The organism is Aureibaculum flavum (assembly GCF_016406085.1).
GTDB lineage: Bacteria > Bacteroidota > Bacteroidia > Flavobacteriales > Flavobacteriaceae > Aureibaculum > Aureibaculum flavum.
This window is the reverse complement of sequence record NZ_JAEHFJ010000005.1, coordinates 230,687-288,357: the sequence shown is the minus strand read 5'-3', so window position 1 is coordinate 288,357 and position 57,671 is coordinate 230,687. Positions and strand designations below refer to the sequence as shown.

The window sequence follows — 57,671 nt, the reverse complement described above, 5'->3', positions numbered from 1 at the left end:
GATTTTTTAGCCGAAATATTAAGATATCCATTATCAATATTTACGTCAAAATCTTTTTTTGAATAACCAGGAGCTGCTAACTCTACTTGAAAATCATCATCTGTTTCCTTGATGTTTAAAGCGGGTTCATCCATTATTTTATTAAGGAAATTGTCTTTAAAAAAATCATCATTATTATTAAAAAAATCTGATGCCATAAGACTTCTTAATGGACTTGTTCTGTGTTTAAATTTTACGAGTGACATAACTTTACATTTTAAATTAAACAATTAATATGGCATAAAATTATCACCAAAAAACTGCATTTAAAATGACCTGAGTCAGTAAGCTCTTTTTTTTATTAACCTGAATTATTAAAAAAGAACAACTCCGAAAGCTTTACCCAGAACTAGAAAACAAAAAAAAAGCTTCCAACATTGGAAGCTTTTTTCTAATTTTAAAACTTTACATTTTGAGAGGTTCTAATAACACAATGGTATAATTAGAATTCATAATTACTTTTCCATTTTCAACTTTAACTGAAGTATTTGAATACGCATCGTGTAACTCAATTCCATCCTTAAAAACTGAAGACACCTTAATTTCTTTTTCCCCTTTATTTAAATCCAGAGCAACAATTACCTTATCTGTAAAATCATCTTTTACATAAACTCTAGAAAACGCATACGGTGTATCAGAAATTTTCTGATGTCTTCCTGCCCCAACAGCAGGGTGAGAATTTCTAAATTTACCTAACTTTTGCCAGTGTAATAATATTTCTTTTGTCTTAGCACTAGAATTAATACTGTCCCAATTCATAAAAGAACGTAACGTGGCATCTCCTTGAGTACCTTCTATAATTAAGTCTCTTGCCGATTCATCACCATAATAGGTTTGTGAAGTACCTGGTGTTAAGTATAAAATATTGGCCGTTTGTTGTGATTTTTTTCTTTCCGCATCAAACGGTTGTCCATCATCATGTGAGGTTAGATAATTTAAAACACTATACCCTTTTAGGTTTGTATTTAAAAGAGAATCATACTTTACAAAAATACTATCATACGTTTTTGTGGCATCATATTTTAATTCAAAATTGATTAATGCATTAAAACTTTTATCAAAATAATTGACTTTTTTATCCCCAAAATCAAAGGCTTTACCAGCACTAATACCGTAATTATAAACTTCGCCCACCATATAAAAATTAGTTTCATCTACTACTTTTTCAGGATTGTTTTTCTTCCATGCTGTGAAAGCAACATCACACTCTGTTCTAAATTCTTGCCATACATTTTCTTCTGTATGTTTAACCGTATCAACGCGATAACCATCAATACCAAATTCAGTAATATAATCTGTTAACCATTTTATAATGTAATAACGTGGAGCTCTAGGATATCCTGTTCTTTTAAAAAAAGCATCCAATTCTGTCACTTCTTGATCATAACGCCCTTCTTTCTTCCATTTTTCTACCAATTGAGGAGGTAAATCAACTTCTTCGTTACTTTCGGTTTTAATATCTGGTAGGTTTTCAACTAACGTACATGCAATAGTACTTTCATAATCTTGATAGGTACAAGCAGGTGCTGTTCGTACCCATTCGGCAGGCCAAACGGGATCCTTTTCGGTCACAGGACCTGTGTGATTTATAACGGCATCTAATAAAATGCGTATTCCATTTTTATGAGCAACCTCTACCAATTCTTTTACGTCTTCTTTCGTTCCAAAATTCGGGTCAATAGCCGTCCAATCTTTTGTCCAATACCCATGAAAACCATAGGTAGTTCCTGTTCCTTCATTCGTTCCTCCGTGAATTTGCTCTACTATTGGTGTCATCCAAATCGCATTGATACCTAGATCCGTAAAATATCCTTCTTTAATTTTCTGGGTGATACCTTTTATATCTCCTCCTTCAAAACCTCTTAATTTAGCAGCTTCATCGGTCCGTTCAAAGTTGATATCGTTTGAGGTGTCTCCATTATTAAAACGATCCGTTAATAAAAAATAGAGATTTGCCCCTTCCCAGACAAACGGAGTTTCCGATTCTGTTTTTTCTGTCATTTTCTGTTCTTTTTTGTCCGAACAACTGAAAAGGATAAAAGAAATTAATATGGGAATTATATATTTTTTCATTTTTTATAATTTAAAATTGGAGAGGATCATCCCGCTCATACTATTCTTTTAAAACTAAAACCTTACGTTTGGGTGCACTTCCTTAAAAAAAAAGGAAATTTTATTACTCTTATTTTAATTTCAAAATAAAGGACTCCAAAGGATCTAATTCCACTCTAATAAAACCAACTCCATTTTCTACTTTTAATGTGGTTTTATCCTTATGATAGATTTGATCTTCCGTTTCATATTCTCCATCCTTTAAATTCCATTTTTTTATAATATCTTCAGGTATCTGTAAGTCAAATCCATAGTGATTACTATCGTTAAAATTGGATACAATTATTAATTTTTCAGTAGTATCCCAACGTACATAAGACAGCACCTTATCATTATACCATTCCGTATGGTATCTGTTATGATGGTGAATATCTTGATACGCACCCATCATCGCTGAACTATTAATGGTAAAGTTTAACAACCGCTTATAAAAATCTCTCAACGATTTTTCTTCCTCTGTAGATGCACCTCCATCAAATTTTTTATCATTAACCCAACGTTGTAAATTTGGAACGCCAATATAATCGAAAATAGAAGTTCTCGATGGACTTCCAAAACCTGCATTCTCTGCTCCAGGCTCGCCCAATTCTTGACCAAAATATACTAAAGTTGGTGATGTGCTAATCGTTGCAGAAACAACCATTGCTGGCTTTCCATTTAAGGCATTACCCGCAAATTCAGGACTTGCAATTCGCTGTTCGTCATGATTTTCTAAGAAATGAAGCATGTGATGCTCTATATCTTTCTTCCATTTTTCAATAGCTGCAATATGATCAGTAGAGCCATGCCCTTGCATAATATTCTTAATGGTATCGTATAGTTGTACTTTATCGTATAGATAATCCATTTTTCCTTTACGGATATAATCTCGATACAAATCAGGATTGTACACCTCAGCCATTAAAAATGCATTTTCATTTTTCATCTTTATAGCAGAATTCATATAACTCCAAAACTCAACAGGAACCATTTCAGCCATATCATATCGAAAGCCATCTACTCCCATTTCTATCCAATACAAAGCAATATCTTTAAATTTAATCCAAGAGCTTGGCACTTTTTTATCCTTCCAAAAATCAAAATGCTTTTTATAATTTTTGTTCTCAAAGCCTTCTGGTAATTCATTAAAGTCCTTTCTACCGTCGGGGCTCACGCCATAATTAATTTTCACTGTTTCATACCAGTCATTTACATCTGGCTGGGCTGCTCTAGAACCATTACCTGTCCATTTTGCCGGATATTCTTCAAACCTATGATCAGCAAGTGGATTGTTTTCACCCCCTAGCGGTTGATATCCATTTTGCCATTCAGGTACTTTAAAGGCCTCTCCTGGAACATAATAAAAATTATTATTAACATCATAAACAACTGTTTTGTCATCTTTAGCACCAAAATCATCTACCCCTTCTGGATTGGTTAATCCTTGATAATTACGAGCAACATGGTTGGGCACAATGTCAATAATTAGTTGTAATCCGGCTTTATGAGTTCGTTTAATTAAGGCTTTAAATTCGGCTAATCTTTGGGCAGGATTATCAGCTAAATCAGGATTCACATTATAATAATCTTTAACGGCATAGGGCGAACCCGCACGGCCTTTTACCACATCAGGGTCATCATTTGAAATGCCAAACTCAGTATAATCTCTAATTACATCATGATGAGGAATACCCGTGTACCAAATATGAGTTACCCCTAAATCCTTAATTTTCTTCAACGCCTTATCCGTAAAGTCACTAAATTTTCCAACCCCATTTTCCTCGATAGTTCCCCAAGGTTTATTCGTTGTATTTGTGTTTCCAAATAATCTTGTAAACACTTGATAAACCACTTTTTTATGAGCACTTTTTTCTATTTTCATTGTTTGTTTTTCTTCTGATTGTTTTTCTTTACCACATGCCATAAATAGGGTCACTAGCATAAAGAATGATATATATATTTTATTTAATCTCATTGCTTCTTATTTAAACAGCCATAGTATTGCTTCTTCAAATCCATTGCTCCACAAAGTTTCATTATGCTTACCACCAATAACCATTTTTTTTGCTAAATTCTTCTGTTTAAAACCACTTTTTTTCATGGTCTCAATTACATTATCCATTGCATCAATTGCACTATTATCTTCTTCATCTCCCATTAAAAAGTAAGCCTTTACTGGTGATTTTTTACTATGCCCCTTCGTAAAATCAATTACTTTGTCTGAAAACCAAAAAGAAGGTGAAAATACACCCGCTTTTCCAAAAACTTTAGGATATTTTAATGCAGCGTAATAAGAAATTAATCCGCCCATAGAGCTTCCCATAATGGCAGTATTTCTAGGTTGTGTTTTGGTTCTAAAAGCACTATCTATTTTCGGCTTTAAGGTTTCCACTATAAATTGAACATAGGCTTCACCTTTTCCTCCACCATAACTATTATTTTTCCAGGGCGAGTATTCATCAATTCTGTGTTTTGAACCATTGTCGATACCTACCACAATCATTTTTAACTTCTTTTCACGTGCCAGTTTATTTAGTGTTTCATCAACAGCCCATTCTCCAGAAAAAGAAGTTGCAGCATCAAATAAATTCTGACCATCTTGCATATATACAACAGGATATTTTTCTTTAGTAGCATTATAATCTGGTGGTAAATAAACCCAAATTCTACGTTTTCTTTTAAGTTGTGGAATATGAAGTGCTTTATAAAATAATTTCACATTTGGAGTTGCCGTTGAATTCACAACTTTACCTTGAGACCAATTGTCTATTGATATATGTACCGTATCATTTGGCATATTAAAAATATATTCTCGATTTTCAATTGTATAATAATCTTTATCCGTTTCAACAGACGCCCAAGAACCTTTTGTAAATTTAAAAAGAATAGCTTCTTCTTCAGGTAATGTAATTGAATACTTATTATTTTGTTGCTTTAATTTATATTTTTCTTGACCTCCGGTCCACCCTTCAAAATTTCCAGTAATATAAACATTCTCTTTGGTAGTGCTTTTAGGGTATTTAGTAACAACAAAAGTGACTTGAGCCAAACTTACCTGAACTATTAATAAAAAACTCACTATTGATAATATGGCTTTGTTCATTTTCTTGAAGTCCTAAAAACACACCACTATCCCTTGTAGAAAAGGAAAAGTTGTTATTTACGGTAGCTTTACAGTTTTGTTGTTAATAATATCACTCCTCTATCATTAATTTTTAATGGGCCTTTCCAAGTTATTGAATCTTCTGAGATCATATTTTTTAAAGTTTTATCAACTAAACCCATTTCTTCAAAACGATTTAAATCTAACGCAACCGAATTCTCATTTTTATTCAAAATCATTACAACAGTTTCATCACCCTCTATTCGAAACAATACATAGATTCCATTTTCTGGTGCAAAATGTATGGTTTTACCATTGTGAATGGCTTTACTTTCTTTGCGATAATTCAATACTTTTTTAAGAAAATTCTGTACATCTTTTTGCTCATCTGTTAAGCCTTCTCCAGTAAATGCATTTACCGTATCATTTTGCCAACCTCCGGGAAAATCAGTCCTTATTAAGCCATGATCACCTGGTTTTTCAGCATCACTAAGTAATACTTCCGTACCATAATAAATTTGCGGTACTCTAGGTAATAACAATACCGATGCTAAGGCCATTTTAGTTTTTACATAATCTTCATTCAGCTGTGTGTGAATTCTGCTCATATCATGATTGTCTGCAAAAATCATGATATCTTCAGGTGTTGCATAATGAAAATCATTCGCTAAGCCTTCATATAATTTTACCAACCCTTTATCCCATTCTTCATTTTCATTTAAAGCAGCTACAATATTATTTTGCATCGGGAAATCCATGGTAGACCTTAAATTGGACTCATAGCCGTCCTTATTTTTAGCTCCAGATTGCCAATACCCTACTAATAGCGGATTCATACTCCACTCCTCACCTACGATACTAAAATTTGGATATTCTTTCATAATTGCCCCTGCCCAATCAGACATAAATTCCTTATCGGGATAAGGATAGGTATCTTGACGGATACCACCCAATTCTAACGTCTCTATCCACCAAATACTATTTTGAATAATATAGGTTGCCATAAATGGATTCTTCTGATTTAAATCAGGCATGCTATCTACAAACCATCCATCATTTAAATTTTTTTTATCCAGTTTAGAGGCATACATATCTTGATTGGCCGTTCGTCTATGATTGGATTTATTAATTTCTTTTTTGTTCAAGAAATTGTCTTGTTGATTGATCCAATCATTAAAAGGCAAATCTTTCATCCACCAATGTTCTATTCCGCAATGGTTAGCTACCTGATCCATTACCAATTTCATTCCATTTTCCTTTATTTTTTCGGCAAGTTCTTTATAGGCATCTAACGTTCCAAAACGAGGGTCTACTTCATAAAAATCAGTGATTGCATACCCATGATACGAAGATTCTGACATATCATTAGTTAACAAAGGTGTTGGCCAAATTGTAGTAAACCCCATGTCTTTAATATAATCTAAATGATTAATTATCCCTCTTATATCACCGCCATGTCTATAATAATCTTGTGCTCTATTTAAGGTTTGATCTTTTAGACCAGATACCTGATCATTAATAACATTTCCATTAGCAAAACGATCTGGAGTAATTAAGTAAATAGCATCCGAACTATTAAAACCTTCATAAGCATCAGCCTCCTTTTTACGAGCGTTTAACGTATAAGAATACCGAATTGTTTCCATATTTTCTTGTTCAAAAACGATATCAAACGCTCCTGGTTTTGTATCTGCATGGATGTTAAGATTTAGAAATAAATAATTTGGACTCGTTCCTTTTTGAATACTCATGAGGTGAACACCATCATAAGAAATACTCGGAATAGCATTGCTGATATTATTGCCTTTTATCAATAACTGTAAATCGTTATTCTCAAAACCTACCCACCAATTCAGCGGTTCTACGCGTTCTATTTGGGCACTTGCACCTAAACTCATTAATAGAAATATTTGACCTATAATAATTAATCGCTTAAAATCATATTCCATAAATTTAATCTTTTAAATCTTAATAAAAAAACAAGGTTATTATTTAATTTCCTTTATACTTATGGCATAACCTCCACCAGGAACAGACAGTTGTGATAATTTAGATGTATTGCTTATTTTTTTAGTCTTTATAGTATACGCTTGAGGATTAGTTTTAAAATCGGCATCCTTAGCATCAGCATAAATGGTAGCCAAATATTTCTTTCCTTTTTCTAAAAAATCAAATTTTATGTTTGATTTTCTAGCATTATTTCCATTTACATTACCTACGAACCAATTATTTGCTCCTTTTTCTTTACGTGCTACTGTTATATATTTTCCAGGCTCTGCCTCTAGATAAATACTTTTATCCCAATCAATTGCAACATCTTTTATAAATTGAAAAGCATCCATAAATTGCTCGTAATGCTCAGGTAAATCGGCTGCCATTTGCAACGGGCTATACATAGTTACATATAATGCCAATTGATTTGCAATTGTACTATTGACATGAGAATTGTTGTTCGAACTAAATTTACTGATTTCCATTTCAAAAATACCAGGCGTGTAATCCATAGGTCCGCCGATCAATCGCGTAAAAGGCAATATGGTAACATGGTTTGGTTTAGAGCCTCCAAAAGCTTGATATTCTGTACCACGAGCAGATTCATTTCCAATAAGATTAGGATAGGTTCTACTAATTCCCGTTGGTCTTACTGCCTCATGGGCATTGACCATAATTTTATAATCGGCTGCTTTTTCAAGAGCATATTGATAATGGTTTACAATCCATTGATTATAATGATTTTCACCTCTTGGTAAAATATCACCAACATAACCACTTTTAACAGCATCATAACCATTGTCTTTCATAAACTGATATGCTTTATCAAGATGACGTTCATAATTTCTAGTTGATCCAGAAGTTTCGTGATGCATCATCATTTTTACTCCTTTTGATTTGGCATAAGCATGTATTTCTTCAACATTAAAATCGGGATACGGTGTAACGAAATCAAATACATAATCCTTCGTTTTTCCAAACCAATCTTCCCAACCTTCATTCCAACCTTCAACCAAAACGGCATCAAAACCATGTTCAGCTGCAAAATCGATATATCGTTTCACTTTGGTATTGTTTGCTCCATGAGTAGCATTTGGTTTTACTTTTGAATAGTCTGTAACACCAAGTTGTATTGCAGATAACTCATCAGTATAAGCCCATGAGCTTTTACCTGTAATCATCTCCCACCAAACCCCAATATATTTAACGGGCTTAATCCATGATGTATCTTCTATTTTACTAGGTTCATTAAGGTTCAACGTCATTTTTGAAGCCAAAATATCGCGAGCATCATCGCTCACCATAATAGTTCTCCATGGCGAATGAGAAGGAGCTTGCATATACCCTTTATCTCCTCGAGCATCTGGTGTTAACCAAGATTCAAAAATCATATTTTCATCATCCAAATTAAGGTGCATGCATGAATAATTAATCAATGCCGCTTCATGTAGATTAATATATAAACCCGCATCGGTTTTCATGATTAATGCTGTTTGCACTCCTGTTGGTGAAAACTGCTCTTGAGAAGCATTACCTGTTACCGCAGCATCAAATTTTCCACGAATTTCTGACAATTTAGATTCTGTGTAATCATATTCTTGTGTGTCATAATCTCCAGGAATCCAAAAAGCCGTATGATCGCCTGTCATTGCAAATTGTGTTTTCTCCTCTTTAATTACAAAATAAACTAGATTTTTTTGCTCTGGAAACTCATAACGGAATCCGAGTCCTTCGTTAAATAGACGGAAACGAATTAGGACAACTCTATCTGTAACTTTTTGTTTTAATGTAACCGCTAATTCATTATAATGATTTCGAATTTCCTTTTCTTCACCCCAAACGGGAGTCCAAGTTTCATCAAAAGTTGACGTTTCTGTTTTAGAAATTTCAAAATCATTCAATAATGATTTTTTATCATTTTTTAATTCTAAACCTAAACTACTTGTCTTTATAACTTCTTGTTCTTTATACTTGAGTTGATAGGTTGGCGTACCATCATTGTTAAGTGAAAATTGCATTTTCATTTCCCCGTTTGGAGATTTTAACTCTTGTGCGGTTACCAGATTATTGATAACGAAAAAAGCAATAAGCGTAATTATTATTGACCTCATTTTATTCATTTTAAAATTATTTCATTGAAACAGTAACTGGCTTATCATTAACCATAATAGCAATAGGATTGCCCTCTAACAATTCAAAAGTAGTTTCATTATGACTGGTGTTTACTTTTATAATATGATTTCTAAAATTTACCTTAAATGAATATGACTTCCATTGTTCAGGAATTTTAGGTTCAAATGACAAGGTATTTTCCTTAATTCGCATTCCTCCAAAGCCCTCTACAATACTCATCCAAGTACCAGCCATGGACGTGATGTGTAAACCTTCTTCAACTTCATGGTTATAGTCATCTAAATCTAAACGAGAAGTTCGTAAATAGAACTGATAAGCTTGTTCCATTCTACCTAGTTTTGCAGCTTGAATACTATGTACACAAGGTGACAATGAACTTTCGTGCACTGTAAATGGCTCATAGAAATCAAAATGACGCTCTAGTTCTTCTGTAGTAAATTGGTCTTCAAAAAAGTACAATCCTTGTAAAACATCTGCCTGCTTTATGTATGGAGAACGTAAAATTCGATCCCATGACCATTTTTGATTTATTGGGCGTTGCGATTTATCTAAATTGGCAACCGTAATTAATTCTTTGTCTAAAAAGCCATCCTGTTGCAAATAAATATCGTGCTCTTCTGAAAAAGGAAAATACATGTTATCTGCTACTTTTTTCCATTGCTCTAATTCCGATTTAGAAATAGTTGTTTTATCAACAATTCTATCATAATCAGCAGTAAATTCTTTGGATACTTTATCTATATTTTCCAATGCATAATTGATACACCATTGCCCTAAATAGTTTGTGTAAAAATTATTATTTACATTATTTTCATATTCATTTGGCCCTGTAACGCCTAGAATAACATACTTGTTTTTAGCTGTAGAAAAAGTAGCTCGTTGATGCCAAAATCTAGCAATACCTATAAGTACTTCTAACCCTTTTTCAGGAATATAACTATAGTCACCTGTATATCGATAGTAGTTAAAAATAGCAAAAGCAATAGCTCCATTTCTGTGAATTTCTTCGAAAGTAATTTCCCATTCGTTATGACATTCTTCGCCATTCATGGTAACCATTGGATACAATGCTGCTCCGTTTTTAAAGCCTAATTTTTCAGCATTCTCAATAGCTTTTTCTAAATGGTTGTATCTATATTTTAATAAGTTTCTTGCTACTTGCTGATCTTTAGTTGCCATATAAAATGGGATGCAATAGGCTTCTGTATCCCAATAAGTACTTCCTCCATATTTTTCACCAGTAAAGCCTTTCGGACCAATATTTAATCGTGAATCTTTACCTAAATAGGTTTGATTTAATTGAAAAATATTAAATCGAATCCCTTGCTGAGCTTTGACATCTCCTTCGATGGAAATATCTGCCATCTCCCAAATTTTGGCCCATGATTCTTTTTGTGCGTTCAAGAGGTTATCAAAACCTAATGCTTCTGTTTTAGCTAAAACATCTTTTGCAGCACTCACTAATTTATCAGCGGAATGATTACGATCAACCGTATATCCACCAAATTTGTGAATGGTAAATTTTTCATTTTGTTTTACGTCTTGTTCATACATAAAAGCAATAAATTGTGGCTTTTTTCGTGTAACTGGTTTTATATGTAAAGCATCGTTATTCAAAAAGAAATGCGATTCCATGAAAGTACACGTATGAAAGTTGGTTTTCATCGTATGTGCTTCTATAAAAGCCTGCTCACCATTTTCTGTAACAGCTGTAGTATTCCAAAACGTATCATCCCAATTAGAATCTTCATTTGTGATACCACTATCTAAATACGGTTCATATAAAATAGTAACGTCATTATTTAATGGTGTAACTGTATATGAAATGGCTCCAACCTCATCTAATTCTAAACTTAAAAACCGCTTAACATCAACCTGAATTTCTATTCCACTTTTAAGCGTAGCTTTAAAATTACGAGACAACCACCCTTCTTTCATATTGAGTTCTCGCTTAAAATTTTCTACTTTTTTACACGTAAATAAATCTAATTGCTCTCCATTTATAGCCACATTAATACCAATCCAACTTGGAGCGTTTAGTACTTTTGCAAAATATTCAGGATAGCCATTTTTCCACCAACCTACTCTAGTTTTATCAGGGTAATAAACACCGGCGATATAACTACCTTGAAAGGTAGCTCCAGAATAATCTTCTTCAAAATTGGCACGTTGTCCCATAGCACCATTACCGATGCTAAATAAACTTTCCGAAGATTTCACCTTTTCAGGATCAAATCCTTCTTCAATTATTGACCATGCATTTGGTTGTATATATTCTTGGTTCATTTTAATATTAGTATTAAGGTATTAGTATTACGTCGATTTTATTTACAATTTATCTACTTATTTTCCGGCCAATAATCCGTTTAAAAAAATAGCGTCCATTTCTGTAAAATCTTTAAAATTATATTGAGCTTCAGATAAAATATTTTTATCTCCAATGCCAATACTTACCATATTTGCTTTGTTGGCAGCTTCTATACCTGCTACAGCATCTTCAAAAACAACACAATCATCAGCCTTTACTCCTAATTGTTTTGCTGCTAACAAAAACACTTCTGGATCTGGTTTTGCTTTGGTTACATTATTACCATCTACAATAGTATCAAAATAGGATAACAACCCTACTTTTTCTAAAATAGGTTGTGCGTTTTTACTTGCCGAACCCAATGCTATTGGAATATGGTGTTTTTTCAGAAAATCTAAAACTCTAACAACATCTGGTAGAATTTCAGATGCATCCATTTTATCAATATACTTTAGATAATCTACGTTCTTTTCAACCATCCAAGTATCAAACTGATTTTTAGTTGCAGTAATTCCACCAATATCAAGTAGAATTTCCATGCATCTTTTTCGACTTACCCCTTTAAACATTTCATTTTGTTCAATAGTAAATTCGAAGCCTAATTCACTAGCTAAATCGCTCCAAGCCAAATAGTGATATTTAGCAGTATCAACTATGACTCCGTCTAAGTCGAATATAAATCCTTTTTTATTCATTTAATTTTCGTTTAATTTTTCGTCTACATCTTTTACTTTTGCTACTAAGAGAGCAGCTATTAAGAAACTGACTCCACTTGTTACCAATGCAAAAATTGCATGATCGTTATATAAATATTTGACTAATGGCCCACCGATTATAGCATTTATAATTTGAGGAATTACAATAAAGAAATTGAAAATACCCATATATACACCCATTTTTTTGGGGTTGATAGAACCCGCCAAAATAGCATAAGGCATGGCCAAAATACTAGCCCAAGCGATACCGACACCTATCATTGAAAGAATTAACCAATCTTCGTTAGGCATAAAATAAATTGATATTAATCCTAGTCCTCCAATAATTAGAGAAGTAGAATGCGTTTTCTTTCTTCCAATTCTTTTTGCGATATAAGGAAGTGTAAAAGCAAATAATGCAGAAACCAAATTGTAAACTCCAAACAAAATACCAACCCAATCGCCAGCATTTTGATACGTCTTACTACTACTATCTGTTAAAGGTAATCCATATATATGCTGTGCGATTGCAGGAACAGCAAAAACCCACATTCCAAAAAGTCCAAACCAAGAAAAGAATTGAACCCAACTCAATTGCCGCATTGTAGCAGGCATCTTTTTAAAATCATCAAAAATATCTAATAAGCTAGACTCCTTTTCATCATCAACTATTTCAATAACACCATCTTGAGAAAGATTGTTTTCTATTTGCTGAAGTTCTTCAGGAGAATACTCCTTTGTTGTAACAATTGTTATTAAAATAGATACTATCAAAATAATAGCTCCAATAACAAAAGACCAAATTAGGTGCATAGGTACACTTCCTTCTTCTGATACATTTGAAATTCCAAACCAATTGGTTAATGCATAAGGCAACCAAGAACCGATAACCGCACCAAAACCAATCAAAGCGGTTTGAATACTGAATCCAGCTGTTCTTTGATCTGTTCTTAAATTATCTCCCACTAAAGCTCGGAAAGGTTCCATGGCAATATTAAAAGAAGCATCCATAATCATTAAAAAACCAGCACCCACCCACAAAGCAGGTAAAAAAGCAATAAAAATATCAGCTTGAGGCATCAATACTAATCCAATAGATGCTAATAAAGCACCTACGAGAAAATAAGGTTTTCTCCTTCCAAATCTCCCCCACGTTTTATCACTATAATGACCAACAATGGGTTGTACAATCAACCCCATAAGCGGTGCAATGATCCAAAACCATGAAAGTTCATGCAGATCAGCACCGAAAATTTGAAGAATCCTACTGGCATTTGCGTTTTGTAATGCAAAACCCATCTGTATTCCTAGAAATCCAAAACTCATGTTCCAGATTTGCCAGAAACTTAGTTTCCTTTTTTCCATAAATAAAATATTAACAACGAGATAACAGCCCAATGAAAATCATCGGCCAAATTTTTTGTGTGAAGTGTAAAATGTATTTTTAAACATTCGGTCTTTTATTTAAAATGAAAAGGCAAATGTCAAATCAAAACTTTCATTTTGAAATTCAAAGATATAAATTATTTTTTATAAATAATTTATTATTCTATTTTTTCTGTAGACTCTCTAATTTTTAAATCCGTTGAAATCACTTTATATTCATAATTAATTTCAGGTTCCTTTTTTTGAATTCTATCTAATAACATAGCTGTTGCCTGCTCCCCCATCATAAAACCGTGCTGAACAATTGTAGACATGGCCGGTGTAGAAAATTGAGAAATTAAGCCATCAGTAAAACCAATAATAGCCACATCTTCAGGAATTTTCAACTTCCTCTCTTTTACCACTTTCATCGCAATTGCAGCAAAAATTTCATTTACACCTATAATAGCGTCTGGCCAAACTTCTAAACTATTTAAATACGTCTGAATCTGTAAGGTAAGGTCTGTTTTGTCATTCACTCTAAATAGCAAACGATCATCTACTTGCCCTCCCCTTTCTTCAATCGCCTTTTTATACCCCAAACCACGTAGAGCACCAACATTAACATGATCTGGCGTTGACAATATACAAATACGTTTACGACCAATATCCATTAAATAATTAGTTGCCTTATAACCGGCTCCCTCATCATCAACCACAATTTTATCACAATTTACCTCATCAGAAACTCTATCGAATAAAACGAGTGGAATGTTGTAATCTGCCAATTCTTTAAAATGATCAAAATTTCCCAATTCCAACGTTTCCTTGGCTATGGAAACCAAGACTCCATCTACGCTTCCGTTAGATAACATTGCGAGGTTTAATTTTTCCTTTTCGTAAGACTCACTCGATACACAAACCATAACATTATAGCTCCTACCATTTGCCATTTTTTCAATACCACTTATAATTTCAGAGAAAAAATGATGTACAATTTCAGGAATAATCACACCAATAATCATGGTCTTCTTATTCCTTAGTTTTAAGGCCGTCATATTCGGTCTATAATGATAAAAATCAGCGAAGGCTTTTATCTTCTCTCGCAATTCTAAACTAATTTCGTTACTATCATTTAATGCCTTCGAAACTGTTGAAGTTGATACCTCTAATTCTTTGGCTATGTCCTTTAAAGTGATTTTCGCTTTCATCGTAATTTATCAAATTCTAAAAATATTGGTCTCTTTCTGATGAATTTCATCATTTTTCACAAGGATTCTATCAAAAAAGCAAAAAGTTTTCAACACGAAACCGTTTTCGTAAGGTTTCGCTTTTGTTAATGTAACGTTAAGATAGTAACTTCACCAAGTGAAATGTAAAAGTATTGATTTTAATTAGTATTAACTCAAATTAAATTAAATGAGAAATTTTAGAAAAGCCTTTTTTGGCGTCTTATTTCTTTTTCCACTGATAGCAATGGCTCAAATTAGTGTAAAAGGAAAAGTAACTGACAAAGCCACCGGTACTGAATTACCAGGTGTAAATGTTATTGTAAAAGGTACCACAAATGGTACGGTAACTGATTTTGACGGACTTTACACATTAGATAAAGCCAATATTGGCGATATACTCGTATTTTCGTTTATTGGATTTAATAATGTGGAAGTTGCCATAAAATCAAACGAAGATATTAATGTAATACTAGAAGAGTCTGCAGAAAGCTTACAAGAAGTAGTTATTATAGGTTATGGTACTACTACTAAAAAGGATGCTACTGGTGCCGTTTCTTCTGTAAAAGCAGCAGACATAAATAAAGGTGCAATTGCCTCACCTGAACAATTATTGGTAGGTAAAGTTGCCGGTGTTCAAGTGACAACAGGTGGTGGAGCCCCTGGTACTGGAAGTACCATTCGTATTAGAGGTGGTTCTTCATTAAGAGCTACCAATAATCCTTTAATTATTATTGATGGTGTACCATTAGATAACGAAGGTGTTTCAGGAACTAGAAACCCATTAAATATTGTAAACCCAAATGACATTGAGTCTTATAGTATATTAAAGGATGCATCTGCAACTGCTATATACGGGTCTAGAGCTTCAAATGGTGTCATAATTATTACCACTAAAAAAGGTAAAAGCGGTGGTATTAAAGCGAATTATTCTGCAAACGTATCTGTTCAAGAAAATACACAATTTGTAGACGCCATGTCTGCAACAGATTTCAAAGGATATGTAAATGCTAATGGAGTAGCTACTGACATTGCCTTAATAGGGAATGCTGACAACAATTGGCAAGATGAGATTTTTCAAACCGGTATAGGTACAGACCATAATATAAGTCTTTCTGGTGGTAGCGATAAATTTAACGTAAGAGGTTCTATGGGGTATACCAATTTAAATGGTACCTTAAAAACTTCTAAGTTAGAAAGAGCTACTTACTCTATAAATATTGGCACTAAACTGTTTGATAACAAGTTAAAAATTGATTTAAACACTAAAGCTTCATTAATTGGCAACCGATTTGCTGATCAAGGTGCTATAGGTAATGCAATTTCATTTGATCCTACACAACCTATTTATGATGATAGTCTTCCTTTTGGAGGTTACTTTGAATGGACAAGTCCTATTGATGGAAGAGCAATCCAAACTGGAGCTCCTAGAAATCCATTGGCATTACTAGAACAAAGAAGAAATGAATCTAGTGTAAAACGTTTTATAGGGAATATTCAATTTGATTATAAAATGCATTTTTTACCAGATTTAAGAGCAAATCTTAATTTAGGTATAGATAAATCAAGTTCAAAAGGTTTTAATAACATTTTTAATTCTTCCACAACACAATTGGCAGATGGCACTAATTTAGGAAACATGGCTACTTATAATCAAGAAAAAGAAAATCAATTGTTAGATTTTTACTTGAATTATGTCAAAAACATTGAGTCTATAGATAGTAAAATAGATGTAATGGCTGGGTATTCTTACCAAAATTTTTTAAATGAAGGTGGAGATGTGAGTAACTTACAAGATACTAGCATCAGTCAAATTAGCGATTACTCTAATGAACTGAATTTGCAATCATTTTTTGGAAGGTTAAACTACACTTTAGCCAACAAGTATTTATTTACATTTACCTATAGAGCAGATGGATCTTCTAGATTTAGAGGAGATAATAAATGGGGGAAATTTCCTTCAGCTGCCTTTGCTTGGAAAATGAAAGAGGAGTCCTTTTTACAAGATTCAAATACGATATCTGATTTAAAATTAAGAGTAGGTTGGGGAATTACGGGTCAACAAGATATAGGTGACAACTATAATCCTGCTTTAGCGACCTACTTACTGAGTACAAATACCGCTCAATACCAATTTGGTAATGGTTTTATTTCTACCTACAGAGCTGAACCTTATAATACCACATTAAAATGGGAAGAAACAACGACCTATAATTTGGGTTTAGATTTTGGTTTTCTCAATGACAGAATTAATGGTAGTATTGATGGATATTTCAGAGAAACCGTTGATTTATTAAACTTTATCTCCTTTCCTGCGGGTTCGGCATTATCAAATGCTGATTACGCCAATATTGGGAGCTTAGAAAACAAAGGGGTTGAGTTAACGTTGAATTTTATTCCTATTAAAACGGATGATTTAGATTTAACATTAAGCCTAAATGGTGCTTGGAACGATAGCGAAATTACAAAATTAACCACTAACGAAAGTACCGACTATGATGGTGTGGAAATAGGTGGTATTTCTGGTGGTGTAGGTAACAATGTTCAAATTCATTCTGTAGGCTATGCTCCAAGTACTTTCTATGTTTATGAGCAAGTTTATGATGCAAATGGAAAACCATTAGAAGATGTTTATGTAGATAGAGATGGAGATGGTTCAATTACTTTGGATGACAGATATCGATTTGAAAATCCAAATGCAGACATAACTCTTGGTTTTTCTACTGATTTAAATTATAAAAACTGGAATTTCACCATGTCTTGGAGAGGAAGTTTTGGAAACTACGTATATAATAATGTAGATTCTAATTTAGGATTTAAACTTAACTTATTAAACACGGCTTTCCCTGATGTTATTTCTAACGGTGTAGAAAACATTTTAGAAACTGGTTTTGTAAACGGAGGAACTGAAAGGTACTTATCAGATTATTACGTACAAGACGCTTCATTTGTTAAATTAGACAACATAGGCGTAGGTTATAATTTTAATAATGTATTTGGTGAAGGCACTAACCTGAAACTAAACGCGACGGTACAAAACGCATTGATAATTACTGATTACGAAGGTTTAGATCCTGAAGTTTTTGGAGGAATTGATTACAATATTTATCCAAGACCAAGAATCTATACGTTAGGTCTTAATTTAAACTTTTAAATTGATAAAGATGAAAAAACATATTTTTAAAATAACCATTTTAAGTGTAGTGTTAGGTTTATTTACCTTGACATCATGTTTAAATGATTTAGACACATTACCTAATGATGATGATATCGCATTAGCTGACGAAGTATTTAACGATCCTTCTGCTTACAAGCAAGTATTGGCAAAACTATATGCTGGTTTGGCAATAAGTGGACAAGAAGGCCCTGCGGGCTTACCTGACATTTCAGGTATCGATGAAGGTTTTAGTCAATACTTAAGACAATATTGGTTGGCACAAGAAGTAACTACTGACGAAGCAGTTATCGGTTGGGCGGATGGAAGTTTACCTGATTATCATGAACAAGATTGGAATTCAGGTAACGAATTTATTAGAGCATTGTACAATAGAATTTTTTATCAAATAACCTCTTGTAATGCTTTTTTAAGACAAACTACACCTGACCTTTTAAGTGGCAGAGGCGTTGAAGGATCTTTATTAACAGAAGTAAACACCTATCGAGCTGAAGCTCGTTTTTTAAGAGCTTTGAGTTACTATCATGCACTAGACTTTTTTGGTAATGTACCCTTTGTGGATGAGAGTGATCCTGTTGGATATTTTACGCCAGAACAAATGAGCAGAGTTGATTTATTTAACTTCGTAGAAAGTGAATTATTAGACATTGAGAGTTCTTTAACTGCTCCAATGGCTAATGAATATGCACGAGTAGATCAGGCTGGTGCCTGGACCTTGTTAGCCAAATTATACTTGAATGCTGAAGTATATACGGGTCAAGTTAAGTACAACGAAGCAGTAACATATGCTAATAAAGTAATTAATGCAGGTTACAGTTTGGAGCCTAATTATGAAAATTTATTCTTAGCAGATAATCATACTGCAAGTGGGGTAATTTTCCCAATCGCTTTTGATGGTTTACATACGCAGTCGTATGGAGGAACAACTTTTTTAATTCATGCTGCAATTGGCGGTTCTATGGCTCCTGCAGATTTTGGAGTTAACAGTGGTTGGGGTGGTAATCGTACTACAAGTGCTTTGGTAAATTTATTTAATTACACTTTCAACAGTACTGCTGCAAATAATGCTATTGGTGCCCCTTCTAATTGGGGTATTGTAGGTGATGCTACTGTGAACGCTTGGAACGGTCCTGACATGACACTTTATCAAACAGGTACCTCAGATGTATATCAAGCTTATTATCAATTACAAAGTGGAGAATTAAAATTCAGACCAGATAATTCTTGGGGTAGTGATTTTGGTGATAGTAACGGTAACAATATAAGTGTAAGTGCTGGTCTTTACAGAATTACAGTCAATACAGCTGATAAAACATATACTCTAGAGCCATTAACGGATGCTAGAGCAATGTTCCATACAGATGGTCAAAATTTAGAAATTGCTGACATTCCAACATTTACAGAAGGTTATGGAATTACTAAATTTAAAAATGTAGATAGAGATGGCAATGCTGGTTCTGACGCGAGTGGTAATTTTACCGATACTGACTTTCCATTATTCCGTTTAGCAGATGTTTACCTAATGTATGCAGAAGCTGTGTTAAGAGGTGGTTCAGGTGGAGATGAAGCTACAGCAATGGGGTATGTAAATGAACTAAGAACAAGAGCAAATAGTCCTGTTCAAGTGAGTTCAATCGACTTAGATCTTATCCTTGACGAAAGAGCAAGAGAATTATATTGGGAAGGACATCGCAGAACAGACTTAATTCGATACGGTAAATTTTCTGATGGAAGTTATACTTGGCCTTGGAAAGGTGGTGTATCAGACGGAGCTAGTACTTCAAGTCATTTAGATTTGTTTCCAATACCATCTACGGATATGAATGCTAATCCAAATCTGCAACAAAATACAGGTTACTAATTAAAAAAATTAAACAGATGAAAAATATATTTTATAAATTATTGATCTTAGTTGTAGCTCCACTTCTCGCAGTGAGTTGCGATGACAAGGATGCTTTTGCTGAGTTAAATTCAAGTGCGAGTGTTACTGCAAACTTGTCAAATTCTAGTGTTGTGTTAGAGGCTACTAATCCAGATGCAGAAGCCTTAACTATTACTTGGACACAACCTGATTTTGGTTATAGTGCAGCCCCTTCTTACAGCATATATATGGATAACGTAGGAGATAATTTCAGTAAACCTGAAAAAGTTTCTGCGGGTAAAGCATTGCAAAAAACGTTAACTGTATCTCAGTTAAACGCAATCTTATTAAAATTAGAATTAGAGCAAGGAACACCAGCAGATGTTGAAGTAAAAGTAGTTGCTGAATTAGGTGATTATAACGGTGTAGAATCTAGTCCTGTAGTTTTAAATGCTTCTGTATATCAAGATAAATTAGATTTATCTACTACTTGGGGACTAGTTGGCTCTGCAACGGTTAATGGTTGGAACGGTCCAGATGTACCATTCTATACAACAAGTACAGCAGATGTATATGTTGCTTATACAACCCTAACTGATGGAGATATTAAATTCCGTCAAAATAATAGTTGGGAATCTCCGAATGTAAATTATGGTGACGACAATGCTGATGGTAGCTTAGAAGAAGGTGGAGCAGATATTGCTGTTACCGCAGGAACGTATAAAATCACGTTGAATTTAAGTGCTTTGACCTATTCGCTTGAAGAATATTCATTAGGGATTACCGGATCGGCAACTCCTATAGGTTGGCCTGCTGACCCACAAATTATTCCTGATGCTCAATTTACATATGATTCTTATTCTGATTCATGGAAGGTAATCATTGCTCTATCTGATGGTGATATTAAATTCCGAACAAATGATAGTTGGGATACTAATTATGGTGATACAGGTGCCGATGGCACGTTAGAATCAGCAGGCGATAACATAACAGTTACTGCGGGTAATTATATAGTTACCGTTGATCTTAATAATTTAGAATATGAATTGGAAGCAATTGATCATATTTGGGGCATTACCGGATCTGGTTCACCTACAGGTTGGCCTGCAGATCCTCAAACAATACCAGATGTGAAATTTACACGAGATTTTAGCACTGACGATGACATATGGGTGATTAATAGCATTGACCTTACTGCTGGTGAAATTAAATTCCGTGCTGATGACAGTTGGGATGTTAACTATGGTGATAACGATGCAGATGGAACATTAGAATCAGGTGGTGACAACATTGCGGTTGACGCTGGTACCTATAAGATTACTTTAGACCTAAGTGATGCTAGTAGTCCTAAATACATATTGGAATAATAAACACAAATTAGTTTTTATTATCTAGTTCATGAAAGGCTGTTTGTGTTTGCATAAACAGCCTTTTTTGCATTAACTTGTCATTCTGAGCGATATGTAATAAAACGCAGTAGCTTATAATTATAAACTAAAACAGAAAACATAACTTTATGAAAAAAATACTACTCTTACTATTACTATTTGCGAGTAACTACACTTTTGCTCAGGTGCAAAATGTAACCTATACCATAACCCCTTCTCCATTTGAAGAAACGGATGAAATAACCATTACAGTTACCGATGTGAATCCATCTACGTGGGGCGTAACTGATATTTACTTGTGGGCATGGTCAACTGCAAGTGGTAGTCAAACCGACTCGCCTACAAATGGTACTTGGACGAGCTCTAATGAAGCTCAAAAAATGACCAAGAGTGGCGATAGTTATTCCATTACGTTCACTCCAAGCACTTTTTACGGTAGAACCGGAATAACAAGTATTGGATTTCTAGTTAAAGCTAAAGATGGTAAAGATGATAAAAAATCGCAAGATAATGTAGTAAATGTAGGAACAATCACGGTACCTACGGTAACAGAAGCTCCAGTACCTGCAGGAATGTTAGATGGCTTTAATCTTGATGCATCTGATAATACAAAAGCCACTTTAGTATTGTATGCCCCAGGTAAACAATTTGTAAATCTTATTGGATCAATGAACAATTGGACACGTGATGACACTAATTATCTACTAAAAAAAGACAGTTCAAAAGATCGCTTCTGGATAGAACTTACCGGCTTAACTCCTCAAACTAATATTTTGTACCAATACTTAGTTGATGGATTGATACGAATTGCAGATCCATATTCTACTACCATTTTAGATGAAAGTAATGACCAATACATCAACAGTACAACCTATCCCAACCTTCCAGCGTATCCAGCAGGGTTAACCACACATGCGGTTACATTATTAAGAACTGGAGATAGTCAATATGCCTGGCAAAACACAAATTTTCAAGCTCCACCAAAAACCGATTTGGTGATTTACGAATTACTCATAAGAGATTTTGATGCCTTACATAGCTTTGATGCTGTAAAAGCAAGATTGGATTATCTCCAAGATTTAGGAATTAACGCAATTGAATTAATGCCGGTAAATGAATTTGATGGTAATGAAAGTTGGGGATACAACCCATCATTCCATATGGCATTAGACAAATATTATGGATCTCCAACTGCTTTTAAACAGCTTATTGACGAATGTCATAATCGTGGTATCGCAGTAGTATTAGACGTTGTATATAATCATGCTTCAGGTCAAAACCCTTTTTATAGAATGTGGAATACCGATAATGGCGGTTATGGTGGACAAGCATCTACAGATAGTCCATTTTTTAATCAAGAAGCAACACATGCTTATAGTGTATTTAATGACTTTAACCATAGTAAACAAGCCACAAAAGATTATGTAAAACGCACCACTCAATATTGGATTGATGAATATAAAATTGATGGTTTTAGATGGGATTTGACCAAAGGTTTTACGCAGAATTGTACTTCAAGTGATGAAGGATGTACGGGGAGCTATCAAGCAGATCGTGTTGCTGTTCTAAAAACCTATGCAGATTATCAGTGGGAAATAGACACTGATTTCTATGTAATTTTTGAACATTTAGGAGGAAACACTGAGGAGACTGAATGGGTAAATTATCGTTTAGATGAAGGCAAAGGCATAATGCTTTGGAGTAATCTTAATGGAAATTATAGTGAAGCAACAATGGGTTATAACGCTGATGGAAAATCAGATATTTCGTGGATTGACTATCGCGAAAGAGGCTGGACAGTACCTGCCAATGTTACCTATATGGAAAGCCATGATGAAGAACGTGTAATGTATAAAAACTTAGAATTTGGTAATTCAAGCGGTAGTTATAGCACAAAAACCTTAGCCACAGCCTTAGATCGTATGGAATTGGCAGGTGCCTTTTATTTTACTATTCCAGGTCCAAAAATGATTTGGCAATTTGGCGAATTAGGTTATGACATTGGCATTGATGAAGGAGGAAGAACAGGGAACAAACCTATTTTATGGAACTATTATAATGAACCCGATAGAAAAGACGTTTATGATACTTGGTCCAAATTAATAAAACTTAAAAAAGAAGTGCCCATTTTTAAAACAAATAATTTTGATTTAGATGTTGCCAATTCAAATGGGCTGAAAAAAATACATTTAACGGATGATGCTTCAAACCCCGATATAAAACACATTACTATTATTGGAAACTTTGGTTTAACTACACAAATTATAAGTCCTGAATTTCAACAAACCGGAACTTGGTATGACCTTTTAAATGATAATCAATCAATAACTGTAGTTAGTGGTAGTGCTCCTCTTAGTTTACAACCTGGTGAATTTAAAGTATATGGTACAAGTGCCGTCACTTTAGGTGTTGATAATGTCTCTATAAATGATTTGGTAAGTATTTACCCAAACCCAATAACAGATACATTTAAAATTAACACCGCAACTAATAAAGTAGCTATTTTTGATATTTCAGGTCGAATGGTAAAATCATTTAATGGAAATTTTGAACAAAATAAAAGTTTTGACATTTCTGATTTAAGACCTGCTATTTATTTCGTAAAACTACAATCTGAATTAGGTTTTGCAACAAAAAAACTGATAAAGCAATAATCTAAAAGACCCCACGGGTTTTATCCCGAAACGTCGGGGCCCGTGAGGTCTTTTTATTTTATAATTTTATTCTTTCGAATCTAAGGTCTAAATTCTTAACACTATTTAAAGGTTCCACCCTTCTCTATAGTTTCTTTTTACATATTTATTGGCTGCCTCAAAGTTAGTCACTCTCATATTTTCAGCATCCCACAACAAACGTTTTCTACCATTATATTTTGAGCCTCCCCAGAAACTACCTTTGTCTGCCTTAGGATCTACTTCAAAATAAGCTTTTAAAGCTAAGTTACCGATAAGGATACTTTCTGTAAATGGACCTGCGTAGTCAAAAGAAGAACTGGTCTCTGCATTTCCATATCCTGCAATACATGCATTAACCCACTGTAAATAATGACCTTCTGGAACTCTTGCAATGGTCTGTTCAACTTCAAATTGCTCATTTAATGACAAAGGAAGTAATCTTGGATTAGCACCATAACAATCTGCCAATAGTTTTCCTTTAGAACCAATGAAAAGCACACCGCCATCCCAGTTTCCTAAGGCCTCATCATCCCCAAGTTCATCAGGTCTTTCGGGTAGTAAACCACCATCCATCCATGAAACTTTTATAGCACCCTTACCATCCGTTCTCGGATAACTTAAGTGTATTTTACTTGAATTTGGAAAACTTTTTGGGTAATCAGCAGTTTCAAATTTACCTTTAAACGAATCAGACACGCTACATTCCACTTTATTAGGATAAAGTATTGGTAAAATTCTGTAAACAGGATCCATTATATGACACGCCATATCACCAAGTGCACCCGTTCCAAAATCAGACCATCCTCGCCAATCAAAAGGTAGGTAAGCATCATTATAATCACGCATTTCTGCGGTACCCAACCAAAGATCCCAATTTAATCCTTTTGGTATTTTGTGTTTTTTAGTTGGTGTTTGCAAGGCTTGTGGCCAAATAGCTCTGTTGGTCCAGCACTTAACCGTATGCACATCACCTATGATTCCTGTGTCATATATTTCTTTCATTTTTCGAACTCCATCACCTGAGCCTCCCTGGTTCCCCATTTGGGTAACTACTTTATATTTTTTTGCAGCTTCTGTAAGCATTCTAGCTTCCCAAATATCATGTGTAAGCGGTTTTTGAACATAAACATGCTTACCCATTTGCATGGCCATATACGCGGCAACGGCATGGTTGTGGTCTGGAGTAGAAACAGAAACAGCATCAATATTCTTACCTTCTTTCTCTAGCATTTCCCTAAAATCGTTGTAATAACTAGCCTTAGGAAAAGATTCTCGTGATTTAACCGCCTGCCTATCATCTACATCGCAAAGAGAAACAATATTAACAAAGGGACTTTTAGCAAAAGAAGTAATATCACTTGTTCCCTTTCCACCTACACCAATACCAGCAATATTTAATTTGTCGCTTGGAGGAATAAAGCCATTACCCCCCATTACATGTCTCGGAATAATGCTAATTCCAGTAGCTATTACCGCTGATTTTTTAATAAATGATCGTCTGGTTGATTTACTTTTTTTACTCATTCTTATGTATTTAAAATTTTGAAACTTCTTTATAGGCATTAATTACTGCAGATTCACCCTCTTTATTTTTCCTTGAATTTCCGTGCTCCATTCCTAATATTCCCTTATAATTCTTCGAATGAATAAATTTAAAAATATTTTTATAATTAATTTCACCAGTAGTTGGCTCTTTCCTACCTGGGTTATCACCTATTTGGAAATAGGCAATTTCATCCCACGATTGTTCAATATTTGGAATTAGATTACCTTCTTGAATCTGTTGATGATATATATCGAATAATATTTTACAAGATGGAGAATCTACGGCTTTACAAATTTGATATGCTTGGGGCGATTCAGATAAAAACAAACCAGGATGATCTCTAAAATTCAATGGCTCTAAAACCATTGTTATATTATGGGGTTCTAAAATAGCCGAAGCTTGCTTTAAAGCCTCTATGACATGTTCTGTCTGAAAGTCCATATTTTGACGTAAATCTACATGACCTGGCACCACCGTCATCCATTTCGCATTTACTCTTTTTGCAACTTCAACAGAGGTTGTAATTTCAGCTAAAAACTCAGCTCTTTTTTCTTTATTTCCCGACGCTAAATTCGGTTCTTTCCAATAGATTTTATGTGCTACAAACACCCCCATTTCAAGATCTCGCTTTTGCATTATTTTGGCCATAGCCTCTTGTTCAACTACAGTTCGATTTCGCATTTCATTATCTTCAAAGGCAGAAAAACCCTGATCAGCAATAAAATTTAGTTGTTCACTAATAGCTGTACCTGCTAAATTTTCAAACATTCCTTCGTGTGGAGCAAATTTTAAGGGAAAGCTTTCCTTTTTAATACCCTTATTATTACTATTCAAAGGAAATAAAGAAGTACTCGCCAATGCAAAAGAACTTGCTAGTGCTGTTTTTTTAAGGAAGTTTCTACGTTGCATGGTTTTATTTAATTGATTTTAGAATCTGTATTTCTTCACCTATCTAAAAGCATCATTTGTACTTTACTTTAACTCCATCAATTCAATCTTTCGAAATTCTACGGGATGACTTTCACTTTGTAAAGAAAAATAACCACCTTTCACAGATTCTCCAATTCTCTCTTTATATTCACTGCTGTAATCATCCATATCAGCCCCACCAATTTGCGGCTTTGAATATCTCATCACTTCTTTATCATTAATTTTATGAATAATTAAAGAATCATTATGAACCTCAACTTCCAAAGCAACCCATTGTTCGCCGTAATACGTCGAAGAATTTGAATCGTTACAATGTGCAGTAACCAATTCTCCATCCATAACCACATTGGTACCTGGTGTACAAAGGTTCGCAGTTGACCTTGGGTCTGTTGAATTTATACCACCCAACATTTGTACTTCAATACAAAGTGGAAATTTTTGATCTTTATTCATCTTTTTCGGATCTTCACAATGTATCATAACACCACTGTTTCTCTCAGCCCAACCCGGACCATCTTCTAATTGAGTTCCCGTAAAACGATATTCCATCCTTAACCTGTAATTTGAAAAAGGTGTTTTATAAAAGAGGTGTCCAAATGTTTCTTTAAATCCATCTTCATACTCATCGTATGATACTTTGATTACTTCATCTTCAACTCTGAATGTATTGTGAATATTTTCACCTAAAGCATAGCCTCTAATTTTCGGAGTCCACCCCTCCAAATCTTTACCATTAAATAAAGAGATCCAATTTTCAGTTATTTTTGAAACTAACGGGTTTGCTGTTTTTTCATTCTCCGTTTTTGTTTTACAGCTAAAAAACACAAAGATCAATAAGCATATATATATTAGGTTTATTTTTTTATACATTCATTTCTGTTTTATAAGGACCACGCTTTACCTTTGGTTTCTTCTATTGATATACATCCTTTTTGAACGCCAGGAACAGGGTCATAAGCCAATACATTTTCTCCAATTTCTTCACTTGTCCTATAGGCCCAAACAGCTCTACCACGAATTCCCTTTAAAGCATCAAAAGCTATTTTTTCTTTATCCGTAAATCCACTTTGTTGATCTGAAGAACTTCGTAAATATTTTGACAACATATTTTCAAAGTCTGATGGCTTTAAAATCGTAGGATTTTTATCCAAAACACCCAGTTCGTCTAGTAGTGCATCCATCTTATTTTTATAGTCTTCTTTACCTTCTACTGTTGCTGTTTTTGAAACGTATACATCAATAAATTCAGGTACATTTACATCTAGTGCTCCTGGTGAGGTGTCTGTTGTCGGTAAAATAAGATCAACTAAATTTCGTAAAACATAGCCTTGGTTTACTGATAAAAAAACAGGTTTCCATAAATCTACTTCTGTTTTACACCCCTGAAGCATACTTACTATTGCTGGTGTAGCAACCACATAGCCTAATGATAAGCCTAAGCCTTTAATAGCATCTCTTCTATTCATTATTTAAGCTTTTTTCGATTTGAATTGTTTTACGGCATGTTGAGCCGCTCTCGCTGTTATTGCCATATAAGTTAACGATGGATTTTGGCAGCCCGCAGATGTCATACATGCACCATCTGTAACATAAACATTGGGAACTGTATGTATTTGATTATTAGCATTAAGAACAGATGTTTTTGGGTCTCTTCCCATTCTAGCCGTACCCATTTCGTGAATTCCTATTCCGGGAGCATGTCTTGAATCAAACGTACTGACATTTTTAAAACCAGCTTTCTCGAGCATCTCTGCGGCCTGCTGTTTCATATCTTCACGCATTTTTAATTCATTCTCTTTCCATTCCGCATCAAAAGTAATTGTTGGTAACCCCCAATCGTCTAATTTTTCATAATCTAACGTCATTTTATTATCATGATAGGGCAAACACTCTCCAAATCCACCTAAGCCCATGGTCCATTCTCCAGGTTTTAACATCGCTTCCTTATATTCTGCACCATAACCCAATTCCGCTACATGTTCTGCAATTCCATACCTACCACCACCACCTTGGTAACCATATCCTCTTAAAAAATCTTTTCTTTCTGTATTTTTATCTCCTAAATTTCTAAATCTCGGAATGTAAATTCCATTGGGTCTTCTTCCTTTATAATATTTATCTTCATAACCCGCTACAGTTGCACGAGCTCCTACCCCTAGATGATGATCCATAATATTATGACCTAACTCACCCGAATCATTACCCAATCCATTTGGGAACCGTTCTGATTTCGACTGCATTAAGATTGATGCAGAAGCAATAGCCGAAGCACAACAAAAAATAATATCCGCTTTAAAAACATGTGTTTCTTTAGTGTCAGCATCAATAACTTTAACACCTATAGCCTTTTTCTTCTCGGCATCATATATAATTTCATGGACAATAGAATTCGGCCTTAGCGTCATATTACCCGTTATATCTGCGGCAGGTAACGTTGAGGCATTACTACTAAAGTAACCTCCATAAGGACAACCTCTAATACATCTGTTTCTAAATTGACAATTGGTCCTTCCATCGTGCGAATGATCGCCGGTAATATGAGCAACACGTCCAATAGTAAGAAGTCTATCTTTATAATTTCCTGCAATTTTTTCTTTAAACTCTTCCTCAACACAATTCAATTCCATGGGTGGACTAAAAATTCCATCTGGTAATTGTGAAAGTCCAAGATTCTCTCCACTTACTCCAATATAGCGTTCCACATAATCATACCATGAAGAAAGGTCACTATAGCGTATGGGCCAGTCAACACCATGCCCATCTTTACTATTTGCTGTAAAATCTAAATCACTTAATCGGTAACTCTGCCGTCCCCAAGTAATAGACCGTCCACCAACATGATATCCCCGCATCCAATCGAATCGTTTTGTTTCATTATAGGGGTGCTTCACATCATCGACAAACCAATGTTTACTTTCTGCTTTTGTAGTATATCCTGTTCTCCCTTGCTTTTCTTGTCTTTTTTTCTCTTCAGGCGTTGTACTTCCGCGTAACTCCATATCCCAAGGATCGTCATTCATAGTTGGATAATCTTCAACATGAGTAATCATTCTTCCTCGTTCCAATACTAATGTCTTTAACCCGCCTTCACATAATTCTTTAGCAGCCCATCCGCCACTAATTCCTGTTCCTATTACAATAGCATCATAATCTTCTTTTATCATATGGTCTTTTTGGGTTTTAAACTTTTAAAGGCATTTTACCTATCAAAAAAAGCTCAATTAAATTAGGTATTGAATAATTTTAAAGCCTAAATTTAATCAAATTATTAATATTCTAATGAAACTTTTGTAATTTTATCATTCAGAAAAAATCAAACCACCCAAACTATTATGATTAAAAATTTATTTTTCACATTGACCGCATTGTTCTTAGTAACAACAACAATTACTTCATGCAAAAAATCCACTCCAACCACAGAAAATCAAGAAGAAGAAACAGCTCCTGTAAAAGAGGCTGAACCCTTTTTTAAAATATCATTAGCACAATGGTCTTTAAATAAAGCTATTCGAAATGAAAAAACATTAGACCCAATGGATTTTGCTCAAAAAGCCAAAGAATTAGGTTTTGACGGTATTGAATATGTAACTCAATTATATAATGAGCAGCTAAAAACGATGAGTATGGAAGCTCTTCAAGATTCTTTAAAAGCAAAAAGCATCACCTATGGTGTTCAAAATGTTTTGATTATGGTTGATGGAGAAGGAAATTTAGCTTCATCAAATGAAAAAGAAAGAAACAAAGCTATTGAAAATCACAAAAAATGGGTTGATGCCGCTGCATTTTTAGGGTGTCATGCCATTCGTGTAAATTTAAGTGGAGCTACTGAAAAAGAAGCTTGGATAGAAGCTTCTGTTAAAGGCTTAGGTGATTTAGCCAAATATGGTGCAAGTAAAAACATAGAAGTAATTGTAGAAAACCATGGTGGTTTATCTTCAAATGCAGATTTATTAAGCGAGGTTATGACCAAAATTAATATGGATAATTGCGGTACACTACCTGATTTTGGTAATTTTTGTATAACAAGAGGAGAAAAAGGTGAGTGTATTGATTTGTTTGATTATTATAAAGGTACCGAAATATTAATGAAACATGCCAAAGCAGTAAGTGCAAAATCTTACGATTTTGATGCTAATGGAAATGAAACGACTTTAGACTATGAACGCTTGTTACAAATAGTTAAAGATGCTGGTTATACTGGGTATATTGGTGTTGAGTATGAAGGTGATCGTCTTAGCGAAGAAGAAGGTATACAAGCCACAAAAGATCTATTAATAAATTCAGCTAAAAAATTAAACTAACTAACCCACTTCATAATGAACGAAATAAATAAAAACAAAATATTTTTTGCTGCCTGTATGGCATTGATTGTAACCTCAATGACTTTTGCCATTCGTGCAGGTATTTTAACCCAACTTGGCGTAGATTTCGAAATCAGCAATAAGGAACTTGGCTGGATCAATAGTATGGCTTTTCTTGGGTTTCCATTAGCTATGCTATTAGGCGGTCTATTGTATAATTCTTTAGGAGCAAAAAAACTGATGATTATTGCTTTCGTTTGTCATCTTTTAGGATTAGTTTTAACCATTTATGCGGGCGGTTTTTGGACATTAATTATATCTACTTTTTTTATTGGTTTTGCCAATGGGTCAGTGGAAGCAGCATGTAACCCTATGATTGCAGACATGTACACCGATAACAGAACCGGAATGCTAAACAAATTTCATGTTTGGTTTCCAGGAGGGCTTGTCATTGGAGCATTAGTATCTAAATTTATGACCGAATGTGGTTTAGGGTGGCAACTACAAATTGCAACCATGATTATACCAACTTTAATTTATGGATTCTTAGTATTTACTCAGAAGTTCCCAAAAAGTGAAAATATTGAATCGAATACCGGAGAAAATATTAAAGCCTTAATGAATCCGTTATTTCTTTTCATGTTAGTATGTATGACGCTTACAGCAACATCTGAATTTATTCCGCAACAATGGATTGAGACTATTTTAGGAAGCTCAGGAGCCAGTCCTATGTTAGTTCTAGCATTAGTTACTGGTATCATGGCATTAGGCAGGTTCTTTGCCGGCCCTATTGTACACAAGTTAAATCCAATTGGCGTTTTATTTATGTCAGCCATTATTACAGCCGTAGCCATTTATTTCATGAGTATTGCTGATGGAAATATGATCTATGTAGCGGCTGCATTATTTGCTCTCGGTGTTTGTTATTTCTGGCCAACCATGATTGGTTTTATAGCTGAATATACATCTAAAACAGGGGCATTAGGAATGTCTTTGGTTGGAGGTGCAGGAATGTTTGCAACTTCAATTTGGAATCCTATAATAGGTTCAAGGTTAGACACTGAAAAAGCTTCAGCATTAGCTTCTGGTTTAACAGGTGAAGTGGCTGATGTTGCCGCTGGACAAGCTGTACTAGGTTTTATGGTCTATTTTCCTTTGACCTTAGTCGTTTTATTCGGAATTTTATTTGCAATGCGAAAAAAAATAGAAAAGAATAGAATACATCCAGCAACAGAAATATAAAAAGTATAGATCAATTTAAATAAAAAAATAATGCCAAAAAAAATAAAACTAGGAATTTTAGGTGGTGGTGGCGATTCTTTAATCGGTGTATTACATCGTATTGCCTCACATATAAATGATAATTATGAAATCGTGGGAGCTGTTTTTAATCCCGACCTTAGTGAAAGCATAAAATTTGCCAAAGAAATAGACATTCCCACGAACAGGATTTATAATGATTTTGAAACTTTAGTTGAGGAAGAGTTAAAACTACCCAAAGAAGAAAGGATTCAGGTGTGCTCAATTTTAACGCCTAATTTTTTACACTTTCCAATGGCAAAAAAACTCTTGGAAAATGGTTTTCATGTGATCTGCGAAAAACCAATGACAACAACCTATGACGAAGCTAAAATTTTACAAAATTTATTAGATACATCTAATTTAGTTTTTGCGGTTACGCATACCTATACAGGCTACCCTATGACACGTCAAATGCGTGAAATGATAAAATCTGGTGCACTTGGAAAAATTCAAAAAGTAGATGCTCAGTATTACCAAGGTTGGATAAATCCAATTATTCACGATAAATCAAAACGAGGTTCCACATGGCGATTAGATCCTGAAAAATCTGGAATAAGTTGTTGTATGGGAGATATTGGTGTGCATGCTTTTAATATGATTGAATTTACAACAGGCTTGCAAATAAAATCAATTTTAGCCGACCTCAATTATTTATATGAAGATAATAAAATGGACATTGACGGTACTGTTTTAGTGAGATTTGAAGGGAATGCCAAAGGGGTAATTCGCTCGAGTCAAATAGCAACTGGAGAAGAAAATGGATTGACCATTGCCGTGTACGGAGACAAAGGAGCATTGAAATGGGAACAAGAAAATCCTAATTTTTTATATGCTATGAGTGATGATAAACCGGTACAAATATATAAACCTGGACATGCTTACAATTCTGAATTATCGTTAGATGGCACCAAATTACCACCGGGACATCCTGAAGGTATTTTTGACGCTATGGCTAACATTTATTTAGGTGTAGCCAGAGCTATTAGAGGTGAGAAATACAATTCAGGAGAATTTCCAACAATGAATGACGGTGTTCGTGGACTTAATTTTATAGAAAGTACTGTAAAATCTCATCAACAAGGAAATACTTGGGTAAATTTGAATAAATAATTAAAATTAAAAAATGAAAACAATAAAAGGACCTGCAGTATTTTTAGCACAATTTATGGGCGACAATGCTCCGTTTAATTCTTTAGATGGTTTATGTAAATGGGCAAGCGAATTAGGGTACAAAGGCATACAAATTCCAACTTGGGAAACTCGATTAATTGATATTGATAAAGCTGCAGAAAGTAAAACCTATTGTGATGAATTAAAAGGTAAAATCAATAGTTACGGTTTAGAAATTACTGAACTTTCTACACATTTACAAGGGCAATTGGTTGCTGTACACCCAGCCTATGATATTATGTTTGATGGTTTCGCACCAGACAAGGTAAAAAACAATCCGAAAGCAAGAACGGCTTGGGCGGTACAAACGGTTAAAAACGCAGCTATTGCGAGTAAACATTTGGGCTTGAATGCTCATGCTACTTTTTCAGGATCTTTACTATGGCATACAATGCATCCTTGGCCTCAAAGACCTCCAGGATTAGTAGAAATGGGATTTGAAGAATTAGCAAAACGATGGTTACCTATTTTAGATGTTTATGACGAAAATGGTGTAGATGTTTGCTATGAAATTCACCCTGGAGAAGATCTACATGACGGCGATACTTTTGAACGCTTTTTAAAAGCTACGGGCAATCACAAGCGTGTAAATATACTTTACGACCCTTCACATTTTGTACTACAGCAACTGGATTATTTAGCATATATAGATCATTATCATGAATTTATTAAATCTTTTCATGTAAAAGATTCTGAATTCAACCCGACTGGAAAAAAAGGTGCCTTTGGTGGCTACAATAACTGGGTAGACAGAGCTGGCAGATATCGTTCACTTGGAGATGGACAAATAGATTTTAAAACAATTTTCTCTAAACTTACGCAATACGGTTGTGACGTTTGGGCTGTAATGGAATGGGAGTGTTGTATTAAAAGCCCTGAACAGGGAGCTAAAGAAGGTGCTATCTTTATTAATAATCATATTATTGAGGCCACTGAAAAAGCCTTTGATGATTTTGCCGGAGCTGATATTGATAAAGACAAATTAAAAAGAATATTGGGTCTTTCATAACCCTAAAAACAGATAAAAAACAATGAAAAAATTAACAGTAATTCTACTTGCCGTTTTATCCTTTTCGGCTTGTAAAGATGATAAAAAAGAAACAACTTCGAACGAAGTACCTAAAGAGGAAACTATTAAAGATAGTGAAACTAAAAACGATTGGATAACGCTTTTTGATGGTAGCTCTTTAGATGAATGGCGAGGGTATTTAATGGACAGTGTGCCCTCTGGATGGTCGATACAAGACAATACTCTGGCTTTTACGCCAGGTAATGGTGAAGGTCAAGATATTATTACCAAAGAAAAATTTAAAAATTTTGAATTATCAATAGATTGGAAAATATCTGAAGGCGGTAATAGCGGAATTTTTTGGAGTGTTTTAGAAGATAAAAATGCGAAAATTTACGAATCTGCATTGGAAGTTCAAGTTTTAGATAATGAAAGACACCCTGATGCAAAGGCTGGCACAAGTCATCAAGCAGGTGCGTTATATGATTTAGTCTCACCAACTTCCAACGTAGTGCACCCGGCTGGAGAATGGAACACCGCCGTTATCAAGATAAATCATAATACCAATGAAGGTTCTTCTACACTAAATGGTACTCTAGTTGCTACTTTTCCATTGCAAGGAGAAAAATGGGATGAAATGATTGCCAATTCAAAATTTAAAAATTGGAAAAATTTCGGAAATACACAAAACGGTTTTATAGGATTACAAGATCATGGTAATAAAGTATGGTTCAGAAATATAAAAATTAAAAAATTATAATGTATAAAAATATAATTGCTCTTTTTGTTCTTTTTGCATTTTTCGGATGTAAAGAATCTACAAATAATGAAGACTCAAATGACACAAAGATTGACACGTTAAAACAAGTCGAAAATAAAGAAATAGAACCCACCAAACCTGAAGAAACGGAAATTTGGGAACCTAAACCTCCAAAAGTAAACCTCGGTGAAAATAAAGTTCCTTCTGATGCTATTGTTCTATTTAATGGTAAAAACATGGACGAATGGATTGTTGCTGAAGATTCTACCGATGCCAAATGGATACTAAATAAAGATGGAAGCATGACCGTCAACAGTGGTTCTGGTACTTTACAAACCAAACGCAATTTTGGAAGTATCCAGTTACATTTAGAATGGAAATCACCTTCTGAAATTTTAGGCGAAGGCCAATCTAGAGCCAACAGTGGTGTTTTCATTCAACAGCGTTATGAAGTACAAATATTAGACAATAATGATAACGACACTTATGTTAACGGGCAAGTAGGAGCCATTTACAAACAATCTATTCCGGCGGTAAACGCTGCCGTTCCCACCGGAGAATGGAATAGTTACGACATTATTTTTCATGCACCAGAATTTGATACTGATGGTGAAAAAATAAAATCTGGAACAATGACTGTTTTACATAATGGCGTTTTAATTCAAGATCATTTTGAAATTCTTGGTGCCGTGGCCTATATAGGTTGGCCAACTAATGAACCTCATGGAAAGGCTCCCCTACAATTACAAGATCATAATGATGGTAGCAAACCAAGTTTTAGAAACATATGGGTAAGAGAGTTGAAAAATTAAAATATAAATTTTAATAAAAAGTGAAAGCTGTAATTCAAAGAGTAAGTCATGCTTCTGTAAGTGTTGATAATAAAATAATTTCTTCTATTAATAATGGACTATTGGTCTTATTAGGCATCACTGAAAATGACACCAAAGATGACATTGATTGGTTGTCCAAAAAAGTATTGAATCTTAGAATTTTCAATGACGAAAATGATGTCATGAACAAATCGCTACTTGCAATAGATGGAGAACTTATTATAGTCAGCCAATTTACGCTCTTAGCAAGTACAAAAAAGGGAAATAGACCTTCTTATATTAAAGCCGCTAAACCTGATATTGCAATACCTTTATACAACCAATTCATTTCTGTGACAGAAAAAGAGCTTGGCAAAAAAGTAGGGACCGGTATTTTTGGTGCAGACATGAAAATAAACTTATTGAATGACGGTCCTGTAACTATTGTAATAGACTCTGAAAATAAAATATAAAATATTATAAAAATTGTAACGTTTTAGGTATAAGTTTGATATATTTGTGTATCAACGACCCACGCTAAACACTACTTTATGTATTTTAAACAGTTACTTCTTCTTGTAACCCTATTTTCCTTTCAATTTATTTATTCACAAGATTTTGATGTAAGTATTTTAACTATTCCAGATAGTTTAAAACAAAATGCTAATTCTGTTATACGCAATTCAAGTACTAAAATAGTATTAGAATCGTCAAAAAAAATGACTGTCACTCGCAGTAAAACAATTACTGTCCTAAATAAACTTGGAAATCATAATTCTGAAATCGTAATTCATTACGACTCCTCTAATAACATAAAAAATGTAAGAGCTTATGTATACAATGCAATAGGTGTTGAAATTAAAGACATAAAAAAAAGGGATTTCATAGATAGAAGTGCCGCTGATGGCATTTCATTATTTAATGATGGTAGACTTATTTATTACGACTATGTTCCAACTACATATCCATATACAATTTCTTATGAATATGAAATAGAATCTTCAAATACAGCTTTTATACCAAGGTGGTTTCCATATACGTCCTATAATCAAGGTGTTGTTAAAAGTAGTTATGAAATCACATATCCTAATGATATAAAAATTCAAAAGGCAGAGAAAAATTTTGAAAATTTTAATATCATTAAATCAGAGAAACCAACAACTATTAAATACGAAGTCAATAACTCACCAGCTATAAAATATGAAGAGTTGTGTCCTTCCTCTTTAGAAGTAATGCCTTGGCTTATTGTTGCCAGCAATAGATTTCGATTAGAAAATGTAGACGGATCTGCTAACAATTGGCAAGAGTTTGGTAAATGGATGTATGATAATTTAATTGTGAGTAGAACTTCTTTACCAGAGAGTACAAAAATTAAAGTAAAGCAAATGGTTTCTGGCATTGATGACCCTATTGAAAAAGCCAAAATTATATATAACTATGTACAAGAAAAAACTCGGTATATAAGTGTACAAGTGGGTATTGGCGGATGGATGCCTATGTTAGCTACAGATGTAGACAAGTTAGGATATGGAGATTGTAAAGCACTTACTAACTATACAAAGTCATTATTAGACGAAGCCGGAGTTACCTCATACTACGCTCCTGTTTACGCCGGTGGAGATAAAAAAAGCATGGAACAAGATGTAGTCTCTGTACAAGGTAATCACGCATTTTTATATGTTGAAGGAAATAATAAAGATATTTGGCTCGAGTGTACAAGTCAAACAGTTCCATTTGGTTATCAAGGAACGTTTACTGATGATAGAGATGTATTATTAATTACACCAGAAGGAGGAAAAATAAAACATACTGGCATTTACAAAACCGACGACAACTTCCAAAAAACAAATGCAAACTATAGTATTAATAATGAAGGTAACATTGAAGCAGATGTCACCATAAACTCTGGTGGTATTCAATATAGCAATCATTACGGCTTAGAAAAACAGCCAAAAAGAGATATTGAAAAATATTACAAGTCTAACTATTGGTCATATATTAATAATATGACCGTTAATAAATATGACTTCTCAAACCATAAGGATAGTGTAATTTTTAATGAAAACATTGAGCTCTCCGCCTCAAAATATGCATCTTTTAGTGATGACCGCATGTTGTTTACTATAAATGCTTTTAATCGAGCATTAGAGGTACCTAAACGTTATCGAAATAGAAAACTCCCTTTTGAAATATCACGCGGTTTTATTGATACGGACGAATTTAAAATAACATTACCTGAAAATTACGCTATTGAAGCTATGCCTAATAATTTAAAAATTGAAAATAAATTTGGGAGTTACGAACTGATCATTGAAAAAATTGATAAGAATAAGATAAAATATAGTCGTGTATTTAAGCTTAACGATGGTCAATATACCGCAACTGACTATAAAAAATATAGAGACTTTAGAAAAACGATTGCAAAACAAGATAAAACCAAAGTTGTACTCATAAAAACAACTCCATAAAGTTTCAATAAATTAAAATACAATTATGAAAAATATTATTATCACATTACTTGCAATACTATTAAGTTTTCCCATTATAGCACAAGACACTAAATTCGGAAAAGCAACAAAAGAAGAATTAACTGAAAAATTTCACCCTTTAGATTCTTCTGCTAATGCAGCAATATTGTTTAAAAAAAGAAGATCGCATATTGAGTATACTCAAGGTGAAGGGTTTTACTTAATTACAGACATTCATGAGCGTATAAAAATATATAATAAGGACGGATATGATTGGGCAACCAAAAGTATTTCTTTATACCAAGGTGGTGATGATGAAAAAGTTTCTATTAAAGCCAATACTTTTAACCTAGTAAATGGAAAAATAGAAAAAACGAAACTTAACAAAAAAGATATTTTTGTTGAAAAAGTAAATGAATATTGGAAGCGTTCAAAATTTACAATGCCTAATATAACAGAGGGTTGCGTTGTAGAATGGGACTATACAATTAACTCCCCTTATTATTCACGTATAGATGATATGGAACTACAGTCTTTTATACCTATTAAATATATAGAATCAAAAGTAGAAACACCTGAGTATTTTGTCTTTAAAAATGTAATGAAAGGTTATCACCCTGTTGATTTAGTACGCGATACTAAACGTTCTTCAATTACTTTTACCAACAAAGAACGGATTGGTAACGGAACGGCATCGTTCAGCCAAAGTAAAGTAGACTACCAAACGAATATAATTGAATGTACATTAAAAAATGTACCTGCATTAAAAGATGAACCTTATGTTAATAATATTAATAATTATATTACAGCATTAAAATTTGAATTAACAAGTACTCAATTTCCCAATTCACAGATGAAATTCTATAACACGACTTGGGAAGATGTTACTAAAACCATTTATGAAAGCAGCAATTTTGGTGGACAGCTTGATAAAAAATCATATTTCAAAGATGATTTAGCAGCATTAATTAATCTAACTGCTCCTGAAAGTGAAAAAATTACTAAAATTTTTGAATTTGTGAAATCAAAAATTAAATGGAATGAATTCACTTCGAAATATACCAATGATGGGGTAAGAAAAGCGTATAAAGATGGTGTGGGTAATGTTGCAGAAATTAATTTAACTTTAGTCGCCATGTTGCGAGAAGCTAATTTAAAAGCGAACCCTGTATTAATAAGTACTCGCGATCATGGCATCCCTTTTTTTCCAACTAAAGAAGGATTTAATTATGTAATTGCAGGAGTTGAAACGACCTCCGGTATTGTTCTATTAGATGCTACTGAAAAATACAGCACACCTAATGTTTTACCACTTAGAGATTTAAATTGGAATGGTCGTATTGTTAGAGAAAATGGAACCTCAAGTGAGGTTAGTCTATTTCCAAATGATGTAGCAAAAGAGATGGTTTTTATAATGGCCCAAATAGATGATGAAGGTATTTTATCGGGTACTGAGAGATCTAGTTACAATAAGTTATTGGCCTTAAATGTTAGAGCTAGTCAGAATAACAAAAATGAAAATGATTTAATAGCAAAGCTTGAAAAAGATAATGATAATATTGAAATTGGTGAATTTAAAGCCAACAATAAAGATGATATTTACAAGCCAATCTCTTATCAATTTGATTTTGAAAGTGATAGCCAAGTTGAAATTGTTGGTGACAAAATATATTTTTCACCACTGCTATTTCATACAGAAAAAGAAAATCCGTTTAAATTAGATGACAGGAAATTCCCTATTGATTTTGGCACCCCTTTTCAAGAAAAATATAATGTCACACTAACATTACCCGCAGAATATAAAATAGAATCATTACCTGAAACCATAGCCTACGCTACACCTGAAGGTTCAGGGTCATATTCATTTATGTGTAAAGTAACCGGTAATATACTTCAAGTATCATCTATTTTAAATATGAAAACTTCAATTATAGCATCTCAAAATTATGCAGCTATAAAAGAGTTTTACAAACAAATGATTAGTAAACAATTAGAGAAGGTTGTACTTTCAAAAATTTAACAACCGCAATCACTTTTACAGCCTTTATTTTTTTTTGATTTAAAAAAGTACTTTTTTATCAAAAAAGATATGGCTAAAACAAGTAAAACATAAACTAAAACAGATTGAATCATAGTTATTTAACTTAATACAGTAAAGGTAATAAAAGAAGCCAAATAAGCCAAGGCCGTCATGCCAAAAAGCTGTAGCAATGGCCATTTCCAACTATTTGTTTCTCTTTTTACAATAGCCAAGGTACTAACACATTGCATAGCAAAAGCATAAAAAACCAATAAGGACATTCCCACAGGGAAATTGAATCGTTTTTTTCCTGTATCTTGATTTATTTCTGCCCCCATACGTTCCTTAATCGTGTTGGTATTCTCATTATCTTCTACACTATAAATAGTTGCCAAAGTGCTTACAAACACCTCTCTAGCCGCAAATGAAGTTATAAGAGCAATTCCAATTTTCCAATCGTAACCTAGAGGTTTTATAGCAGGTTCAATTGCTTTACCTGCAATACCGATATATGAATTCTCTAACTTATAGGTTGCTATTTGTTTTTCCAATTCATCTTGATTCAATTGCTTATTTTCAACTTTACTTTTAACGATTTTTTCTGCGTTATCAAAAGAAGCTGGACCGTTAGATGCTAAGAACCATAATATAATTGAAATTGCTAAAATGATTTTTCCTGCACCAAACACAAATGCTTTTGTTTTTTCTAAAACCGTAAATACTATATTTTTTAATGAAGGTATTTTATAGTCAGGCATTTCAATAATAAAGAAACTTTTACCTTTTACTTTTAATGTTTTATTCAATAACCAACCAGATACAATAGCTGATACAAACCCCAATAAATACAACGACATTAATGCTAAACCTTGTAAACTAAAAATACCCAAAATTCTTTGTTGCGGTATTATTAAAGCTATTAAAATAGCATATACCGGTAAACGGGCAGAACATGTTGTAAAAGGTGTAACCAAAATGGTTACTAGACGCTCTTTCCATCCTTCAATATTTCTTGCAGCCATAATTGCCGGGATTGCACACGCAGTACCAGAAACTAATGGCACAACACTTTTACCACTCATCCCAAAACGACGCATAATCTTATCCATTAAAAAAACAACCCTACTCATATAGCCAGTTTCTTCAAGAATTGCAATGAATAAAAATAATATGGCAATCTGAGGTATAAAAATAACGATACCGCCAATACCAGGTATAATACCTTCAACTAATAAATTACTAAATACACCTTCTGGTAATTGATTTTTCGTCCATTCACTTAAATTGGCAAAAGTGGAGTCTATTAAATCCATTGGGACAGTAGCCCAATCAAAAATTGATTGAAAGATCAACAATAATATAAGAGCAAAAATTACATAGCCAAAAATTTTATGGGTAAGTACTTTATCAATTTTATGACGCATACCCGTAGCTTTTTCAGCATCAGTTATATATGTTTTTTTAAGTATATGATTAATGTACTGATACCGCAGAATCGTTTCCTTATTCTGCATTTTATTGAGTTTTATCTTGTCAGCTTCAAAACTCTCAATACGGTCTTTAAATTTCGGAGGTATTGAAGTAAGGTTTTGGCTTTGTGTTACTAAAAGCCAAGCTTTATATAAAGAAGTATCTGCAAATTTTTCTTTTAGTTCTTTAAAAAACTGTGCATCAATTCTATCAGCTATATCTGCAATTTTTAATGTATTTGCCTCTTTATAGTTGGCGATTGCACGTTTCACTTTTCCAATCCCCAATCTTTTACGAGCACTAATGAGTACTACTTCTGACTTCAATTCCTTTTTAAGTAATTCAATATCAATGGAAATACCTTTTTTTTCCATTCGATCGGACATGTTGATAACTAAAATAGCAGGTATTTCTAAGTCTTTAATTTGGCTAAATAAAAATAAATTCCGCTTCAAGTTCTCTACATCAGCAACAACTACTACAACATCAGGATAATTACTTTTATCAATACCTATAAAGGTCTGTAATACAATATTCTCATCTAAACTTGAAGGATTTATACTGTAGGTACCAGGCAGGTCTGTTATTTTAGCAAAGACTTCTCCTTGCATTTTAGAGGTTCCTGTTTTTTTCTCTACAGTTACACCCGGATAATTGCTCACTTTTTGATTTAATCCTGTTAACTGATTAAACAAAAGTGATTTACCGGTATTAGGATTACCTACTAATGCTACATTTATGACTTCAGAATGTCGCATAAGTTTTTGATTTTGGTAACTTTTATAAGTGAAGCCGTTTCTTTTCTAATGGCCAAATGACTACCATTTACTTTAATATATAAGGGATCTTTTAAGGGTGCAATTTGCATTAATTCGACCTCTTTTCCGGGTAAGCACCCCATTTCTAATAGCTTTAAAGGCACGCTATCAAATGGAATATCATCAATAACTCCGATTTCCCCAACGATAAGATCTGCTATAGTAGTACTCAATTTTTATTTAGATTGATTATAAATACTGTGCGAAAATACGTAAATTTTAATAAATCAATATGATAAATATCATTAAAAACTAATGTTATTCTACAGATGTCAATTATTTTTCTTTAATAATTGAATATCTTTTATAATTTGCTGTATATCTTCTTTGTTTGTACCATCATAGAAACCTCTAATCTGCCTTTTCTTATCAATCAAGATAAATTGCTCCGTATGAATAAAATCTTGTTCACCTCCATCACCTTCATCAAGTACCGCAAAATATGACTTTCTAGCTAAATTATAAATTTGTTTTTTGTTCCCAGTAACCAAATTCCACTTCCCATCAATCACTCCTTTTTTATCTGCATAAGCTCTTAAAATTGGTATACTATCAATAACAGGCGTCACAGAATGTGATAAAAATTTCACCGTACTATCATTTTTAAAAAAAGTTTGAAGGTCTACCATATTTGTAGTCATAATTGGGCATATGGTTTGACATCTCGTAAAAAAAAAATCTGCTACATAAATTTTATCTTTATAATCTTGTTCTGTAATTGTTTCTCCATTTTGATTTGTTAATTGGAAATCAACTATTTTATGATTGTATTTAATATGCTTTACAGAATCATCAACCAATAGTGGATTAACATCAGCAGGATTATAAATTGGCAATCTTTTTTTAGGAACCATTAAAAAGTAGCCGATAATTACAAGCACAACAAATAAAACGCCTATTCTGATAACCGATGGAAGTGATTTTTTAAAGAATATTAAATCCATAGCATTTTTTTTATATATTTGGGGTGACTTTGCATTTCCCCTATCCTTTGCAAAGTTATTGCTTATGAAGAAAAAATTACCCCTAATTCTATTAATTTTTTCATGTTTTTTATTCAGTCAAGAAAACATGAATATACATGATGCCTATTTGCAGGAACTGATTTCAATTCCTGAAGATGAGGTTGCAACAACCTTAGAAATTAAAGATGCTAATTGGCGAAAAACGACCATTGAAAAAATCACATCTGAAAGTTATAGAGAACCTAGTTTTTTAAAAACTGCTATGGTTTTGCATATGCTCAACTATAAGTTAGGCCATGAAAACTATATAAATGGTATTGACGCGTATTTATTAGAAATGAATGATAATAAATCAGCAGCTTCAATAAAAGATTTTCAACTCTCTTTAGAGGTACAAACAGGCGAAGATTTATCCGACTTCTTTAATGACTGGACTGTAGGTAAAGGTTTTCCCTCTTACGAAATCAGTTGGTTTCAAAATGGAAAAAATAATGAAATAACAATTGTTGCGTCACAAACCCAATCAGACCCATCAGTATCATTTTTTGAAATGCCAATCCCTATCAAAGTGAGTAATAAAAATGGTGATTCACAAATAATTAGACTTAAACTTTCTGAAAATAAACAAAGTTTTACAGGTAAAATACCTTTTATAATTGATACGGTTGAAGTAGATCCGGAACATCATATAATAAGCCAAAACAATACGGTAAAAAACGGTGTAGATCAAGAAGTTTTGAGTACAAACATTTCAATTTACCCAAACCCTGCTAAGAATTCTTTAAACATTCAGAATGCTAGTGATGCTATTGTAGAAAAAGTATCTATCTACAACATGTTAGGTAAATTGGTATTAGAAGAAAGCAACCCTTTATTGGCCATTAATTTAAAGCCACTTTCTTTTGGAATACATCTAGTTAAAATTGAAACCAATCAAGGTGTTTTGCATAAGACAATATTGAAGGAAGAATAGCTATTGTAATCAGCCCTCAGTCTCAGTCTTCAGTAAGCAATAAAATACGAAAAAATAAAGCACCGAATTCGCAAAACACTCTATAATAGTATCGTTTTCACTTGTCATTCAGAACGAAATACAGTGCAGTTAAGAATCTTTTAAATATAAACTTCAAATTCCCTGTACTTCTAAACCTTATACCTAACACATTTTTTCACTTCCGTCTTACTGCTTGCAACTTCAAGATTTTTAACAAACATTTTAAAATGCAGCTTTTATGTAATTGGTTATAAAACCTTACATTTGCAAACTGATTTTTAAAACGATAATATAGCAGATGGAGATTTTCATTAAGGTATCACAATTTATTCTTAGTTTATCTATTTTAATAGTACTACACGAATTAGGACACTATATACCGGCAAAAATATTTAAAACACGCGTAGAAAAATTCTATTTATTTTTTGATTATAAGTTCTCAATTTTTAAAAAGAAAATAGGTGAAACTGTTTATGGTATTGGATGGATACCTCTTGGTGGATATGTAAAAATATCTGGTATGATAGATGAAAGTATGGATACTGACCAAATGAAAGAGGAACCCAAACCTTGGGAGTTCAGATCAAAACCAGCTTGGCAACGTTTAATTATAATGTTAGGTGGTGTTACGGTAAATTTTTTATTGGGAATCTTTATATACATTCTAATGATGAACATTTGGGGTGAACAATATTTACCAAATGAGAATTTAACAGATGGTGTTTGGGTACAAAATGAGTTGGGTGAAGAACTTGGCTTACAAACCGGAGATAAAATACTAACCATTGATGGTGAAAAAATTCAAAAATTCCGCGATCTTTTTCTAGAATTTATAAACGGAAATGCGTATACGATAGAAAGAAATGGTGAAGTAATTGAGAAAGATATTCCGGTTGATTTCATCTCCAAATTAGTTGATGGAGAAAAAGAAGATGCCAATTTTTTATCTCCAAGAATACCTTTTTTTATAGGTAAAGTTATTGACACCTTGCAAAATGCAAATAGTGGTTTACAACCAAAAGACATTGTTGTAGCTATTAATAAAAGACCTATCAAATACTTTGATGAGGTTGATGCTGAATTCAGTAAACATAAAAATGAAAAAGTTACGCTTACCGTTAAACGAGACAACAGTACAGAAGATATTGATGTAACCTTAGATAATGATGGTAAAATTGGAGTACAACTAGCGATGATGCCTCAAAGTGATATGGAAAAATTAGGGTATTATAAATTCGAAACCAAAACGTACACGTTTATCGAAGCTATACCCGCTGGTATGAATAAGGCTTGGACAACGTTTTCGAGCTATTTAAAACAACTTAAAAAAATATTTAACCCAAGTACTGGTGCTTACAAAGGATTGGGCGGATTCATCTCTATTGGGAGTATTTTTCCTTCAACTTGGGATTGGCAAACATTTTTAAGTATTACAGCCTTTTTATCTATAATGTTAGGGGTTATGAATTTATTACCAATACCAGCTTTAGATGGAGGTCATGTAGTCTTTACATTGTATGAAATGATTTCAGGAAGAAAGCCAAGTGACAAATTTTTAGAGTATGCTCAGATAGCCGGATTTATCTTTTTAATAGCATTACTCCTTTTCGCTAATGGTAATGATATCTACAGGCATTTATTTAAGTAATGTTTAGGTACAAAAAATTATAATAAAAAAATGCCGCTCAAAATTTGAGCGGCATTTTTTATGATATCTAACTCATAAATTATTCTTTATTAGCATCGTGTTTTCTGACTATTCTCTAACTCTTTTCAATTTTTTTACGGAGTTTAGATAAGAAAATGTTAGAGAACCTTTACCTGTCATCTTCGCTCAAATTTACTAACTTTTAAAAAGCCCATGGATTGCGTGGTAATTCATTTTGTGTTTTACCAAAAGCTATATGCATGAGAAGCGGTTTAACTATCCATCTACAGTAACCATAGGAAAAGGCAATGATTACTAACTTTAGTATTATTCTCATTTTTTAATTTTGAAATAGTAGTGATAAGTATCGGATAACGTTCATAGAAATTTTAAGCCTCCTTTACTATTTTCAATTTAATGAATAAAAATTGACAATAAACGATTGAACTTTACATCTGTTGATGGTTAAAAAAGTTGAATATTTCTGAGTATTGAGAGGTAGGTTAACAAAAAAAACCTCAACGAAATAAGCATTGAGGTTTTAAAATTCTTATAGAATATTAATTTTAGATAATTGAATTAATCAGCTAAAATAATTACGTTGTTATCTTTCAATTCAATAGTTCCTGATTTTATAGGAAATATTAAAATTTTATCATCATCAGGATGTTTTGTTAATTTTCCTGATAAATCGCTAAACTCTTCATGATCTTGCGTATGTGTATGTACTTTTACAACGCCTTCAATTAATAAAGAAACGATTGGTGCGTGATTCTCAAGCATTTGAAATTCACCATTAATTCCAGGTACAGATACCGAATCAACATTCGCATTAAATATAACTGCTTCTGGACTTACTATTTCTAATTTCATGATGTTTTAATCTTTAGTCTAAGCTTCTTCTGCCAACATTTTCTCACCAGCTTCAATAGCTTCTTGTATAGAACCTTTTAAGTTAAAAGCAGATTCTGGAAAACGATCTAGTTCACCATCCATAATCATATTAAAACCTTTTATAGTATCTTTTATATCAACCAAAACACCTGGAATACCAGTAAACTGTTCTGCTACGTGGAAAGGTTGAGATAAGAATCGTTGTGTTCTACGTGCTCTGTGTACAACCAATTTATCTTCTTCACTTAATTCTTCCATCCCTAAAATAGCGATGATATCTTGTAATTCTTTATAACGTTGTAATAATTCTTTTACATTTTGTGCACAATCATAATGTTCTTGACCTAACGTCTCAACATTTAAAATTCTTGATGTAGAATCTAACGGATCAACCGCAGGATAAATACCTAATTCAGAAATTTTACGAGAAAGTACTGTCGTTGCATCTAAGTGAGCAAACGTTGTTGCTGGTGCTGGATCTGTTAAATCATCTGCAGGTACATATACTGCTTGTACAGAAGTAATAGAACCTGTTTTTGTTGAAGTAATACGCTCTTGCATAGCTCCCATTTCAGTTGCTAAGGTTGGTTGATAACCTACCGCCGATGGCATACGTCCTAATAAAGCCGAAACCTCAGAACCCGCTTGTGTAAAACGGAAAATATTATCTACAAAGAATAGTACATCTTTACCTTGACCATCTCCTGCTCCATCACGGAAATATTCAGCAATGGTTAAACCTGATAAGGCTACACGTGCACGTGCTCCAGGTGGTTCGTTCATTTGTCCAAAAACGAAAGTCGCTTTTGATTCTCTCATTCCTTTTTTATCTACTTTAGATAAATCCCATCCGCCTTCTTCCATAGAATGCATAAAGTCATCACCATATTTAATAATACCAGACTCAAGCATCTCACGCAGTAAATCGTTTCCTTCTCTAGTTCTTTCACCTACACCGGCAAAAACTGAAAGTCCACCATGTCCTTTAGCAATATTATTAATTAACTCCATTAACAATACTGTTTTACCAACTCCTGCTCCACCAAATAAACCAATCTTACCTCCTTTTGCATAAGGCTCAATTAAATCAATTACTTTGATACCTGTAAATAAAACTTCTGTTGAAGTTGATAATTCATCAAATTTTGGTGCTTTACGGTGAATAGATAAACCATTTTTTCCTTCTTTAGGCAAATCACCTAATCCGTCAATAGCATTTCCAGTTACATTAAACAATCGTCCATAAATATCATCACCAATAGGCATTTGAATAGGATTACCCGTTGCAATAACTTCATAACCTCTACTTAAACCATCAGTAGAATCCATTGCAATACAACGAACAGTATCTTGTCCAACATGTTGTTCAACTTCTAGTACTAGTATTGACCCGTCTTTTCTGTGAATCTCTAAAGAATCATGAATTCTAGGAAGGTCAGATTCAGTCAAAAATTCAACATCTATTACTGGACCAATAATTTGAGCAACTTTACCTGTAACTTTAGCCATTATTTATAATTATTTTGGTTTCAATTTAATTCGAAATTATTGCAATTAATTAACCCTATATAAGGAACGCAATATATTCTCGTTTTTACGAAGTGCAAAGGTAAATTATTTATACTTATTCTAAAAGTGTTTTTTTAAATAATTTTTAAATCATAGCACTTTGATTATCAGTACTTATTAGATACTAAAAAAAAACCTCACTAAAAAGTGAGGTTTTTAAAAATATTTCTCAATTATTATAAATTAATTACCCAAGAAACATAATACATAGAACCAAGAGATCCTGTGCCAGGAGCACTTCTAAATTCTTTACCTCCAATATTAGTTCCTCCTAATTTAAATGTTGATTTCATACGAGGAACAGTATAGTTAATTTGAGCATCTACAACACTTCTAGCCTCTATAATAGCATCTGCAAAAGTTGATTCCCATAAAAACTCATCACTCCACCTATAATCAACTTTAAAACCAAAGTTTTTAAATAAACTTGTATTTCCAAAACCAACTTTCACCTTATGCTCAGGCGTATTAAATCCGGCTTCATAATCTGGATCAGTATCCTGATCAAAATCAAATTTAGCAAATGTATAGTTAATTCCAAAATCAAAAGAACCAAAAACTTTTGTATTGACTCCTATAGTAGCACCGTATGATGATATATCTGCTTCTGAATTCGTATACACTTGAAATGGTTGGTAATCGCCATTGCCAATAGCTATTAAAGCAGTTGGTGTGGGACCTCCAAATTGAGGTGGTAAATTTGTAATATCTGAAGCTAAGTTTACACTTCCATAATGAGGTGAAACTACTGTTTTATTACCAATAAAATCATCATATTTATTATAATAGGCACTTGCATCTAACATTAATTTACCAAAACCAGCTCTATACCCTAATTCAAAAGCTTGAACTGTTTCTGGCTGTACATATTCAAAATCAGCAACCTTTAATAATGCAGGATTAGGTGAACCTTGTGCTGCACTCGCTCCAAAAGCTTGTAAAGATGCTAAAGTAAATGAATTTTCATAAGCGGCTCTACCACTCAACTGCACTGTTGCTGGAAAACCTAAGAATTGAGCTGTTGGACTATTATCTAATGGTTTAGAAGTATATCTATCTAAATTATCAGGAGCAGAACCAATTAATATTGCTTGACCAGCATCTAAGCCTATATATTGATCTTGTGTCGTTGGGTTTCTAAATCCTGTTTGATATGAAAACCTTAAGTTTCTAGTTTTACCTTCACCTAACGAGTAAGAAACAGAAATTCTTGGAGAAACATTTCCATCAAAATTTTGTGCTTTGTCATATCTAATTGAACCCGTCAGTTTCAATCTATCATCAATTAATTTTTTTTGAACTTGCATATATGCACCATATTCATCATAATGAATTGCCCCATCATAATCAGTAAAGATAGTTCCATTAGAATTTAAAACATATTCTCTGTATGACCCACCAACCTGAATTTCAGCAAAATCAATTAGATTATGAAAGTTATAATTTCCATCTGCATGATACAATTTTGTTTGATCTTGAAATTTGGCTCCAGTGTTTAAGTCTGGATCAGAAGTAATAGCGTCAAATTGAGCTTTAAATTCAGGTGTTCCTGGCTGTAAAGTAACATTTGCATCAGCAAACTGTCTCGCTCCTGCATGTGCAGCATCTTGTGTTGAACCCTGAGCAATAGCTCCTAAAAACGTTTGAGCATAAGCACCAAACCATTGTGTGGCATTGGCCTTGTTCATATTAATACCCGCAAACCTCATATCATAAGAATCTCCAGCATCTTCATCAGTAACGTAACCTCTAATAAAGAAATTATCGTTTCTTATTTCAATTTTATGTTGTTGCATAAAGAAATTATTGATATTATATCTGTTTGCTCCTTGATAAATCGTATTTCCTATTCCAAATTTTGCGTTATAAATTAGTTCTAAATCATTTGCAAAAGGTCTGTAATGAAAGGCAAAACTAGCCTTTACACTCTCCGCTTCATAATCGGTTAAGTCAGACTCTTTATAACCTGTTCTAGAAATAGTTTGTTCACCTAAGGCAGCAGCCACTGATGCTGGAAACCCTGCCCCTAAAGCAGCAGCTTCAAAATCAATTGGCACAGCAACCTCATCACCATAGATATTTGCTTGATCAAACGATGTGGCATTACCAACAGAAGATATAACCGTATCCGGATTACCAGCTCCAGCATCAATATATTGATTGTAATCTGTAGCATACCATTCCGTTCCTTGTAAATAAGATAGTGTTGCCTTTGCAGCAAATTTTTCACTAAATTTATAGGCAGCTCTAATACCAAGATCATAATAAGGATTATCTCCTGCAGCATCTTGCATGGTAAGTCCCGTTTTAAAATAAGTACTTATACCTGCATCATCAAAAGGACTTTTACTTGTCATAAAAAGCACACCATTAAAAGCATTTGCACCATATAATGCAGACGATGCTCCCGGTAATAATTCAACTGTATTAATGTCTAATTCAGACATACCAAGTAAATTACCCAATGCAAAATTTAAAGCTGGCGAAGAGTTATCCATTCCGTCTACCAACTGCATAAAACGGGTATTTGCTATTGTAGCAAAACCTCTAGTATTAATAGATTTAAATGTTAAACTACTCGTACTTACATCTACGCCTTTCATATTTTCTAATCCATTATAGAAACTTTCTGAAGATGTGTTCTTAATATCTCTAGCATCCATACGTTCTATAGTAACTGGAGATTCAAGAATACGCTCTGGTGTTCTAGAGGCAGAAATCACAACTTCATCAAGTTGATTACTTTCATTAAGCATAAAATCCAATGTCTGAGTTGCCTTAGTGACTTCAGCAGTAACTGACTCTAAACCTAAAAAACTAGCTTGAATAGAAAATGGTGGTGATTGATCTACTTTTAAAGTGTATAGACCATCAAAATCGGTAGCTGTTCCAATAGTAGAACCTACTACAATAATATTAGCACCCGGAACGGGGTCTCCGTTAGAATCTGTTACTGTACCAGAAACCACAGTTTGGGCTCCAATAAAAGTGACAAACAAGAAAGAAAATGCAAGAGCAAAATACTTATTCATAATATAATCAATTTGAGTTAATATTGTCGCAAAATACAATATTTTTTAAATAAATATTACGAAATTCAAAATTTTAAGAGCATTTTTTTATTAAATCAATATTTTATGATTTTTTTTGAAGTTCTAACTTTTCCTTTTTGGATTTTTAAAACATAAACACCTGAAGATATATGTTTGAATTCTAGAGACTTATTAAAAGTTGTCGTTTGATTTGTATAATTCCTTGTTAAAACTTGTCTACCATAAATGTCATATAATGAAATTAACACATCATCAAAAGAATTTGTCTGAAATGATAATTGTACTTGATTATTAAAAGGATTTGGATATACTACAAACTCATTAAAACCATATTCATCAACACCAACAGTTTGATTTGTTTGACACAGTTCTAAAGACCAATTGTTGAGTATACCAACATCTCCGTGAGAATTATCTACAACTTTCAACTGCCATGTTCCTATTGACGATATTCCATTAAAGGCAGATAATAAATTTTCCGACTTCGTAATTCCAGAAATTGCTGGTGAAGCATTATTACACGCAAATGAAATTGCTTCATCATCAAAAGTAGCATCTATGCTCTGTCTTTGCTGCCCTGAAGAACCACAAGTTCTGTCATAAATCAATATTTCTGTTCCGTTAGGTGCTTTTAAAAAAATTTGTAAATCCCACAACCATGAATGCGAAATATTTAAAGATACATTGACATCGGAAACCAAAAAATTACTAGGTACATTTATTGTAGAAACCACTCCCGCTGTATTTGCATCAGGAATAGATTTTGGAATATCAGCAGATTGATACGTTGTACACGAAGTTTGAAAAGACCCAATAGAAATATTTTCGTTATTGATAGCAAAGAAAATATTAGCTACAGCTTGCACCATTATTCTCACATTAGGTGAAGGTGTATTTGGCACAATAATACTTTCACTCCCATCATTAGGAGTATTGGCAACCAAAACTGTTGGAAAAGTGAGTCCACCATCTAACGACAATAAAATATTCACATGACTTTCATTAATACCATTACCATCTGTACCTGCAACATCCCAAGTAATAATTTCACTATCATTTTCAGTCCATGAAACCCCTGTTGTATTTTGTGAAGTAACAAGAAAAGGACCTGCAACATCATTCACCGATATTGTAGTATTATCTGAAACTGCCTTACCTTCTCCAACAACATTATCTCTAACTGTTAACGCAAATTCCATAGTTCTAGAAACACTTGGTAAAACTTCCCAAGTTGAAGTACCTCCAGATGCCAATGTTAGTATATTAGGAAAATACCTCTTCGATTCTAAAGCTGGTGGAAATGAACGAAAAATTGCTCCAACAGATTGTGTAGAAGTTGGTGGAATTGAAATTCCACTCACCTCATTATCAACTTGTTCCCAATTATATGTTAATACATCACCATCTGCATCTGAACCCTGACCTGTTAAAACAAATGGAGTGGACTTTGGTATAACATAATCACTACCCGCATTTGCAGTTGGAACGTTCAAATTAAATACAAAATTAGAAACTGCAGCACATTGTGCCGCCCCACTAATTATATTAGTATAAATTTCATCAATACTTACAATATTAAAGTAACTATCACTATTGCTTTGAATATTTTGTTGAGGACCACAAATACCTGCGTATCCCATTAATGTTGACCCACTACCAGGCTCGACAGCAGTATCGTTATTCCTATTAGCATTATCACAATTATTACCTAAATTACCATTGAAGATATGATGGGCTCCAAATTGATGCCCCATTTCATGAGCTACATAATCAACATTAAAACTATCGCCTGCAGGTAATTCATAACCGGTAACTCCTTTTGCTTTGTTAGTAGTACAAACTGAAGCTAAAACAGCAACACCTCCTCCACCTGTACTAAAGACATGCCCTATATCATAATTAGCAGAGCCGATACTACTATTTAAGTTATTTTGATTTTGAATTAACATGGCCGAACCATTATCATTCGTATATGGATCAGTTCCAGGATCGGTCTCTAAATAAATAATCTGATCATTATTAGCCACTAACTGCATAGTTAAAGCCACATCACGTTCAAAAATTGGGTTTACTCTATTCATGGTTACTACTATGGCAGAAAGCACAGCACTGATAGAATCCATCCTTGTACTTCCAACACCAACTCCAACTGCATCAACATGAAACGTTGAATACTCTTCGGTGGCTGCAATTGCTAATCTAAAGGTACGAAGTTTTAGATCGGATGATGAACTTTTTTTTACACCCCTTTTAACTTTAGTAACTTCTTCTTCAATTGTTGAACATTCAAATGACTGATCATTGATAACATCTTTTTTATAGTAAACACTATATTTTTTTCTATTTTTAGTATAAGGATCAATATACATGGTTCCTTTTTCAGGTGATAAAATCATAGCATACATTCCCAATGTATTCGTAGTAAAGTGTACACTTATAGATTTGTCATCTACTGCTTGTCCATGATATGACTTTATAGCTGGAAATTTTTTTGCCAGTTCGCCATCTAAAATTGAACTTTCTTTAACGTTAAATTTAATGAGGTTTCCTTCTGCATCTGGAAACGTTACAATCTGTGTTGCTATATTCGATTTAGTATTAAATTGAAGTGTCTTTTTAAACTTTTCAAGATCTAATGAAAAAAGTTGAAATTCCTTTGTTACTGTTTTTACATCTAAAGAGTGCTCCGTTTTTTCTATAGCTGAAACTTTTGACCAAAGCTCTTTATTTTGAGAGAACCCTTTAACGTAAACCAGCAACATAATTGCTATAAAAAGAAAATAATCGAATTTTTTATTAGACATATATAATGTAATCCTATAACAAATATAAAAGAAGTTTTTAAATGAGATTTAATATCTTTACCCAAATTGATTTTATGAGGCTTCTATTTCTTTGTGTTTTAATGATTTTATTTGCGAACTGTAAAAGTAAATCAAATACAATACCAAGTTTAAAAACACTTCAAAAGCAAACTTTTGAACTAGAAAAATGTGCAACAAACACTAACTGTTCCATTGAAATAACACCTAATTCAAACCTATTAATAGAACAAGACGAATTACAAAACACCTACATTAAATTAGCACCTGGAAACAATACAATAGTTAAATATGAATTCAAAAGAAAAGAGCTACCAAATGTGGCTGATGGCAACTATAGTGAATTGATCTATTTTGAGATTGACGAAAATAATAAACAATTATTTTTAACTAATGGAGCCTTACAAAATGTAAAAATGATATATGGAAGATTCTGCTATTGTAAAGATGGCACTTCAGGTTACTTTAAGGTAACTCAAGGAAGACTTAAACTAATTAAAAATAATAAAGAATTACGTATTGACCTAAACTTTAAAGTGGGTAAAATTCCGCAATTACTTACTGAAATAAAAGAAACCATAACATTTAAATAAATTTAACATTCTATAGTTTAAATGGTAAAAAAAGCACTACTGTCTATCATAATTTTAGTAACCTCTTATTTAATATTCAATCAAGTAAAAAAAGTAAACTTCAATAATAAATATGAGGTTGGACAACCGATTGATAGTTTAAACAATGTTATCGTTTTCTTTAATGGTGGAGTTGGTAATGTCGTTCAAAGAAACACATGTGATGGCTACAACCTCGGATTAGAATATCAATGTGTAGAATTTGTTAAACGATATTACTATGAAAATTATAATCATAAAATGCCCGATAGCTATGGACATGCCATTAGTTTTTATGACAATAGTCTGACCGACAACAAAATGAATAAACAACGAAACTTAACACAATTTAGTAACCCTAGTCAATTCAAACCCGCAATAGGTGATTTAATTGTAATGAGAGGTACACTCTTAAACAAATATGGTCATGTTGCCATAGTATCAAATCTATTTATGGATAAACTTGAAATTATTCAACAAAATGCAGGCCCGTTTTCCTCGTCGAGAGAAATTTTTGAATTGACTAAAAACAATGACGGACAATGGGAAATAAAAAATGAAAGAATATTGGGCTGGTTAAGAAAATAAAAATCCATTAGTTTTAATTATTTTTGCCTGATAATGGTTTTAACTATTTACAATAAAAGTATAAATCAGCACCTTTTAAAACAACTTTGTGAAAATATATCATTCCATAAAAGAATTTACCGGAAAAGAAAAAAGCTCAATTATAACTATTGGGACATTTGACGGTGTTCATATTGGACATCAAGAAATTATCAAAAAACTGGTTAAACAAAGTTCAGACGCTGACAATAATTCCGTTATTCTTACTTTTTTTCCACACCCTAGAATGGTCTTGCAGCAAGGTACTGACTTAAAGCTATTAACTACTTTACCCGAAAAAATAGCCTTATTAGAAAAAACAGGATTAAACAATTTAGTTATTGAGCCTTTTACAAAAGAATTTTCAAGATTAACGGCAATTGACTTTGTAAAAAACATATTGATTAAGAGGCTAAAGCTTAAAAAATTAGTGATTGGCTACGATCATCATTTCGGCAGAAACAGAGAAGGAAATTTTAAACAATTAGAAGAGTATGGTTCTCTATACGGGTTTAAAGTAGAAGAAATTCCAGCACAGGATATAAAAAATATATCCGTTAGCTCAACTAAGATTCGCCAAGCATTATTAGATGGTGATATTCAAAAAGCAAATAATTTCTTAGGCTATGAATATTTACTCACTGGAAAGGTAGTTCATGGTAAAGGTTTAGGCAATAAGCACAACTACCCAACCATTAACATAGATATAGCAGAGTCTTACAAATTAATACCAAAACCTGGAGTTTACATTGTAAAATCCACAATAAATAATCAAAATTTATTTGGAATCATGAATATTGGCTTTCGTCCAACAGTTAATGGAAAGCATGAAACCATAGAAGTACATTTACTAGATTTCAATGCTGATTTGTATGGTGAAACCATTTCAATTTCAATTGCACATCGTTTACGAGACGAACAGAAATTTGATTCTTTAGAAGAATTATTTGCACAAATTAAACAAGATGAAAAATCTGCTAGAACATTGATTGAAAGTAGTGAGATTTCATTTCGTAAAAAGAAGTTTTAATCCTTATCTTTGTCCGCTTAATACCAAAAAACAAACATGTTACAAGTAGCTTTTATTAGAGAAAATAAAGATCACGTACTAAAAGGATTGGCAAAAAGAAATTTTACCGATGCTAGTAAAAAGATCGAAGAAGTTTTAACTACCGATGAGAACCGAAAAACTATCCAAACTGAATTGGAAAACATTTTGGCAGAATCTAATAAACTTTCAAAAGAAATTGGCATCCTTTTCAAATCTGGAGAGCAACAAAAAGCCACTTTATTAAAAGAAAAAACTGGTCAATTAAAAGAACGTTCAAAGCAATTGAGCGAACAATTGGCTACCGCTCAAAATGATTTAGATAACTTACTATATCAAATCCCAAACATTCCAAACACGATCGTTCCAGAAGGAAAAGGAGAAGAGGATAATGAAGAAATTTTTCGTGAAGGCGATATTCCAAAATTACATGACAAAGCATTACCGCACTGGGAATTGGCAAAGAAATATGACATTATTGATTTTGAACTAGGTAATAAAATTACTGGAGCTGGTTTCCCTGTATACAAAGGGAAAGGAGCTAAATTGCAACGTGCCTTAATTAATTATTTTTTAGATAAAAATACTGACGCAGGTTATCAAGAAGTTCAAGTACCATTAATGGTAAATGAGGCATCTGGTTTTGGTACTGGACAACTTCCAGACAAGGAGGGACAAATGTATCATGTTACTGGAGATAATTTATATTTAATTCCTACAGCAGAAGTCCCTGTTACCAATATGTACAGAGATGTTTTACTAAAAGAAAGTGATTTCCCTATTCTTCATACAGGATACACA

General features: G+C 33.3%; 41 protein-coding genes (2 of these 41 running past the window's edge). 19 read left to right on the top strand and 22 right to left on the bottom strand.

Features of this window, described 5'->3' with window-relative positions:
* The 10 genes from JBL43_RS12110 to JBL43_RS12065 form a co-directional block, all read right to left on the bottom strand.
* A protein-coding gene (locus tag JBL43_RS12110) for an Hsp20/alpha crystallin family protein (protein WP_198841695.1) crosses the window boundary here: on the bottom strand, positions 1-245 show its 5' portion. Its footprint begins 199 nt before the window's first position; only the first 245 of its 444 coding nucleotides appear in the window; its start codon is at positions 243-245; the stop codon falls past the left edge of the window.
* Between the two features lie 199 nt (positions 246-444).
* Positions 445-2,112: an alpha-amylase family glycosyl hydrolase gene (locus JBL43_RS12105; RefSeq protein WP_198841694.1), complete on the bottom strand. Its 1,668-nt coding sequence runs from the start codon at positions 2,110-2,112 to the stop codon at positions 445-447.
* A gap of 109 nt (positions 2,113-2,221) precedes the next feature.
* A complete protein-coding gene (locus tag JBL43_RS12100; protein ID WP_198841693.1) occupies positions 2,222-4,105 on the bottom strand; it encodes an alpha-amylase family glycosyl hydrolase in 1,884 nt (627 codons plus the stop codon).
* 6 nt (positions 4,106-4,111) lie between these two features.
* Positions 4,112-5,233: an alpha/beta hydrolase gene (locus JBL43_RS12095; RefSeq protein ID WP_233098767.1), complete on the bottom strand. Its 1,122-nt coding sequence runs from the start codon at positions 5,231-5,233 to the stop codon at positions 4,112-4,114.
* 68 nt (positions 5,234-5,301) lie between these two features.
* Positions 5,302-7,131 (bottom strand): glycoside hydrolase family 13 protein, encoded by a 1,830-nt coding sequence (locus JBL43_RS12090; protein WP_438839434.1) that lies wholly within the window; start codon positions 7,129-7,131, stop codon positions 5,302-5,304.
* A gap of 90 nt (positions 7,132-7,221) precedes the next feature.
* Positions 7,222-9,336, bottom strand: coding sequence for a glycoside hydrolase family 97 protein (locus tag JBL43_RS12085; protein ID WP_198841691.1), 2,115 nt, complete (start codon positions 9,334-9,336; stop codon positions 7,222-7,224).
* Between the two features lie 16 nt (positions 9,337-9,352).
* Positions 9,353-11,644 carry a glycoside hydrolase family 65 protein gene (locus JBL43_RS12080; RefSeq protein WP_198841690.1) on the bottom strand — a complete coding sequence of 764 codons (2,292 nt, stop codon included), beginning with the start codon at positions 11,642-11,644 and terminating at the stop codon, positions 9,353-9,355.
* A 57-nt stretch (positions 11,645-11,701) separates the two neighbouring features.
* The gene (gene pgmB, locus JBL43_RS12075) at positions 11,702-12,361 is read right to left on the bottom strand and encodes a beta-phosphoglucomutase (RefSeq protein WP_198841689.1); all 660 of its coding nucleotides are present in this window, start codon (positions 12,359-12,361) and stop codon (positions 11,702-11,704) included.
* Positions 12,362-13,726, bottom strand: coding sequence for an MFS transporter (locus JBL43_RS12070; protein ID WP_198841688.1), 1,365 nt, complete (start codon positions 13,724-13,726; stop codon positions 12,362-12,364). It abuts the gene before it with no gap.
* Positions 13,727-13,905: 179 nt separating this feature from the next.
* Entirely contained in the window at positions 13,906-14,937 is a 1,032-nt protein-coding gene (locus JBL43_RS12065) for a LacI family DNA-binding transcriptional regulator (protein ID WP_198841687.1), read from the bottom strand.
* Positions 14,938-15,145: 208 nt separating this feature from the next.
* Here JBL43_RS12065 and JBL43_RS12060 point away from each other — a divergent pair, with 208 nt between their 5' ends.
* From JBL43_RS12060 to JBL43_RS12045, 4 genes are all read left to right on the top strand, one after another.
* Positions 15,146-18,109, top strand: coding sequence for a SusC/RagA family TonB-linked outer membrane protein (locus JBL43_RS12060; RefSeq protein WP_198841686.1), 2,964 nt, complete (start codon positions 15,146-15,148; stop codon positions 18,107-18,109).
* 10 nt (positions 18,110-18,119) lie between these two features.
* A complete protein-coding gene (locus JBL43_RS12055) occupies positions 18,120-19,991 on the top strand; it encodes a RagB/SusD family nutrient uptake outer membrane protein (RefSeq protein WP_198841685.1) in 1,872 nt (623 codons plus the stop codon).
* 17 nt (positions 19,992-20,008) lie between these two features.
* Positions 20,009-21,358, top strand: coding sequence for a SusE domain-containing protein (locus JBL43_RS12050; protein WP_198841684.1), 1,350 nt, complete (start codon positions 20,009-20,011; stop codon positions 21,356-21,358).
* A 149-nt stretch (positions 21,359-21,507) separates the two neighbouring features.
* Positions 21,508-24,033, top strand: coding sequence for an alpha-amylase family glycosyl hydrolase (locus tag JBL43_RS12045; protein ID WP_198841683.1), 2,526 nt, complete (start codon positions 21,508-21,510; stop codon positions 24,031-24,033).
* A 105-nt stretch (positions 24,034-24,138) separates the two neighbouring features.
* Here the strand turns inward: JBL43_RS12045 and JBL43_RS12040 are convergent, their stop codons facing one another.
* From JBL43_RS12040 to JBL43_RS12020, 5 genes are all read right to left on the bottom strand, one after another.
* On the bottom strand, positions 24,139-25,578 hold the full coding sequence (locus JBL43_RS12040; protein WP_198841682.1) for a Gfo/Idh/MocA family protein: 1,440 nt from the start codon (positions 25,576-25,578) through the stop codon (positions 24,139-24,141).
* 10 nt (positions 25,579-25,588) lie between these two features.
* Positions 25,589-26,509, bottom strand: coding sequence for a hydroxypyruvate isomerase family protein (locus tag JBL43_RS12035; protein WP_198841681.1), 921 nt, complete (start codon positions 26,507-26,509; stop codon positions 25,589-25,591).
* A 63-nt stretch (positions 26,510-26,572) separates the two neighbouring features.
* Positions 26,573-27,400, bottom strand: a complete 828-nt coding sequence (locus JBL43_RS12030; RefSeq protein ID WP_198841680.1) for a 3-keto-disaccharide hydrolase — start codon at positions 27,398-27,400, stop codon at positions 26,573-26,575.
* 11 nt (positions 27,401-27,411) lie between these two features.
* Entirely contained in the window at positions 27,412-27,996 is a 585-nt protein-coding gene (locus JBL43_RS12025; RefSeq protein ID WP_198841679.1) for a gluconate 2-dehydrogenase subunit 3 family protein, read from the bottom strand.
* A 3-nt stretch (positions 27,997-27,999) separates the two neighbouring features.
* Entirely contained in the window at positions 28,000-29,694 is a 1,695-nt protein-coding gene (locus JBL43_RS12020) for a GMC oxidoreductase (RefSeq protein ID WP_198841678.1), read from the bottom strand.
* Positions 29,695-29,862: 168 nt separating this feature from the next.
* On the opposite strand from JBL43_RS12020, the gene JBL43_RS12015 reads away from it, so the two are divergent.
* From JBL43_RS12015 to JBL43_RS11975, 9 genes are all read left to right on the top strand, one after another.
* Complete coding sequence (locus tag JBL43_RS12015) at positions 29,863-30,831, top strand: sugar phosphate isomerase/epimerase family protein (RefSeq protein WP_198841677.1); 969 nt, start codon at positions 29,863-29,865, stop codon at positions 30,829-30,831.
* Positions 30,832-30,846: 15 nt separating this feature from the next.
* Positions 30,847-32,073 carry an MFS transporter gene (locus JBL43_RS12010; RefSeq protein ID WP_198841676.1) on the top strand — a complete coding sequence of 409 codons (1,227 nt, stop codon included), beginning with the start codon at positions 30,847-30,849 and terminating at the stop codon, positions 32,071-32,073.
* A gap of 30 nt (positions 32,074-32,103) precedes the next feature.
* Entirely contained in the window at positions 32,104-33,243 is a 1,140-nt protein-coding gene (locus JBL43_RS12005; RefSeq protein WP_198841675.1) for a Gfo/Idh/MocA family protein, read from the top strand.
* A 13-nt stretch (positions 33,244-33,256) separates the two neighbouring features.
* Positions 33,257-34,312, top strand: a complete 1,056-nt coding sequence (locus JBL43_RS12000; RefSeq protein ID WP_198841674.1) for a sugar phosphate isomerase/epimerase family protein — start codon at positions 33,257-33,259, stop codon at positions 34,310-34,312.
* Positions 34,313-34,334: 22 nt separating this feature from the next.
* Positions 34,335-35,072 (top strand): 3-keto-disaccharide hydrolase, encoded by a 738-nt coding sequence (locus JBL43_RS11995; RefSeq protein ID WP_198841673.1) that lies wholly within the window; start codon positions 34,335-34,337, stop codon positions 35,070-35,072.
* Positions 35,072-35,884, top strand: coding sequence for a 3-keto-disaccharide hydrolase (locus JBL43_RS11990; RefSeq protein ID WP_198841672.1), 813 nt, complete (start codon positions 35,072-35,074; stop codon positions 35,882-35,884). Before JBL43_RS11995 ends, JBL43_RS11990 begins: the two co-directional genes overlap by 1 nt.
* 20 nt (positions 35,885-35,904) lie before the next feature.
* A complete protein-coding gene (gene dtd / locus JBL43_RS11985; protein WP_198841671.1) occupies positions 35,905-36,357 on the top strand; it encodes a D-aminoacyl-tRNA deacylase in 453 nt (150 codons plus the stop codon).
* Positions 36,358-36,435: 78 nt separating this feature from the next.
* Positions 36,436-38,352 carry a DUF3858 domain-containing protein gene (locus tag JBL43_RS11980; RefSeq protein WP_198841670.1) on the top strand — a complete coding sequence of 639 codons (1,917 nt, stop codon included), beginning with the start codon at positions 36,436-36,438 and terminating at the stop codon, positions 38,350-38,352.
* A 25-nt stretch (positions 38,353-38,377) separates the two neighbouring features.
* A complete protein-coding gene (locus JBL43_RS11975) occupies positions 38,378-40,372 on the top strand; it encodes a DUF3858 domain-containing protein (RefSeq protein ID WP_198841669.1) in 1,995 nt (664 codons plus the stop codon).
* 119 nt (positions 40,373-40,491) lie between these two features.
* Here JBL43_RS11975 and feoB read toward each other — a convergent pair whose 3' ends face one another.
* The 3 genes from feoB to JBL43_RS11960 all read right to left on the bottom strand — a co-directional run bounded on the left by feoB (position 40,492) and on the right by JBL43_RS11960 (position 43,604).
* Entirely contained in the window at positions 40,492-42,600 is a 2,109-nt protein-coding gene (feoB, locus tag JBL43_RS11970; protein WP_198841668.1) for a ferrous iron transport protein B, read from the bottom strand.
* Positions 42,579-42,833, bottom strand: coding sequence for a FeoA family protein (locus tag JBL43_RS11965; protein WP_198841667.1), 255 nt, complete (start codon positions 42,831-42,833; stop codon positions 42,579-42,581). Before JBL43_RS11965 ends, feoB begins: the two co-directional genes overlap by 22 nt.
* Before the next feature lie 99 nt (positions 42,834-42,932).
* Positions 42,933-43,604, bottom strand: coding sequence for an SCO family protein (locus tag JBL43_RS11960; protein ID WP_198841666.1), 672 nt, complete (start codon positions 43,602-43,604; stop codon positions 42,933-42,935).
* A 64-nt stretch (positions 43,605-43,668) separates the two neighbouring features.
* Between JBL43_RS11960 and JBL43_RS11955 the strand changes: the two genes are divergently transcribed.
* Positions 43,669-44,598, top strand: a complete 930-nt coding sequence (locus JBL43_RS11955; RefSeq protein ID WP_198841665.1) for a T9SS type A sorting domain-containing protein — start codon at positions 43,669-43,671, stop codon at positions 44,596-44,598.
* A gap of 319 nt (positions 44,599-44,917) precedes the next feature.
* Complete coding sequence (gene rseP, locus JBL43_RS11950; protein WP_198841664.1) at positions 44,918-46,267, top strand: RIP metalloprotease RseP; 1,350 nt, start codon at positions 44,918-44,920, stop codon at positions 46,265-46,267.
* A gap of 579 nt (positions 46,268-46,846) precedes the next feature.
* Here the strand turns inward: rseP and JBL43_RS11945 are convergent.
* From JBL43_RS11945 to JBL43_RS11930, 4 genes are all read right to left on the bottom strand, one after another.
* Positions 46,847-47,140: a F0F1 ATP synthase subunit delta/epsilon gene (locus JBL43_RS11945; protein WP_198841663.1), complete on the bottom strand. Its 294-nt coding sequence runs from the start codon at positions 47,138-47,140 to the stop codon at positions 46,847-46,849.
* Positions 47,141-47,158: 18 nt separating this feature from the next.
* Positions 47,159-48,670: a F0F1 ATP synthase subunit beta gene (gene atpD / locus JBL43_RS11940; protein WP_138951018.1), complete on the bottom strand. Its 1,512-nt coding sequence runs from the start codon at positions 48,668-48,670 to the stop codon at positions 47,159-47,161.
* 236 nt (positions 48,671-48,906) lie between these two features.
* Entirely contained in the window at positions 48,907-51,762 is a 2,856-nt protein-coding gene (locus JBL43_RS11935) for a TonB-dependent receptor (protein ID WP_198841662.1), read from the bottom strand.
* Between the two features lie 95 nt (positions 51,763-51,857).
* Positions 51,858-54,587: a T9SS type A sorting domain-containing protein gene (locus JBL43_RS11930; RefSeq protein WP_198841661.1), complete on the bottom strand. Its 2,730-nt coding sequence runs from the start codon at positions 54,585-54,587 to the stop codon at positions 51,858-51,860.
* A 41-nt stretch (positions 54,588-54,628) separates the two neighbouring features.
* On the opposite strand from JBL43_RS11930, the gene JBL43_RS11925 reads away from it, so the two are divergent.
* The 4 genes from JBL43_RS11925 to serS all read left to right on the top strand — a co-directional run.
* A complete protein-coding gene (locus tag JBL43_RS11925) occupies positions 54,629-55,198 on the top strand; it encodes a hypothetical protein (protein WP_198841660.1) in 570 nt (189 codons plus the stop codon).
* Between the two features lie 21 nt (positions 55,199-55,219).
* A complete protein-coding gene (locus JBL43_RS11920; RefSeq protein ID WP_198841659.1) occupies positions 55,220-55,804 on the top strand; it encodes a CHAP domain-containing protein in 585 nt (194 codons plus the stop codon).
* An 88-nt stretch (positions 55,805-55,892) separates the two neighbouring features.
* The gene (locus JBL43_RS11915) at positions 55,893-56,852 is read left to right on the top strand and encodes a bifunctional riboflavin kinase/FAD synthetase (RefSeq protein ID WP_317193451.1); all 960 of its coding nucleotides are present in this window, start codon (positions 55,893-55,895) and stop codon (positions 56,850-56,852) included.
* A 36-nt stretch (positions 56,853-56,888) separates the two neighbouring features.
* A protein-coding gene (gene serS / locus JBL43_RS11910; RefSeq protein WP_198841658.1) for a serine--tRNA ligase crosses the window boundary here: on the top strand, positions 56,889-57,671 show its 5' portion. It continues 492 nt past the right edge of the window; only the first 783 of its 1,275 coding nucleotides appear in the window; it begins with the start codon at positions 56,889-56,891; its stop codon lies off the right edge, out of view.

Coding starts and splice junctions, on each gene's coding strand:
- JBL43_RS12105 (WP_198841694.1), bottom strand. CDS start 2,112: ATGAAAAAATATATAATTCCCATATTAATTTCTTTTATCCTTTTCAGT.
- JBL43_RS12100 (WP_198841693.1), bottom strand. CDS start 4,105: ATGAGATTAAATAAAATATATATATCATTCTTTATGCTAGTGACCCTA.
- JBL43_RS12095 (WP_233098767.1), bottom strand. CDS start 5,233: ATGAACAAAGCCATATTATCAATAGTGAGTTTTTTATTAATAGTTCAG.
- JBL43_RS12090 (WP_438839434.1), bottom strand. CDS start 7,131: ATGAGTTTAGGTGCAAGTGCCCAAATAGAACGCGTAGAACCGCTGAAT.
- JBL43_RS12085 (WP_198841691.1), bottom strand. CDS start 9,336: ATGAGGTCAATAATAATTACGCTTATTGCTTTTTTCGTTATCAATAAT.
- JBL43_RS12080 (WP_198841690.1), bottom strand. CDS start 11,644: ATGAACCAAGAATATATACAACCAAATGCATGGTCAATAATTGAAGAA.
- pgmB (WP_198841689.1), bottom strand. CDS start 12,361: ATGAATAAAAAAGGATTTATATTCGACTTAGACGGAGTCATAGTTGAT.
- JBL43_RS12070 (WP_198841688.1), bottom strand. CDS start 13,726: ATGGAAAAAAGGAAACTAAGTTTCTGGCAAATCTGGAACATGAGTTTT.
- JBL43_RS12065 (WP_198841687.1), bottom strand. CDS start 14,937: ATGAAAGCGAAAATCACTTTAAAGGACATAGCCAAAGAATTAGAGGTA.
- JBL43_RS12060 (WP_198841686.1), top strand. CDS start 15,146: ATGAGAAATTTTAGAAAAGCCTTTTTTGGCGTCTTATTTCTTTTTCCA.
- JBL43_RS12055 (WP_198841685.1), top strand. CDS start 18,120: ATGAAAAAACATATTTTTAAAATAACCATTTTAAGTGTAGTGTTAGGT.
- JBL43_RS12050 (WP_198841684.1), top strand. CDS start 20,009: ATGAAAAATATATTTTATAAATTATTGATCTTAGTTGTAGCTCCACTT.
- JBL43_RS12045 (WP_198841683.1), top strand. CDS start 21,508: ATGAAAAAAATACTACTCTTACTATTACTATTTGCGAGTAACTACACT.
- JBL43_RS12040 (WP_198841682.1), bottom strand. CDS start 25,578: ATGAGTAAAAAAAGTAAATCAACCAGACGATCATTTATTAAAAAATCA.
- JBL43_RS12035 (WP_198841681.1), bottom strand. CDS start 26,509: ATGCAACGTAGAAACTTCCTTAAAAAAACAGCACTAGCAAGTTCTTTT.
- JBL43_RS12030 (WP_198841680.1), bottom strand. CDS start 27,400: ATGTATAAAAAAATAAACCTAATATATATATGCTTATTGATCTTTGTG.
- JBL43_RS12025 (WP_198841679.1), bottom strand. CDS start 27,996: ATGAATAGAAGAGATGCTATTAAAGGCTTAGGCTTATCATTAGGCTAT.
- JBL43_RS12020 (WP_198841678.1), bottom strand. CDS start 29,694: ATGATAAAAGAAGATTATGATGCTATTGTAATAGGAACAGGAATTAGT.
- JBL43_RS12015 (WP_198841677.1), top strand. CDS start 29,863: ATGATTAAAAATTTATTTTTCACATTGACCGCATTGTTCTTAGTAACA.
- JBL43_RS12010 (WP_198841676.1), top strand. CDS start 30,847: ATGAACGAAATAAATAAAAACAAAATATTTTTTGCTGCCTGTATGGCA.
- JBL43_RS12005 (WP_198841675.1), top strand. CDS start 32,104: ATGCCAAAAAAAATAAAACTAGGAATTTTAGGTGGTGGTGGCGATTCT.
- JBL43_RS12000 (WP_198841674.1), top strand. CDS start 33,257: ATGAAAACAATAAAAGGACCTGCAGTATTTTTAGCACAATTTATGGGC.
- JBL43_RS11995 (WP_198841673.1), top strand. CDS start 34,335: ATGAAAAAATTAACAGTAATTCTACTTGCCGTTTTATCCTTTTCGGCT.
- JBL43_RS11990 (WP_198841672.1), top strand. CDS start 35,072: ATGTATAAAAATATAATTGCTCTTTTTGTTCTTTTTGCATTTTTCGGA.
- JBL43_RS11980 (WP_198841670.1), top strand. CDS start 36,436: ATGTATTTTAAACAGTTACTTCTTCTTGTAACCCTATTTTCCTTTCAA.
- JBL43_RS11975 (WP_198841669.1), top strand. CDS start 38,378: ATGAAAAATATTATTATCACATTACTTGCAATACTATTAAGTTTTCCC.
- feoB (WP_198841668.1), bottom strand. CDS start 42,600: ATGCGACATTCTGAAGTCATAAATGTAGCATTAGTAGGTAATCCTAAT.
- JBL43_RS11960 (WP_198841666.1), bottom strand. CDS start 43,604: ATGGATTTAATATTCTTTAAAAAATCACTTCCATCGGTTATCAGAATA.
- JBL43_RS11955 (WP_198841665.1), top strand. CDS start 43,669: ATGAAGAAAAAATTACCCCTAATTCTATTAATTTTTTCATGTTTTTTA.
- rseP (WP_198841664.1), top strand. CDS start 44,918: ATGGAGATTTTCATTAAGGTATCACAATTTATTCTTAGTTTATCTATT.
- JBL43_RS11945 (WP_198841663.1), bottom strand. CDS start 47,140: ATGAAATTAGAAATAGTAAGTCCAGAAGCAGTTATATTTAATGCGAAT.
- atpD (WP_138951018.1), bottom strand. CDS start 48,670: ATGGCTAAAGTTACAGGTAAAGTTGCTCAAATTATTGGTCCAGTAATA.
- JBL43_RS11935 (WP_198841662.1), bottom strand. CDS start 51,762: ATGAATAAGTATTTTGCTCTTGCATTTTCTTTCTTGTTTGTCACTTTT.
- JBL43_RS11930 (WP_198841661.1), bottom strand. CDS start 54,587: ATGTCTAATAAAAAATTCGATTATTTTCTTTTTATAGCAATTATGTTG.
- JBL43_RS11925 (WP_198841660.1), top strand. CDS start 54,629: ATGAGATTTAATATCTTTACCCAAATTGATTTTATGAGGCTTCTATTT.
- JBL43_RS11920 (WP_198841659.1), top strand. CDS start 55,220: ATGGTAAAAAAAGCACTACTGTCTATCATAATTTTAGTAACCTCTTAT.